This window comes from Mucilaginibacter sp. RCC_168, from assembly GCF_041355315.1.
GTDB lineage: Bacteria > Bacteroidota > Bacteroidia > Sphingobacteriales > Sphingobacteriaceae > Mucilaginibacter.
The window spans coordinates 230687-287893 of record NZ_JBFUPN010000002.1 but is presented as its reverse complement, the minus strand read 5'-3'; the positions used below and the strand labels follow the sequence as shown (position 1 = coordinate 287893).

Genomic DNA, 57207 nt, shown 5'->3' with positions numbered 1-57207 from the left:
ACAGGTTTTTTGAGCGCCCTGCTCATTATGCTGCTTTTTGGCTGTAGTTTGTTAATGGGCTTGTTTGTACGTATGTTTCCGCTAAAGGCGCAGGACAGGGCCATACGCGCCGAAGAAGGCCTGCGTTATTTTATATTGACCCGCCAACCGCTGGACAATAGGCTTACCATAGCTCAGATAGCTGCCCTGCGTTTTGCACCCGATGATGAACTGGTTCCTTTAATAGAACGGGTGTTAGCCGAAAACCTATCGGCAACTGAAATTAAAAAAGCCATCAAAAACTGGCGCGCCGACCATCACCGGGTGTAGGTTATAAGTTAGCGTTTATGATTTAAATTTTAGCATTTCCCAGCCTACCTCCACCAACCTATAATGGTGCCCATCAGGGTTAACGATACCAGGCTGTAGCCGCCGTTTATAAATATCAGACGCCAGCTTTTTAGCTCAAACAGGCCTTGTATGGCAATAGCACTAAACGTCCATACACCGGCCAGGGAACCAGCTGTAGCGCCCCAGGATACATCGGTTTTGGCATCGGCCAGGAACATACCCAGGTTAACCGCCATGATGATAGAAAAGAAAAATGAAAAGCCAAAAATCCGACCTTTATTGGAGGTCTTTAATTCGTCGGGATTAAGCTTATTATCAGCCATCCAGGGATTGGCGAATAGCAGAGGGGAGTACCAGATACCGCCAACTAAAAAAGCCGACACGCCAGCCGCAACCACGGCCAGCCAGTTGATGTGTGAAAAATCCATAATGATAAGTTTATGTGTATCATAAAGTTACCGATTTTTGGAGCAAAGAGCAAGGATTTTTGGAGCAAGGATTATTGGAGCAAGGAACAAAGAAACGGAAAGCAGCCTGTCGATCTTTACTCCTTAAATCCTTGCTCTTTGTTCCAATAATCCTTGTTCCAAATCCCTATTTCACCTGAATGTGCATTACCTGCCTGCCCAGGTCGCCTTCGGCATCCAGGCCTTCGATAATTACACGGTATGATCCTCTGGCATCGCTGTTAAAAAAGCTGAATGAAGCTACGCCGTTCTTATCAGTGATCACTTTCGGGTTCCAGTAAATGGTATTGCGGAGATCGGCACCGAGCGAACTTTGTTTGGTAATATCATATTTAGGCATGTAAAACTCTTTGGCTTTACTATAACCCTGTACGGCAAAAGTTACCACATTTTGTTTAGGGATAAGCGCCTGTAGCTGGGCTAAGGTTATTTTCTCCTTTTTGATAACTTTTTTATTAATGATCAAAACGCCGTTTGTTTGATTCATGCGATTAATGCCGCTTACGCCATCTTTTAAAAAGATCTCTACGGATGCCACCTCGGCGCCTGTAATGGTCGATAAGAAATTCACATCCACCGGCATGCTGCCTATATATATCTGCACCGGTATTTTTTTACCGGCATTATAATCGCGGGTGATATAGAAGTTATTGTCTACATAAGTTAAGCCAAAAGCCATGGTGCTCAAGCAGTTGATCAGCAGGGGACAATCCTTCAGCTGATCGCCCGATATTTCATGGTCGGCCTGCCCGGGTAACCCGGCAAATGTGCCAAAGTCACTATGGCTTGGTTTTTTCTCGAACTTGGTTGATTTTACTACTACCTCTTTCAACACGCGGGAGTTTTGGTACTGCCTGCGGCTGTTATCCAGGTAAGGGCGCATCGCGCTGTCGATATTTACAATTTCGTCGGGCTGATTTGGGTTCTTGTTTAATTTCTGATACAATTCACCGTTTACACTGATCACCATGTTTTTGCCGTTCGGGTTGTTACGGGCGCTCAGGGTTATTTTAGAAGTATCCATGACCACCACATTACTGAACTTGAAATTACCCGACAGATCTGTTATTGTTTCGGCCGAAAAGTTACGGTCGGGTATCAGCAAACGGATACTGCCTTTACCTACCGGCAAGCCGGTAGTGGTTCTTAATATACCCGATACTTCAATTCCTTGTTCCGGAGCGATAAAGATAGGCGGGTTTTTATCTGCCAGGATATCCTCATACGAGAAACGGCGATACCCCTGCGTAAGCATCAGGATATCCAGATTATCCAGCTTTTCCTGGTCGGGTTTGTTGAAATAGTAATTAGGTTTTTCTATGTATCCTTTCAAATCAGATGTAAGCAGCAGATTGCTTAATATGGTCGATTCAGAATCTTCATTTGTAGGTATGCTCGTATCATCAAGCACCGCTACAGAAAAATTGCCTTCAACAGGAGCGGTACTATTTTTTGCAGATAAGGCTATTCGAACATTTTGCCGGGTGGTGTAAGATGGTTTATCGGGTTTTAAAGTCAGGTTTAACAAGTCGTTATGCTGTATAAAAGCAATACGCTCGCATAAAGCATAGCCCCCGGATGAGAACAGGGTGAATTGCACAATACCGGTTGGAAATTTACTTTTAGCGATATTGGCCGTATAGGCAGCGTTTTGTAAAACGGTTTGCGCAGCATAGTATATAACCCCGCCGCTTTGCGCTACCAAATAGAAGCTTTTGTTTTGTTTGCGCTGTAAAAACAGTTCGTTGGCTGATATTTTAACGGTAATATTATCAGCATCGGTATTAAATACCGACAAATTAATGCCCATTGCCTGTACCCGTGGAAGCTTATAAGTGCCTGTAGAACCATTGGGGAAAGTGACGTTGGCGGTATATACTTTTCCGCTTTCGGGGGTTATAACAAATACTCCCATACCCAGGTGAGCAGATGTGAAAGTTGCCATAACGGTACCCTGATCATCGGTAACAGTTCCTTTTACATCAGTTCCTAATCCTTTAGAATTGATGGCTTTAAAGGCGACCTTTGAGCGTATACCGTTAGTAAGTTGTCCGCTTTCGGGAAAAAACTGTACATCATAAGCGGTTACCGCGCCTTTTAACGAAAATGAATTGGTAACCGATTTACGTTCGCCCATATCAATAGCGGTTACCAGGGAACTGGATGTGATTGTAGCGGCCTCGTTTTCGGGTATGTCTACCAGTAAGTGGCCCTTATCGTCTGTACGGCCGCTGCCTTTGGTTATCGCGTCGCCGTTGCGCACCAGTTGCCAGCTTACTTTTCTGTTGGCATATGGCGTATTGGCAGGGTCCTTATACAAGATATCAGCATCAACTTTTACGGTACCTTTTTTTGTCGAACTTTTATAGCTCACAAAGGTATTTACCTGGTTGTCGATAGCATTACCTACGTTAATGGTATGGTCGTAAAAATAATCGGGATCAAAATTGCGCATCCAGTTGGTATAGGCCCTGATACGGTAAGGACCCTGTTTATAAGTATCGCCGGTAAGTGTAATATTACCATTAGCAAAACCATTTTTAACCGGTATACGCAGGTTGTCCATTACGGAGTCCTGGTTGTTGATCACATCAACATAAACAATACCACTTAAGCCCGATGGCTGGTGTTTTTCGACTGTTACGTAGGCCTTAAACCAAATGGTATCGCCAACGGCATAATAGGGCTTATCTAAATGCAGGTAAACTTTTTCAATGGGATAACTGCTTTGAAACTTAGCAGTTTTTTGAATAAGCGTATTTAAGGGAATACTATCCTGTTGCGCCGAAGCGGAAAAACCAAAGGAGAATAACAGGGAAATGACGAGTAAAAATTTTCTTGATATCATTAATATAATATAAAGCGGCTAACAGGGGCTAATATAAACATTTAGGGTTGCAGCGTGCCGAACGCACCTGTCATTTAACATTTTTTTACAATCACGCTAAACTTGGATGATGTTATGACTATCCGTTTTTGGGCTTGTGCAATAGGCAAAACTATAGCTTTTTCCAATATCAACGGAAAGTTATAATCAATATGTTGTACAGGGGCGCATCATAACATCATTGTTACTTATTGATGCCGTTTCGACTCACCCGGTCTACGCTACGCTGGACCACCCTCTCTACGGCTTTGCCGCAAAGAGGGTAAAGAAAAAAGAAAGAAAAACCCCTCTATGCGCGAAGCGTAGAGAGGGGTGACGAGCGCAGCGACGTCGAGGGTGAGTCGATGGTGCGATATTTTAAAAATTATACCCTACACCAAACTTTACCCCCGCGTTTTCAATACTGTTAGTTCGGCCATAGTTTTTAAAGCCAATCAGGCGATGTTCCAGTAAAAACGGGTTAATGAAAACAGTTACCGGGCCAAAATCATATTTACCGCCAACACCAATCTCGGCGCCGATGCCTTTTTGGTCATTTATTCCGGTATCATTATCGGCACCAAAATCAAAGTCGACCAGAAGACCTGCATTAACATACAGGTATTTTAAAAAAGTGTATTTTCCGTAAATTGGCACCGTGATCAGTTTAGCTCTGCCGGGACTCAGGATCTCGCCCCTGTCGGGCACAATAAAGCTTTGTATTAGTTTATTGCTGGAGTATTGCAGTCCGGTTTCCAGCGCAAAGGAACTGTTTAAATTGCGGGTGTAACCAAAGCCTGTAATCGTTCCGCTTTTTGACCTGTATCCATAATCGCCAATGTCGCCGTGGATGTTTACATGATTGCCTGCCACACCATAATATAAGGATATGCTGTTTTTTGACTGAGAATGCGCCTGTATGCTTATTAAAACAAGCGTTAAAAGGATAAGATTAATTTTCATTGGAATAAATTGTTTTTAAGTGGTAGTGAAGCTATCATGAGCTGGTTTACTCATTCCGATTTGCGAGCGGTAGCTCATGATGGTTTCATAAGATGTAGTATTGCAGGGTTTAACATTTTTATGATGCCTAAGATATTTAATTAGAGCGAATTTTGAATATTATATAATTGTTACTGGTATTATTTGTGCCGCCCAATTATATCAAAAATGGTAACTTTACTAATGTTAACAGGTTTGTTATGCAGATACCTCCATCGCCGCATCTTGCTCATATCATTAAGCACTATTTGATATTGGAAAACAATTGCACTAAGCAGGTCAACTATCGTTTGTTTTCTGATGGTAATCCGGGAATGGTTTTTTACTTCAAAACACCGTTAATACAACAAACAGCAGCTCAAATATCCATCCACCCCAACAGTTTCGTTTATGGACAGTTAACCCAGTACAAAGACCTGTTATCCACCGGGGAATTAAATATCCTGGTGGTTGTATTTCAATCATACGGCTTGCATGCCTTGTCGGGTATTGCTGCTGTTGACTTAAATGACGGCCTGATCAAACTAAACGAGCTTTTTAAGCGTGAGGGAAGCGATCTGGAAGATCAGGTTTTGAATGAGACAGGTATCCGAAGCAAGATTGAACATATCGAAAGCTTTGTATCAAAAAAGCTGGCGAGTGTTCAGTGTCCAGACAAAATTATTACCGGTGCTTTAAAATTGATTGATAGCCATAAAGGAAATATATCCGTATCTCAATTGCTGAATATTTTACCCATAACCGAAAAGCAGCTTGAACGCCGGTTTAACCAGTATATAGGGATAGGCCCAAAGCGGTTCACAGCCATTATGAAGCTGCAGTATTTTTTAAAGAATTTACAGCGGCAATCGTCAGATACAAAAATTGCCGATGTAGCTTATGAGAACGGCTATTATGACCAGGCTCACCTTAATAACTATTTTAAAAAGAACATAGGCATAACCCCATCCGCCTATAAAGCAAACAACCTGCTGGCTATTAATTTTATGCAGGTTTAGCTTAATAATTGTCGGTTTTTTACAAGGCAACATTTATAACCAGCTATAGCTTTGGTGTATATTATTAAATACCAGGCATATGAAAAGTTTAAAAATAGCTACCGCCCAATTTGAAAACAAAAGTGGCGATAAAGCTTATAATTTATCGGTTATCAAACGGCTTTCGCAAAAGGCGACTCAACAAGGTGCCGATGTGATCGCCTTTCATGAGTGTTCTGTTACCGGCTATACCTTTGCCCGGCATCTGGATAAACAACAGATGCTTGATCTGGCCGAAGTAGTTCCGGGGGGCGAGAGCATCGAGGCACTTACCGCCTATGCCCGTGAATTTGATATTATTATACTGGCCGGGTTGTTTGAAAAAGATGAAGAGGATAACCTGTTTAAGCCCTATGTATGTGTTGATAAAAATGGCCTGGTTGCTAAACATCGCAAGCTGCATCCGTTCATCAACCCGCATTTGCAGCCGGGCGACAGTTATACCGTTTTTGAAATTTTGGGCTGGAAGTGCGGCATTCTTATCTGCTATGACAATAACGTTATTGAAAATGTAAGGGCAACCAAATTGCTGGGCGCCGATATTATTTTTATGCCGCACGTAACCATGTGTACGCCATCTACCCGTCCCGGTGCCGGTTTTGTTGATGCTGCACTTTGGAAAGTTAAAGCCGACAACGCCAAACAATTACGCGAAGAATTTGATAGCCTTAAAGGCAGGGCCTGGCTCATGAAATGGTTACCTGCCCGGGCTTATGACAATGCGGTATACACCATTTTCACTAACCCGATAGGTATGGACGATGATCAGCTTAAAAACGGTTGCTCCATGGTTATTGATCCTTATGGCGATGTGATAGCAGAGTGCAGATCGTTGGATAATGAATTTGTTATTGCCGATATCCATGCCGACAAACTAACCCTGGCTGGTGGCTACCGGTACATTAAAGCCCGAAGGCCCGAATTATACCGTGATATTATTGGAAAAGCCCACCAAAGCGAGCAAAAGGTGGTTTGGCTTTAAGGTTAAATATGGTTACTATTAAAACCTATCCTTAGTGTTCAGGTTAATTATAAAGAAATCAAAAAGAAATTGCCATGTTGGATACATATTACAGGATATGGGTTGATGCCATTACGGTAGAAAGATCCAAAAAAGGAGACCAGGGGAATTGGAAAGCATTTACCATTATTCCGATGTCGATTTTGCAGGGGATCAATTTATTGACCTTTATTTTTCTGATCAGGATAATTACGCATGGCGGCGTGCCGGTAGTTTTAAGTTTTAATATTTTCCGCGAACGGGCATTAAATACTTTTCTGGCCGGAGCGCTTACTTTTTTTGTGCCGTTTGTAATACTTAATTATTTACTGATCTTCTATAATCAACGCTATAACGATTTGATACGGATATACCGGGACAGTAACGGGAGGCTCTATCGTAAGTATTTTTTGATAACCATTGGTGTTATTGTGATTCCATTGGTACTCAGATTGGTTTTTTAGTTCAAATACTAATTTGGTTTTTGGTATAAAATATATTACAAATTGTTTTAAATGATGATTTTGTTAACTATACTTGTAAACAAAACAATCATAACCTAAAACAATATCTCATGAACCAGGAAATCAAACAACCTTATCCGCCAGCTTACGCCAATATTGATAAAGCCACCATCGAATCGGGTTTTACCATGGCCTCAGATACCTTAACCTGTAGCTTATTAAAAACACTGGCTGCTGCCAAGCCTGGGGGCAAATTTCTGGAACTGGGCACAGGAACAGGTTTGTCAACCTCCTGGATACTGGATGGGATGGATACTTCATCCATCCTTACTTCTATTGACAATGACGCCCGTTTTTTGGCCATAGCCGATCAGTTTTTGGGTGACGATAAACGGTTGGATCTGGTTTGTATGGATGGCGCTGACTGGTTCGAGCAAAATAAGCACTTAAAGTTCGATTATATTTTTGCCGATACCTGGCATGGCAAGTACCTGTTGCTTGACGAAGCCATAGCCATGCTTAAGCCCGGTGGTTTATATATTATTGATGATATGCTTCCACAGCCTAACTGGCCCGGTGGTCACCATGAAAAAGCCATCCAGTTGATGGAGGTACTGGAACAACGGACAGACCTGGTGCTCACCAAACAATGCTGGGCCACCGGTATAGCGATAGCGGCTAAAAAAGCAGTGTAATAGCACCAGAACTTTGTGGTTTTCATTCCTATATTTACCGCTCAGGTATATAAATTATGGCTATTGAAATTGAACGGAAGTTTTTGGTTGATCACGAACAGTGGCGGCTTCTTACCAAACCCGGGGGCAAGCATTATCGCCAGGGCTATATTTTAAGTGACGATATCAAAACTATCCGGGTGCGTGTTACTGATGAACTGGGGTATATAACTATCAAAGGGAAAACAAAAGGCATTAGCCGCCTGGAATATGAATATACCATCCCGGTTAACGAAGGAATAGAATTGCTAAACAATTTTGCCGCATCCGAACTCGAAAAGATCCGTTATTGTATAAATTACGAAGGTAAAGTTTGGGAGGTAGATGAATTTTTAGGTGATAACCAAGGCTTGCTGGTGGCGGAGATTGAACTGGAAAGCGAAACAGAAACGTTTAAGTTACCCCCATGGGTCACTGTTGAGGTTACCGGCGACAAAAAGTATTACAATTCGGCTTTATCGGTAAATCCGTTTAACAGGTGGAATGCGTAACTGATACAACAAAACCTAAGCGCTTTGAGGCAAGGCTAATAAATAATCCGGCTTTGACTCGTCATAAACGGTTTTAACATATTTATTACCATCCGGACAAAGAGCGGGTATCAGCGTGGTTTTATTACCATACTCATCAATGATGTAGGCTTCTCCTGCAGCATCCTTTATCCAATCATAAAGTTTAGCTCTTTCGGTAACCCCTTTTACATTGATGCGTTCATTTACCCATTCTAATGAATCAATAGCTACATAAGGGTTTTTGTGCAATTTGGCATCAGTTTTTATGCAAAGAATACGTACAGACATCGGCTCATTCGTTTTTTAATTAACAGGTGTTACAAAGCTAAAACAAATAGGAGTGAAGGAAAATAGGTGTTTTCACCCATTTTTTTTGCGTAAAACTACCCAAACAGTATAAAAATGATACAGTTAGCTGGTATTCCGGTAAAAATAATAAGAAGACTATCTGATAATAATACTGACCGGGATCTGGTCAAACCAGAGAAATGAGGGCGGGAAAGAACAAGGGTAAAATAAAACCCCTGGTACCAATTGATAACAGAGGTTTTATCGTGCTATTTACCAGCCAGTGCCTTTTTTGGCGTTACCGTTTTTGATATGCTCTTCGGCAGTTGTTTTGCCCATGATAGCAGCCATTTTGTTGCCTGCGCTATCTTTTCCTGTTGCAATATACCTTCCTGATTTTACGTCGATAACAGGATCGATCATAGGTACATTTTTAGTTTTGGTTTTTACTGAATACGCGGTAATACCGCTTCCTTTTTCTGTTGCCATGATAAGTTCTTTTGTTTTTAATAATTGTTAACCCCATTTAATCCGAATTGTTTCGGCATTAGCTATAATTGGTTTTTATGCTGTAAACATGCATTAAAAATTTTTAATTCAAAATACCTGAAGTGAATATTTTGTTAACACATTTAATTTTTTGTTAATAACGTGTAAACAATAGTATCCCTAAATGCCCCATTATAAAAGCAATTCTCCTTAAAATAGGCTTCCTGTGTAAAGTTATTTTTTTGAAGCAATTTTATCGAGGCCGCATTACCAGGGCTCACGTTAGCCTGGATGGAATGCAGGTTCATCGGCCCAAAACCATAATTAATAATGGTTTCTACGGCTTCCTGCATAATACCCATGCCCTGATAGACCGGATTTAACAGATAACCTATCTCGGCCCGGTAATTCTCTTTTTCTATCCTCCAAAAACCTATACTGCCAATAAACTCCTGCTCGTTTTTAAGCGTAATGCACCAGGTAATGCCATTATTACCGCTTAATAAATCGTTAATAACTTTTATCAGATCTATAGCGTCATCAAGTGTTTTTGCGAGCGGCCGACCTATATATTGCATAATAACCGGGTCTTTTCGCAACTCAAAAAGCCTGGGGGCATCGGCAAAAGTAAAGCGCCGCAATATCAAACGTTCGGTTGTTAGTATCGGGAAAGGATCAAAATTGAGATTGAGCATGATAGAGAATCAAGAGTTAAGAATCAGGAATCAAGATAAGACAAAAGCCGCAGTTCTGCATAATGAAGGAAACAGAAACCGGGCGCCACGAACCATGAACCTACTAATTGGCTGATAATATGGGCCGTTGTTTAGTCATCAGGCTGCTGTTAAACTTCAGGATCAGTTTAAACAGGTCGGCATACTCAGTTAAAGGCAATGTTTTACTGATATCAAAAACATCGTGATAGGCTTTAATGCCGCCCAGTGTGTATATGAAAAAAGCGGGAATTCCCTTTTCTGTAAAATAATAGTGATCGCTGTTGGCGGCTTTCCCGCGCGGATTTACCTTTACCAGGTAATTACCCAGGCTGTTAATTTGCTTTAAGGCGGCAAATTCATTGGGGTAAACGGTGGCATTTACCACCGTTATGCCTTCGATACCGGTGCCGTCAAGATCTAAATTGATCAAAAAGCGAATGTTTTTTAACGGTATCAAAGGATTATCGGTAAAATATTTAGAACCCAATAACCCGGCTTCTTCGCCCGAAAAGCAAATGAAGGCCATGCTGTAGCGCTGCGGATAGGCGCCATAGTATCTGGCTAAACTTAATAATTGAGTAACGCCGCTGGCATTGTCATTAGCCCCAGGGAAGTAGGTATTGCTACCCATGCCGCCCAAATGATCATAATGAGCGGTAATAACCAATACCGAATCGGGCTTTGAAGTACCTTTAACCATACCGCAAATGTTTGCTGTTTTAAAATCGGGGATCAGTTGGTTTTCCATATCGATCTGGATAGTGGACGGCGTTTGTTTTACCGATTTTTTATCCATTTGTATCAGGGTATAATCAAGGGCCTTACCCTCAACAGACCAGGTAAGCTTATCTTCGAGCGATAAAACCACGCGATTTTCCTTATCAACAAAGTGTGTACTGTCAACCTGTTCCAGCTTGCCTGTACCAGTTACGCCTTTACTGTCGGGACTTACAATGTAATCTATACCCGGCTTAAGCTCGGCGCCATTGATCACCACTTTCATTTTACCCGGAAAGGTATTAACCGGGTAGCTAAACTCCTGTTGATAATTTTTGCCATCCATGGGCTTTACACCATACAACTTGAATTGCGCGGCCAAAAAAACGGCTGCACGATGTACGCCGTCTTTGGTATAACCACGCCCCCAAAAGTAAGGCGAAGTTAAAGTATCGACCATTTTACGGGCGAACAGGCTGTCCTGGGCAAGTGTGCAGTTGGCGGTTAGCAATAACAGAAGTATAAGTTTATATTTCATCTGTACCTATTCTGATCATATTTATTATGCATTGAATACTGTTTTAAGTATAATGACTATTATTCTTGAACGGCAGGATATTCATTAGTTCAGGAACAACACACCCCTCCACCTCTCTCCAAAGAGCAATAGCCCATGAAGAGACAGAAAGCGAAAATTAAGCATCTATCGACTCACCCCGACGTCGCTGCGCTCGTCACCCCTCTCTCCGCTGCGCGCATAGAGGGGATTTTTAATTCTTTTTTTCTTTACCCTCTTTGCGGCAAAGCCGCAGAGAGGGTGGTCCAGCGAAGCGTAGACCGGGTGAGTCGGCTATGCGACTTGTTTTAACCTTGTAAGTTTAAACTCCGCCTTTTCATCGGCTATTACTCTTTCAAGAGGGGATAGCACATGCCCTTTCTTAAAAATCGCACTTTAAATAAATCACATCCATTCATCAGGATAATTACTTTCATCATTTATAGCCGCTTATATAAAACTATCGGCTTCGCGGTATGCTTTGATCAGGGCAAGCTCACCTTCTTTACCAGGGCCTGCTGTACCGTGTTCCATCCCCAGTACGCCTTTATATCCTTTATCATAAATGTGTTTGAATATGTTTTTGTAGTTAACCTCGCCCGTGCCGGGTTCTTTACGACCGGGATTGTCACCAATCTGATAGTAGCCTATCTCGTCATAAACCCAATCAAGGGTTGGGATGATATTGCCCTGATTACGCTGTACATGGTACATATCATACAAAATTTTGCAGGAAGGGCTGCCCACGGCTTTGCAAATGGCATAAGCCTGATCGGGGGTGCGTAAAAACAGGTCAGGGTTGTCACTTAATGGTTCCAGCACCATCACCAGGCCATGGGGCTCAATAATAGCTGTGCCTTTTTTAATGGCTTCAATTACATTGCCGGTTTGTATACCGATGGGCAGGTTGCGCACAAAATCGCCGGGAACCACGGTAACCAGTTTGCCATTGATCCGTTTGGCTACTTCAACAGCTTCCTTGCAACTGGCTATGAACTTATCCAGGTGCTCGGCTTTACCCGATGCCAACAGATTGGTATCATTACCTAAGCCTGGCTGTACAAAAACACCCATAGCCATACCCAATTTGGCCAGCGTATCACCAATTTTTTTCTGCTGATCAACCGGTCGGCGGGCCATCCCATTATCTTCAATACTACGAAAGCCCTGGTCATAAGCAAACTTGATCTGATCAATAAAATCGTCGCCGGCATGATTTTTAAACATGCCATCATGAATGCCGTAGTTTAAATGAAAAGGCTTGCCGGTATCGGGAGCGATAGCCTCGGCTGCTGCGGAATCCGCTTTTAAAAGCCCTGTTGTAAGTAATGATGCACCTGCCAATACAGAGTTTTGCACAAAGTTTCTGCGTTTCATAATAGGTAATTGGGATTTGAGGCAGCAATATAAAAAAAAGTTGTGAGTTTGGCTTTGGAGATCCCATAGCCGGGGGCTTCTTCAAACCATCGGGTCGGTACATTCGTGGTTTTTGCTAAAAAAGCGTATATTTGTACCACAAACGGAAAATTACCGCTATTCCCATATAGCCACCGCTAATTAATCCTTGTTGACCAGGGTTCATTTTTATCCCCGCTGATACCGTTGCTGCCCGGAAATTAAATTGATGATCCTCTTCTTCATGTATGTTCAGTTCAGAACTTTTTGTTCAGTTGAAAGGGTTTTACAGGTTTTAATTGGGAGTAGCGCATTGTTTAACTAAATTTTAATAAATATGGCTAAATCGCAAGCAACCTTCATGAAAAAACAGCTCGAAAAGAACAGGCAAAAAAAGAAAGAAGAAAAAGAACTGCGTAAACAGGAGCGCCAGCAAAACAGTGGTGGCAGCGACCTGGAAAGCATGATGGCTTATGTTAATGAATTTGGTGAGATCGTATCAACCCCTCCCGAAAAGAAAGCATAAAATCAGTATTACAATGTGTGCAGTGTAACAAATGTTGTTTACACTGCATAATAATTGTAATACATTTCTATTATCCCTCTAATTGCACAATCGCGGTAGTCCATGTTTCTGTATATGGCATTGATTTGCAGTAACTCCTTATAAGTCAGGCTATAATTATCATATCCATATATTGAACTTTTTAACATTTAATTTGTCATAGCTTATATCGATATTTATAAATGGCTATAAAAATACAAATGTGCCTGCTTGTAGCAGGGATGATGGCTGCCTCCTGCTCTGGCACCCATAATAATACTGCCGATACTGTAAGTACTGGCGGTAAAAAAGATACGATAATGGCCAACGCGGCCGATGCACCTATGGTAAATATGCAATATTGCTTTTATCATACCGATGGTCAAAAGGCCCAGGATACAACCATTGTCAATATGCTCATCAACGGTGATAAGGTAAGCGGAAAAATGAGCTGGCTCCCGAAAGAGAAAGATGCACGTAAAGGAACTATTACAGGCAAGCTTAATGGCAATGCCATCAAAGCAGTGTGGACCTTTACGCAGGAAGGCTCAAAAGACACTATGAATGTAGAGTTTCAGTTAAGAGGGAATGCTCTTGCCCAAAAGCCCTATAGCTATGACGCTAAAACCGGCAGACAGCAAACCAATACAAGTGCCGATTACAGCCTGATTTACAATATGAAAAATTGTACTGATTAACCCAAATGATTATATTAGCTTAAAATAATAATGAAGAAAAGAGAAACCAGTATATTATACCTTTTATTAGGCTTGTACACGCTGATGATCAGTTGGCATTATAACCACTCGTTCATATTGCTGTTGATCCATTATTTGTTTTGGCCGGTTTACCTGATTTATGAATTATTGATCGGTCACCTGGCTAATGGTATGTGGAAAACCATCCCCCTTTCGTATTTTAATTAAATTAAACAGGTATTTTTGATATTGTTTTATATAAACCGGCTTATTGCCGGTTTTTTTTGTATTTATAATTTCTATAAAATATTGATTATCAAATAAATGATTTCGTTTTTTACGCAATTTGTCTGAGTAATTGCCGTAAGCTGCCGCGTTAAAGTACGTGTGCAAGTTTCAGTAAATATGCGTTTAAAACAGCGTACATACCCTTCGCTGCTTAGTATGACCGATGATCAACTTTGATTCACAGTTCAGCGCCCTGTTATCATCAAAAAAATTGAAAACGGTGCTTGCTGTGTAAAACAAATTATCATCAACAATTATCAATTATTTTTCCATGAAAAGATTAAAGTACTTAACAGTAATGTTAGCTGCATTGATGCTATGCCTCGCATCATGCAAAAAAGGCGATGATGGCGCAACGGGCCCTGCAGGGGCTAATGGCGCCGCTGGTGCCGCAGGCGCTCAGGGTCCGGTTGGGCCTGCTGGTCCAAAAGGAGCCAATGGTAAAGACGGAAGCGTTATTTACAGTGGTAACACCGTTCCCCCCACAGCTACAGGTGTAGTAGGCGATTTTTATCTTAATGTGACTACCGGCCTTTTATATGGCCCAAAAACGGCTGAGGGTTGGGGTACAGGGTTCTCCTTAAAAGGCCCTGCCGGCGCTACAGGAGCAACCGGCGCCACAGGTGCTACCGGAGCTACCGGAGCTACAGGTGCAACTGGCGCTACGGGTGCCACAGGTGCAGCCGGTGCAAATGGTAACACCACATTAAGCGGTTCCGGAGCTCCATCTGCCAGCCTGGGTCATGTAGGCGATTTTTACCTGGATAAAACCAGCTACTTCCTTTATGGTCCTAAAACAGTTACAGGGTGGGGACCTGCCGTTAATTTACAAGGTCCTGCCGGTCCGGCTGGCCCTGCTGGTCCAACAGGCCCTGCCGGTACCGCCAATGTGATCTACTCCGGCTGGAATTACGCTACCAATTTCAGGGATACCACGATTGATAACAGCGCCTTAAAAATAGCCGATCTGGCAGCACCATCATTAACCACCAGTATATTAAATGGCGGCAGCATGGTGATATATTTTACTTACGGTGGTGGCGTTTTGGCCTTGCCTTATACCAGCAATGCCGGCGGTAAAGATAATACGATGAGCTATTTACCGCGTTTAGGACACTTTATTATCACTCGTTTTACGGCTGATAATTCCGGTTCGATACCACTGTCGAGCGTGTTGCAATACCGCTATGTGATCATCCCAGGTGGCATCAGTGTAGCAGTGGCCAAGCACGTGAATATTAATGATTACGAGTCGGTACGCAAGTTTTATATGCTGGGCAACTGATCAATGCACGTAATACCCCAAAAACAATAACAGGAAAGGGAGCGGTTTACCGCTCCCTTTTTGTTAGCAGAACATATATCAGTTTACACTTTTTCAACCACAACGGCTGTTCCGTAGGCCAGTACTTCGGTAATGCCCTGCATTACTTCGTTGGCATCGTAACGCATATTGATAATGCCATTGGCGCCCAAAGCCTGCGCGTGTTGTACCAAAAGCTGAAAAGCCTCTTCGCGGGCATTTTCGCACAGCTCTACATAAATGGAAAGTCTGCCGCCAAAAAGCGATTGAAAGCCGCCGGCAATGTTGCCCAGGGCGCTGCGGCTGCGTACGGTAATACCACGAACAACGCCTAAATGTTTGGTAACGCGATAACCCTCTAAAGAGGTACTGGTAGTAATAAGTGAAGTGTCCATTGTTTTTGATTATTGGTATAGATGCTTAGGTTAACCATTTAATGGTTGGTATGTTTTATGGTTAGATAAAACAGGACGCCTATAATTACAAATAATGTCTTTTTTATTTTTACCTGATGTCTTTGCAGGTTTTAAGGAGGCTGCTTTTACCGGTAAGTGCACAGGTATGAGCTCTGTACCCCGGTTTTTACTTTGAATACCGTGTTGGCACCTACCTCAAACTTTTGCCCGGCGGTGAAGGACTGCCAGGTAGTTTCGCCCGGCAGCAAAGCATCCAGCCGGCCTTCAATAACGGTCATGGTTTCATGGCTCGATGTGCCAAATTCATATTCGCCTTTTTCAATAACACCAATAGTGCTGCGGCCTTGTTCGGTTGTATAAGCGAGTGATTTAACTGCGCCTTCAAAATATTCGTTAACGTTGATCATACTAAAAAAATTTGAGCCTAATATGCTTAATTAAAATCAATTGTTTTATAATTTGCAAACTTCAATTACATAACGCATCGGTACAGAATGTTAAAATATGTGAAAAAAGCAACTTCGGTTGTAATTATTACTTCGTAAAAAGCGTTATTTGCATAAAATTTATATATGAAGAAAACTCAACTTATACTGCTGTTACTTTTATCAGCTATATGTATTCAAAGCTGTAAAAAGGACGTAATTACTTCTGCCTCTACAACTTCCGATAAAATACTATCTGCCAATATTAACGGTACCGCCTGGAATCCGGATACCGTTAGCGCTGCCATAACCTATAATGCTGCTACCAAAACCAAGACTTTTTCTGTTGTTGGCATCGCTTTACAGAAACAAGTAAGCCTCAGCGTAGCCGTACCGAACAGTACAAATACCACCGGTTTTCCGTTTGCTACCTTTAAAGTTGATTCAACTAAGAATAATGTTAAAATGGTTTATTCTACCCAGGCATTAATAGGAGGGAGTTTTACACCGGCACCAGGTAAAGTTGAAGGATCGGTTATTACTACGGCTATTGATTCTGTTAAAAAAGTGATAACGGGTACTTATTCGTTCAGCGTTAGGCAACTCTCTACAGATATCAATGGTAATGAGTCTATCACTACACAACAAATACAATCTGGCTCATTCACCAATTTGCCTTATACTTTTGTGAGTAACTAAGAAGAGTTTTTTGTCTCATATTTAAGTTAAATCAAAAATATATTCCGGATCTTCAACAATTGGTTGATCGCATCTAAACATATTTAAAAAGCCCGCTGTGAACTTTCGCAGCGGGCTTTTTACTTTATTGATATGTGCCGAAACCAAATTATTGACCAGGACGCGTTGGCGTTGGTGATGAAGGGCTTGGGCTTGGTGACGGACTTGGTGTATTAGGTGTTGGACTTGGATTTGGGCTTGGGTTAGGATTTGGAGTAGGCGTTGGTGTAGGGCTTGGATTAGGGTTAGGCGTTGGTGTAGGGGTTGGCATAGGTGTAGGACTTGGATTGGTTGGATCCGTAGGGGTTGGTGTTGGATTTGGTGCCGGAGTTGGAGCTTTTGGCTCTTTTTTCTTTTTCTTTTTATCCGGAACGGTATCTGTAACCATATTGATTGCCTTTATACTCAATCCCTTAGCTTTTTGCAGGTTATCAGCCTTGTGATTACCAGCAAGTACCACAGAAGCCGCAAATGTAAGCGCGATGGCTACTGCTGTTATTCTTGAATTCTTCATAATTAATTTCTTTAAATGTTTTAAAAATTAACTAATATGATAACATAGGCCATTGGAAATGGTTTTGATAAATTGAAAATTTTGAATTCATCGTACTGGCCATAAGGTTATTATAGTTTAATAGCTGCTGTGATATATCGTCTTACAAGGGCATTACCTTTTAATCCAAACAAATATTTGATATAAGTATTAGTTTGATATGGCATCGTCAAAGAAATCTATTTACAGTGCGCTCGCCGCCAATTTGTTGATAGCGGTTACCAAGTTTGCAGCAGGTGCAATAAGTAACAGCGCTGCTATGGTTTCCGAAGGAGTGCATTCAGTTGTTGATACAACAAACCAATTGCTGCTTTTGCTGGGCCTGCACCAGAGTAAAAAGAAACCCGATGCAAGGCACCCATTTGGCTATGGAAAAGAACTGTATTTTTATTCGTTCATTGTATCTATACTTATTTTTGGCCTGGGCGGCGGTGTTTCTATTTATCAGGGTATTAACCACATCATTAGTCCCGATGTGCCGGGCAACCCAACCTGGAGTTATGTTGTACTCTGTTCTTCTGTTTTGTTTGAAGGTACTTCGTTCATCATATCGGCAAAGGAGTTTAACAAATTGCGTGGCGATCAAACCTGGTGGCAGGCCATTACCAACAGTAAAGACCCATCTACCTTCCTGGTGCTTTTTGAAGACGGTGCCGCGGTTATCGGACTATTTATGGTGATGATCTGTTTATTCATAGGTCACCGTTATCACCTCGATTACCTGGATGGCGTAGCCTCTTTATTGGTAGGTCTGCTGCTTGTTGGGGTATCTGTTATACTGGCGCGGGAAAGCCGTAGTTTGCTCATGGGCGAGGGGATAAGCCAGCAAACCAAAGCCCGCATCGCTGAAATTGTAGAGCATGACGCGGATGTGTTAAAACTGATTCACATCCTGTCAACCTATCAATCGCCAAGCGAGATATTGCTCATGCTCATCATCGCGTTTAAACCCGGTCTGGATACAGGGCAGCTCAATGAAGCTATTTCGCGGATCCGTAACCGGGTAAAGGACGAGTATGGCCTCATCCATTTTGTGATCATTCAGCCCGATATTTACCTGGATAAAATAAGTCCTGATGTGCAAACGTATATTTAAACCGATGCGGAAATAAACGATAGGATTCTCGTGAAATAGCTGTATAATGCAGTAATAAACCAGTCGAAAAAATGAACAATTACGCACCTGTACAGCAAAGCCCCGCCGCCGCTGTTAGAACCATGAAAATTATACACGGCGCCTTACTTGCAGGGCAGGTATTGTTTGCCGGTGTTGCCATTGCCACGGGTACCAAAACCTTATATTTTAATGGCAGAGACACCAAAGATGTTTTTTTCTTTGTAGGTCCGGCCCTGGCCTTCGGCTGCATTATCGCGGGCTTTTTTTTATTTAAAAAACTAATCGATCGCCTGTCTCAAAAAACTGATCTGCAAAGTAAAGTGACCGGTTACCAGGCTGCATTTATCACAAGAGCAGCCTTGCTGGAAGGGCCTTCACTTTTTAATATCGTTGCTTTTATGTTAAGCGGTAATTTGTTTTACCTGTTCATATCGGTTCTGCTGATGCTTATTCTTTTCCGGAGCAGGCCCACTGCTAACCGGATAGCAGAGGATCTGCAACTGGGCTATGATGACAAAGCGGAATTGGGGGCGGTTTAAATTCGATAAAGCATGCTGAAAACCCACCTTTTGTGCCAATTTCGCTCAGTCAAATGATAAGTTCGCGAAGTTTTAAACTGTAAACGATCTGTACTTTTATAAACCAATTTATAAATGTGATTGATTGTTAAACAAATATTCCCTCCATAAAATGATGAAACGTATCCTGCTTTCTTTGTTATTGCTCGCCACCGTAGGTGCCGTTAAAGCTCAGCCAGCATCAACTAATAGCGAAAAAGTTAAATGGTTTACCGATGCCCGTTTCGGTATGTTTATTCATTGGGGATTGTACAGTGCCGCCGAAGGGATCTGGGAAGGCGAACGCCTCAGAAATGGAAATAACTATGCCGAATGGATCCGCTATCGCAACCGCATACCCCAAGCAGAGTATGTTCAATTAGCCAAACGGTTTGATTGGAATAAGATCGACCCTGAGCAATGGGTAGTACTGGCCAAAAAAGCAGGAATGAAATATATCCTCATCACCGCCAAACATCATGATGGGATAGCTATCTGGAGCTCCAAAGTAAGTGATAACAATTTAAGCAAACTCAGCGGCACCAATCGCGACGTATTGAAGGAGTTAGCTGCCGCCTGTAAAAAACACGGTATGAAACTGGGTTTTTACTATTCGCATTGGTTGGACTGGGAGCATCCGGATGGCTGGGATCATAACCAGGAAATAACAGGCCGTATTACCGATGAGCAATACAATAAATACTGGCAGGGAAAGGTTCTGCCGCAACTGCGCGAACTGTTAACCAATTATGGCGATGTTGCCATGATCTGGTTTGATATGTGGGTTGATTATAAAACAACCATTGTAAAAAAAGAGCAGCTGGAGCAGGTTATTAAATTGATACACGAGCTGCAACCGGCTTGTTTAATCAATTCCAGGTTGGGCCTGCCCGCAAATACTCCGGGTATTGATTTTGAAACTATGGGCGATAATCAGTTAGGCGCAGCTTATACCAGTCATCCTTGGGAAACATCAGGCACAATAGCCAACTCGTGGGGATACAACGCGCTGGAGAATGAGTATAAATCAACCAGTCAGTTACTACAATCGTTAATTGGTAATGTTAGCCTCAACGGCGGATTTACTTTAAACATTGGTCCCCGGGCAGATGGTGCCGTACCCTACGAGGATCAAACCAGGCTGAACGACATAGGTGCCTGGCTATCCAAAAACGGGGAATCTGTATACGGGTGCACCGGTCTTCAATTACGACCAGATCAGCATGATTGGGGAAGGATAACCACCAGGAAACTGGATAACAAGCAGATGGTTTACCTGCAAGTGTATAACTGGCCGTTGGATAAGCTGTTACGTTTAACCGGCATCCTGTCGAAACCCGAAAAAGCGGAGCTGATCACCGACGCAGGCAGGGTTGCCCTAAACTTTACACAAACAGGCCCGTATACCCATATTCAATTGCCAGATGCTGCGGGCGATCATTTTGTATCTGTAATTGCGCTGCAATATGCAGAACCAGTAATGCTTGACGAAAAGGCGGTAGCAGAATCTACATTTGGCGGGTTGGCCCTAACCGGCAATAATGCTTCGGAAAAGACAGCAGCCTATAAAAAAGTACCGTTTGATGGCTTACGTCCTTCACACATGATCATCAACAGTGATGGTTTATTGACCTGGCAGGTTTATGTACCGGCTGCAGGAGCTTATAACGCGGATATATCATACCACAATAATTCAAAAAGCGCCACGCTCATAAAAATTACAGCCGGTGATCAAAACCTGTCTGTATCGTTAAAACCAACGGGTAAGATGGTTGTAGAGCCCCATGACAGTTATACCGATGAATTTGTAAACGATAGGGTAGGTGCGTTCAATTTCCCTAAAGAAGGCTTTTACAAGGTCACTTTAAAGGCTGATGCAAAAGAGCAGGCAGAATTATTACTGAACAGGATCTGGCTAAGTAAAAAGTAAAAACACTAAAGGTTTTTTGGCAAGCCAAAAGAGTGAGCCAAAAAAACGGCGGATTGTGCTATTCCCCTCTTGAGAGGGTAATCGCCATGAAAAGGCGGAGTTTAAACCGACAAGGCTAAAACCAAGCCGCAGAGCAGACTCACCCGGTCCACGCTACGCTGGACCACCCTCTCTGCGGCTTTGCCGCAAAGAGGGTAAAGAAAAAAAGAATTAAAAATCCCCTCTATGCGCGAAGCGGAGAGAGGGGTGACGAGCGCAGCGACGTCGGGGGTGAGTCGATAGGTGCCTAATTTTTACCTTATGCCTTTTCATGGGCTATTCCCCTTTCAAGAGAGTAATAGCCTATGGTTAGGCATAACGGACAAATAACATTAAAAAAGGGGCTGTCACCCTGAGCACCGTCGAAGGGTCGAGCGCAGAGGCCTGCCCGCCATGCCTCGACAGGCTATCCATGACACCCTTTTTTGAACAAATGTTTAATCATAGGTTATTTTTCCTTTCCGGCCTATATGATTGCCAATCTAATGTCATTAAATTGGCGTTAGTTTAATATTAAGTAATTGTTATTCTGATTTTTTTTATTTTCCGCCTTTTAATAATCCCGGTACCGACATGGTTTGAAATAACCCCGCCAAACCAATTCTGGGAAAACTAAAAGCAAGTTTTTTTCATGGAAAGTAAATTAAGGTTGGCCGAATATAAAGTGCTTTTATACAGGCTTTTTTTAGGGTATTTGTTTTATTTTATAGCAAGGGTATTATTTTTTGCTTTTAATACCCACCTGTTTGCGGTTGATAGCTTTTGGGCGCTGCTTAAATTGTGTTACTACGGTATGGCCTTTGATACTACAGCGTTGCTTTATACCAATAGCTTATTTATTCTGCTTAGTGTTTTGCCGCTCACTATAAATACGCAGCCTAAGTTTCAAAAAGGCATGGCTATACTGTACTTTGTTACCAATTTGCTCGCCTACGCCACCAACTTTGTTGATATTATTTACTATCGCTTTAGCCAGGTACGCTCAACCAAGGCAACATTGGATGTATTGGCCGATGAAAACAACAAGAAATTGCTGTTTGCCCATTTTTCTGAAGCTTACTGGTACGTGATCCTTCTATTTATACTGTGTTCGTTTTGCTGGATATGGCTATATAAACAAGTGAAGGTAAAGCCAGCAAAAGTAACCGACAAAAAAGTGTATTTCTTATCATCTGTAGTATCATTCCTGCTCATCCTCGCGCTGGTTATCGGCGGTATCCGGGGCGATTTCGCGCACAGTACCCGGCCTATTAATATGGTTGATGCGTATAAACATGTCACCGTACCTAACCAGGGCGATATTGTACTCAATACCCCTTTCGCTATTTTCAGAACCTTACATAGCAATAACTTCAAACTACAGCACTGGACAGACGAGGCATACATCAGCACAAACATTAAGCCCATAAAACAGTACAGCTCCCAACCTGCCAGTAAACCCAATGTGGTGATCATTATACTGGAGAGCATGGCCCGCGAGTATTGGGGCAGTATGAACCGCGATGTAAGCATACCCGGCTTTAAATCATATACACCGTTCCTGGATTCCCTATCCAACAGCAGTCTGATATTTACCAATGCTTATGCTACAGGCCGGCAGTCTATCCATGCCATGTCGTCGGTATTGGCGGGTATACCATCGTTTCAGAATGCCTTTACCTCATCACCTTATGCCAAGCAAAAGATCCAGTCGGTGGTATCTATTTGCGATAGTATGGGATACCAAACCTCGTTTTTCCACGGGGCCGCAAACGGCTCTATGGGCTTTCAGGGTTTTGGCAGTATTTTGGGATATAAGCATTATTACGGTCGTACGGAATATAATAATGACAAAGATTTTGATGGCATCTGGGGTATTTGGGACGAGCATTTTTTTCAGTTCATGGGCCGTACGCTTACCCGGCAAAAACAACCTTTTATGGCTACATTGTTCACCCTATCGTCGCATGATCCTTATCAGCTGCCCGAAAAATATAAAGAAAGATTTAAGGGAGGTCCGCTGGCTATTGATAAATGCGTTCAGTATACAGATAATTCCTTGCGCATCTTTTTTAATTATGCCAAAACGCAGCCCTGGTTCCAAAACACCATTTTTGTGATCACTGCCGATCATACCAGCCAAACCTACTACCCAGAATATAGTAAACAGGTGAACCGCTTTGCAGTACCCATACTATTTTACAGCGCTAATAGCGCCTATAAGCTGAAAGGTGTTCGAACAGACCTGGCTTCGCAAATGGATATCTATCCAACGGTTGTCGATCTGATAGGTTATAACAAACCATTCAGGTCATGGGGTAGGAGTTTGATTAGTAACCTGCCAACCGAAACGCCGCGGATCATCAATTCCATAGGCAATATCTATCAGTTAATGGAGGGCAATTATACTTACCTGTTCGATGGGAAAAATATCACCGGCATATTCGCGGTTACCGATAAAGGTTTGGATAAAAATCTGGCTACCGGCCAGCTTAACCCCGAAATGCAAAAAGGAGAGAAGGACTGCAAAGCCTTTATCCAGGATTATGCCGATAGGATAGTAAACCGGAAACTGGCGGCGAACTAAGCATATCCGGTTAAACCTTAGCTGTTATCAGGGCGGCGCCTGCCGTATCAATCTGTACGTGGCAATCGTTTACCGAAATGTGGTGTTTAAATTTGCCAACCGATTCGATCCAATCCCGGGAAGTACAAACCGGCGCGTTAATAATCTGTACAGATTCAACCAATACTTCATCGCCATCGAGAATAAGGCGCCAGCACTGATCCTGACCATTGCTATCGGTATTGTAACGTATTTTAACCTGGCTGAATTGTTTGTTCATGTTGTTAGCGAAAGGGGTTCTGGATAGGAACGGCGGGTTGTATGGGCTTATTATGGCAAGTGAAAAAGCATCGGAAATGTTACAGATAGGTTTATGGTGGATAGTCGATGGTCCATGAATAGATTTGACAGAAGCCGCAAATAAAAAAGGCCAGTCAGTCTGAGCCTGTCGAAGACTTGTGCGCAGAGGCTGCCCACCATGACACAGCGCTGTTCGAAATCTTTGACTTCGAACGATTATGCCCGTAGTCTTTAAACTACTGGGGGAACGAAGTAATTAAGGTAGTTGCAAACTGCTTGCATAATTATCCGAAGTCTGAGACTTCGGACAGCTCGAGATCAGCAATTAAGCGAACCGGTTTTTTAACACCATCTTTTAACATCTTCAATTCTGCTACTATAATAAAGCTCACGATCACGAGGAAGCCCCAGGAACTTATTTTTTGATAGTTCACCATCGCCCAGCCCTGGTGTTGGTATGCATATTTCCAGGCGCCAAGCAGGGTAGCCAGGTTTTCGGCCAGCCAGATAAAAAAGCCGATAAACAGGAACGAAAGGATGGTGGGCATACGATACAGCTTGCCATTCAGATCAAATATGACTACCGATCGCCAGAAAAAGTAGAGGATCAGTAAACCGATGAGATAACGCACATCAAAGAAAAACTTATTAGTGAAAAAGTTCAGATAAATAAGTGCGCCTATGATGCGTGCGGTACGATGATGCGGCCAGTTGATGATCCGGAGCTTTAACCGCCGCCAGGCCTGGCACATATAGCTGGCCACGCTGGCATACATAAAACCACTGTATAAAGGCACACCAAAAACTTTGGTATAAGCAAATTCCGGATAGGCCCAGGAACCATAATGCACTTTGAACAACTCCATCCCGAGGCCCAGAAGATGGAATAAACAGATCACCAGTACCTCATCTTTGGTTTCGATTTTGGTGCAGTACATGATGATTTGTATGGATATACAGGATATCAGCATAAAATCATACCGGGGGATAATCACCTTAAATAAATGCGAAATGGCCAGCATCGTAAAAACCAATGCCGGGAACAGGCAGGATAAGGCTTCCTGCTTAACAAATGTAAAAAAGTGACCGGTTTTAAGTCTGGAGTCTGGAGTCCGAAGCCTTAAGTTAAGTTTAGGTTGAAAGTCCATGATGAGGATTGTTTTTCGGTGAGCTATTTAAAAAAACTGACTTAAGAATCCAGACTTACGATTTGTGACTTGTAGGCTACAGGCAGCAGCGCGTTACGTAAAAAAGCGTTGAGCCTTAACAGTTTTAAAAACTTGTATCCCCATAACACCGGTCGTAGCCAGGGTATAGTATTTAAGCGGAGGTGATTGCGTATTTCGGGTTGTACCACCAGTAATTGGGCCTGTTTTAATACCTGGTAACGCGCCGCACCCAAATGACGGCGATATTGATGATACAAGTCGACTGTTAATTCGCTTTTAACCAGGTTTTGCCGCAGATGTTCGCGGCGCATGTCCAGGTATTCCGAATAGGTTGCAGGTAACCCGGTAAGCTGCATGCGCGTACCTACCCGTTTAAATACGGCAAAGGTCTGGGCTTTCTCTAACAGGGTAAGCGGCCGCTCCAGCAGTTCATAGGAACTGATAGACAGATCGATGAGGAGGAACAATACATCACGATAGGCCCAGTCGGGTATTTGCGTGCCCCTGCTGGTTTCCACACTTCTATGAATGGCGGTGATCCTGTCGATGGCTTGCAGGGCCTCATCGCGTTCCGAAAAAATGATCTGCCGTGAATAGGCTACCGTTGAGAATAGCCGGCCCAGCGGATCGACCGGGAGCTTCCCGGTATAATACAGCCAATCCACCGCCTTGTTCAGGGAAAATTCGGCCGCTGCTCCCGCGAAAATAAACAGGATGGTATCGGCTTTGCCCCATATCTTTCGCACTATAGAGTGCTCATCTACAAAATATTCCATATTTATTTTTTTGGATTGCTTATTCTTTGTATACCCGCCACCGGACGTATTCTGCATTGTTCTATTATTATAATAAGAACGAAGCCACCTGTATAGCACAGTATATCCGTCCACGAAAAAGAACTGCCTAACAGCAGCTTGATGGTTTTTGAATTTTGCAGATCCAATAGCCTGGTTAAATGAAAATATTGCGAAATCTCAATAGCATATGCTACCAGCAATGCCAGCAAAGCTGCTTTAAGCGCGGGTATATTAAAGAAGCTTTTGATGAGGCAGTAAAGAAATAATACAGCCAGAAAATCGCCGCCATAAGGCCGGATGATATTATCGTGCACGTAACGGGCAATTAGCATCTCCAGCAAAAAAAGCAGCAGGGCAGGAGTAAAATATTGATATGATTTTATCATTTAAAAGTACTTTGTAATTTAAAGTAATGAATAAAAAATTATAATTCCAAACAGAAAAAGGACTGAGGACTTCCGGGCGAAATTATTTGCTGGATCTATGCCTTAATTTTTGAATATCTGAGTGAACGGCAGCCCGGTTTTCCTGATCAAAAAAGAAAAGTTGGACTGTTTTGTTAAGAGAAAATACAGTCCAAAAACCGACCGTTTGATATATATTGTTATTTGATTAATTAAAACTTTTTAAAGTTTTCAAAACCCTTCAGAAATTTGTTAAAAAGTGTTAAAATGGATGGTTTTGAATGAATTTTGAGCAGTTTTAGCTCCGTTTTGGCCCTGCTTTTTGATAAAAAAGTGTTAAAATAAAGCTTTAAAAAGTTTTTGGAGTAATAGATGAAAGTGGTTAAATATTAATGCTCCTGGTTTTTTGCGGTGGATCTTGTTTATCGTTAAAAGTAGTATAAAATATAGAGGAGGGTAAAACAATCTCGGGATACCGGTCATAAAAGTATGCCTTTTGCGACGGCAGCCTGAAGGCATCACAAATGGATAATACACTGTTTTTGATAAAATATTTTGGATCAGCAAACTGATAAGTAACACTTTCCGTATATGTGTTTGTAATCCAGTTAGTAAGAATAGAAAACATAAACTGTAACATTGACATTAATGTTTTTTTAATTTCAAATTTTTTTTTAATTTAGTATTACCATAAAACCTAAAATGAACGTTATTACATATAAATGCAGTAAAGCCTTGTGGCTTGTAGGTATTGTTATACCTTTTGCTATTGCGTTTATATGTGTTGTTGACATGAATGACCATAATTGGCCAGGTGTTTTACCGGTAGTCGCTATCCTGTGCGCTGTCGCTATTTATTATTGCAGGCAATGTTTTACCTACGATCTGCAAGATAAAGCTGCTCTGCAAATTGATCATGAGAAACTGATCTATCATATTGAAAATAAGGTTGTTTACTGGAATGATGTTACCGATATCAGCTGTGGGAAAATGCGTGGGCAGGGTATGTCGATCTTTTTTACTGTAAAGGGCGAGGGTATCCGGAACAGCTGTATTTGTGTATCTACAGATCTGATAGCGGGCAATGATAAGGAAATTTATAATGATATTATAGAACGCTACATAGCTGTTAAAATCAAAACTGTGCCCCCTTTTTCTGATCAGAAAACTTTGGCGGGGTAAGCTTATAATTCCAGGCAGATTACTAATGTATTTGAATTCTGTTTATCAGGAGTGATCTGATGAACGTTCAGTGCTCATAAACCTCTGTTTTGATAATATTCCACAACGTTGTAACTTTTCCACAATCCCGTAAATGCGCAGTCAATGCATTAACTTTACCCGATTAACAAAAGGAGTAACCGCTTGGCTAAAGACACTACCAAAGAAACCCCCTTAATGCAGCAATACAACGCCATCAAGGCTAAGTATCCCGGGGCTCTGCTGCTATTTCGTGTGGGCGATTTTTATGAAACCTTTGGCGAAGACGCTGTTAAAGCATCGGGCATACTGGGTATTGTGCTTACCCGCAGGGCCAATGGGGCTGCCACGCATATTGAACTGGCCGGCTTTCCGCATCATTCGCTCGAAACTTATTTGCCAAAACTGGTTAGGGCAGGGCAGCGTGTAGCCATCTGCGATCAGCTGGAAGATCCCAAGACCACCAAAACCATTGTAAAGCGCGGTGTTACCGAGTTGGTTACCCCAGGTGTAGCTACTAATGATAATATACTGCATCAAAAGACCAATAATTACCTGGCATCGCTTCATTTTGAAAAAAATACCATAGGCATCGCCCTCATTGATATTTCGACGGGTGAGTTTATGACGGCGCAGGGTAACAGCGATTATATTGACAAGCTGCTGCAAAGTTTTTCGCCAAGTGAGGTGATTTATCCCAAGAGCCGTTCACGCGATTTTAAGGATACTTATGGCGATCGTTTTTATACCTATGCGCTCGACGAATGGCCTTACAGCGGCGATTATGCCAACGAAACCCTGTTGAAGCATTTTGGTGTAAAATCGCTCAAAGGTTTTGGTATTGATAAGCTTAACCTGGGCATCATTGCCGCAGGTGTGGCTATCCATTACCTCAATGAAACTGAACACCGTAACCTGCAGCATATATCGTCGATATCACGTATCGAAGAAGACAGGTATTTGTGGCTTGATAGATTTAGCATCCGCAATCTGGAACTGGTTGGCTCGGCTAATGAGAACGCCAAAACCCTGGTTGATGTGCTTGATCAAACCAGCTCACCCATGGGCGCGCGTTTGCTGCGCCGCTGGATAGTGATGCCGCTAAAAGAAATAAAGCCGATCAATGATCGCTTAGGTGTTGTGGAATACCTGATAGCCCAGGAAGAGCTTCGTGAAGAACTGCAGCAATACATCCGCCAGATAGGCGACCTGGAAAGGCTCATCTCCAAAATTGGTTTACAAAAGGCCAATCCCCGCGAGGTGTGCCAGCTTAAAAAAGCGCTAATGGCTATCGGCTCTATCAAAAAAATAGCCGAAACATCCGAGAGTCAGCCGCTCCGGGCTATTGGCGAACAGCTTAATCCCTGTGTGCTTATTTGCGAAAAGATAGAAAAAGAACTGCATCCGGAGCCCCCGGTAATGATCGTAAAAGGATCGGTGATGAACGAGGGGATCAACGAGGAACTGGACAGGCTGCGCAAGATCGCTTTCGGCGGTAAGGGTTACCTGCTGGAGATCCAAAAGCGTGAGGCTGAAGCTACCGGTATCCCATCGCTCAAAGTATCGTTCAATAACGTGTTTGGTTATTACCTGGAGGTTACGCACAGCCATCGTGATAAAGTACCGTCGGAGTGGATCCGTAAACAGACATTGGTAAATGCTGAGCGTTATATTACCCCCGAACTAAAAGAATACGAAGAGCAGATATTGGGTGCCGAAGAAAAGATACTGGCATTGGAAACACGCCTGTATAACGACCTGCTGTATGCTCTTGCTGAATATATTAAGCCTATACAGTTGAATGCCCAGCTGATAGCCCGTTTGGATGTGCTGCTTAACTTTGCTACCATATCTATCAAAAACTACTATGTAAAGCCAGAAATGAGCGAAAGCCGGGAGCTGGATATTAAAGGTGGCCGTCACCCGGTGATAGAAAAAAACCTGCCCTTGGGCGAATCTTATATCACCAATGATGTGTATCTGGATTCGGAGTCGCAGCAGATTATTATTATAACCGGGCCCAACATGGCAGGTAAATCGGCCTTGTTAAGGCAAACCGGCTTGATTGTACTAATGGCCCAGATGGGCTGTTTTGTACCTGCCAAATCCGCTTCGATAGGTTTGGTGGATAAGATATTTACAAGGGTTGGTGCATCGGATAATCTTTCATCCGGCGAATCAACCTTTATGGTGGAAATGAATGAAACCGCCAGTATATTGAATAACCTGTCTGACCGTAGCCTGATCCTGTTGGATGAGATTGGTCGCGGTACTTCAACGTACGATGGTATATCCATAGCCTGGTCAATTGCCGAATACCTGCATAACCATCCATCGGCCAAAGCCAAAACGCTGTTTGCCACACACTACCATGAACTGAATGAGTTAAGCAACAGCTTTAATCGCATCAAGAATTTTAATGTATCGGTAAAAGAGGTTGGTCACCAGATCATTTTCCTGCGTAAGCTGGTACCGGGCGGCAGCGAGCATAGTTTTGGCATCCATGTGGCCAAACTGGCGGGCATGCCACCAAAAGTATTGAGCCGCGCCAACGAGATATTAAAAAAACTGGAAAATGAGCGTACCGGCGGCGAACATATTAAGGAGAGCATCCGCAAGGTTCAAAAGCAAGCCGTGCAGATGCAGATGTTTTCCATAGACGATCCGGTACTGGTAAAGATCCGTGATACTCTGAATAATTTAGACGTAAATACACTTACGCCAGTGGAAGCCCTGATGAAGTTGGATGAGATACAGCGGGTGATTAAGAGTTGAGGATGAATGTGCAAATGTGCGGATTTTAGATGTGCAGATGATAACATAAGTCATGCCGAATTAATTTCGGAATCCCAGGGGACAAGCTAACTATTATAAAGGTAATACCTCTGCCAATGGGATGCTGAAATAAATTCAGCATGACAACACACACCTGTCCGACTAAGCAAATACTACCATCCTGTCCGGATAGCGGGTGGCATAATTAGATACAATATTCTTGATATAGTCATTACCCGGATATGGGGTCAGGTAATTTTTGAGTTGCTGGATATTATCGGCATCAAAATAATGGGAGATGTAGCCCATGCCATAAAACTGGCCTTTCTCTACCAAAATACAGCTATGTTCCTCGCCTGTGCGACCCTCATCGCGGATGGCATAAGTAGGTAGGGCTTGCTTTAACTGATCAATAGCTGTATTTACTTTCCGGTTGTAGTCATCAACTGTCTCTATGCCTTCACAGGCACAGGAGCTACCAGCAACGCTGGTGCACAGGTCCTGGTTCTTCTGGATAAAGCACAATTTGGGACAAAGTTCAAAATTTTCGATCAACTTGTTTAGCAGGTTGTAGCCATCAAGCAGCGAGTTACAGGTATAAATCGGGTCGCTGTATTTACGATATTTATCTACCGCGAGGCGCAGGTAGCCACGCTGATCTTCAAATGAGTATAAGCAGTAGGCATTCTCAAATCGTTTCAGAGAGCGGTTGTATTTAGGCCACAGGCGTTTGATCTCGATGGCTTCCAAAACAAATGCGATCAATTCAGTACCGCAAACCTGGTAAGTTATCTGATGTATATTACGTAAAAACTCCTGACGTTGCAATCCGGGGTTATTACCCGTAAAATGGCTGCTCACCCGCTTCTTCAGGCTTTTGGCCTTGCCTACATAGATCACTTTACCCTTTTGATCATGAAAGTAATATACGCCCGGCATATAAGGCAACTGATCAAGGTCCTTTTTAGGAAGATTAGGAGGCAGTAGTTGTTCTTTTGACCCTTGCTTAAGCGCGCCTTTGATATGTCCTTCTGTGTCGCTATTTAGCAGCAAGGTAAACAGCTCTGCAGTGGCCTCTGCATCGCCACCGGCGCGGTGACGGCTTTCATTATCAATACCCAGGTGTTTGCACAAACGCCCGAGGCTATAGGAAGGTAGTCCGGGTAATATTTTACGCCCTAAGCGTACGGTACACAGTTTATTACATTGCAGATCGTATCCGGCAGCAGCTAAATGATAACGTACAAAGGAATAGTCAAAATTGACATTGTGCGCCACAAATATTTTGCCGTGGATAAGGTGATAAATATCAGCAGCTACATCTTCAAACGGTGGGGCTTTTTGCACCATTTCATTAGTGATACCTGTTAACGCACTAATATAAACCGGGATGTCCCTAAGCGGGTTTACCAGCGACTGGAAACGTTTAACCACCTTTTTACCGTCATGTATACATATGGCAATTTCGGTAATACCATTAGCGCTGGCATGGCCCCCGGTGGTTTCTATATCGACAATTGCATACATGTTTCAAATGTAATACATTTTGCTAATTATTTTAGTGTTTTTTTGTTTTTAAGGAAGATTAAAAAATGCGTCATTGCGAGGTACGAAGCAATCTCTAAACTATACAGAGGGAACTTTTATGGTTGACCTACCTATGTAGAGATTGCTTCGTACCTCGCAATGACGCGTAGGGGAAAACAAAAAGCCCTGAAAGACGAATCTTTCAGGGTTTTTTGTTTTATATGTCTTTCAGTCCTTTGTCCTAAAGTTTAAAAGTTCCAAAGTCAAAAAAACTATTTCTTCTTAGGTTGAATCTGTTGTTGCTGGCGCATCATTTCTTCCATGCGAGCTCCAAAGCCCGATTTCTTTTTCTTTTCTTCGGGCTTCTTTTTGTTTTCCTGGATCTGGGCATGGATCTTTTTATCATCAACCATGAATTTGATCAGGTATTGCTGTAAAAAGGTAAGCATGTTTGCCAGGAAGTAATAGTAGTTCAATCCTGATGGATAGCTGTTCAGGGTAGCCAGGAATATGATAGGCGTAATATAACCTATATATTTCATCTGACCGGTTGCGCCTGAGATCTGGTTGTTGAAATAAGTATAGATCAATGTCGATATCGTCATCAATAAACACATTAAACTGATGTGATCACCAATTAGCGGGATATTAGGAAAGGTAACTACCGCATCATAAGTTGAAAGGTCATGCATCCATAAAAAGCTTTCGCCACGCAGCTCAAATAAGCTTGGGAAAAAGCGGAAGAACGCGATCACTATTGGCATTTGTATGAGCAATGGTAAGCAACCACCCAATGGGTTTACACCGGCTTTTTTATAGAGCTTTAAATATTCCTGTTGTAAAAGGGTAGGGTTGTCTTCACCAACTTTAGCTTTGATTTCATCCATCTCTGGTTTCAATACACGCATTTTGGCCATCGACAGGTATGATTTGTAAGTAAGCGGTGATAAAACCAGCTTCAATACAATGGTTAGGGCTAAAATGATCAAACCATAGCTCCAATTAAACTGCTTCAGGAAGTTAAATACTGGCAATACAGCAAATTGGTTGATGTATTTTAGCGGTCCCCAACCCAGGTTAACCAACTTTTGCAGATCAGATCCCTGTGCTTTTAGGGTTGAATAACGGTTAGGGCCAAAGTAAAATTCCATGGGTACACTGCCATCAGCACTGCGTGCAATGGTCAGATCGGCTTTCATTTGTTTAACATCAGCAGTATCAGCTACATCGGTTGAAACTGCTAAATTTGAACGGCTGATGCCATTTTTAACGATCAACGCGTTTGAAAAGAAGTGTTGCTTAAAGGCAATCCAAGCCATTTTCTTATCGCTGATATCTTTTTGATCATCTTTATTTTCGCTCAGCCAATCATCATGGCCTTCAGTATTAAAATAATACACGGTTGAGTACTGACGTTCCTGCTTGATGTCTTTTTCCTGTTTGTGCAGGCTGGCTGCCCAGTTCAGGTTGATATTGCCACTGTTATTGATGATGCCGTCAAGTCCGGTTGGCTTAATAGTTAAGCCCAGTTTATAACCGGTACCTTTTAGGCTGTATACATAATCAATATACTGGGTAGGGCTGTAGCTTAAACGTAAGGTAACCGAAGCTGAATCTTTTTCGGCAACTTTAAGCTCAGGGGCACTTGATGTAAAATAATAATTGTCGGTATTGATAGGTGTATTACCAGCTGTGAAAGTTAAACCAAAATGATTTTGATCGCCGCTAAAAAGTATAAGTGGCTTTTTATTAAACGTTTTGAAGTTTTTCAACTCTACCGATGCAACTTTACCCCCGCGTGTGCTTAGTTTTACCAATAGTTCCTTATTCTCTAAGGTAATCACTTTTTCGCTGCCTACAGAGGCTGCTCCGAAAGGGCTTTTTAATAGGGCTGAGTCAACTGCGTGGGTTTTGCTGGTGTCTGTTTTTGCTGCTGTTGCCGCGGCAGTTTTAGCTTTGGCTAAGCCCTTTCTTATTGAGTCTTGCTGCTGTACCAGTCGCTCTTTTTTAAGTTCGGCATCAGATGGCTTCAGAAAATAAATTGAGCCAGCTATAATTGCCATGATCAGGAATAATCCTGTGAATGTATTTTTATCCATTATCTATTGTATCGAATGATCAGTTTTTTTATCAGTTATTGATCATCACTGTTAAATTTTCGTCTTTGTTGTTCATGATCGATGCCCTCTTTGTTACACTATAATATTGCTTAGAGTTATCATCTGCAGGTATGTTACGATGGCTTAACTCAATTATAGTATATTCAGAACGCGTTCGGCATTATAAATATCTGTATTTACTTCTTACGGGCATAAGCCAGCGAAGCGGCGACAAAGTTAATAAAAAGTGGGTGTGGATTAGCAACTGTTGATTTTAATTCGGGATGAAATTGCGCGCCCACGAAAAAGGGGTGGTTTTTTAACTCCACAATCTCTACCAGGTCGTTCTCCGGATTGATACCAGATGGGGTTAGGCCAGCGGTTTCATATTGTTTAAGGTACTCGTTATTAAACTCATAACGATGCCTGTGGCGTTCAGAAATTCGGGTTTTTCCGTATATGGTGGCCGCTTTGCTACTCTTTTTTAATTCGCAGGCATAAGCGCCCAGGCGCATGGTACCGCCTTTAGCGGTGATATTTTTCTGATCCTCCATCATGCCGATCACCGGGTACGGAGTTTCGGGGTTCATTTCGGTACTGTTGGCGTTTTCCAACCCTAAAACATTACGACCAAATTCCACAACCGCGCATTGCATGCCTAAACATATACCAAAGAAGGGAATATTATTTTCGCGTACATGGCGTATAGCCTGTATTTTACCTTCAAAACCACGCTCGCCAAAACCCGGGGCTACCAGTACACCATGCATGCCTTTTAATTTTTCAACAGCGTTTTCGGGTGTTAGTTGCTCCGATGGGATATATTCAACCCTCACTTTACACTCCATTTTGGCTCCAGCATGTATAAACGCTTCAGTGATAGATTTATATGCATCCGGGAGCTCTACATATTTACCTACCAAAGCGATGCGTACATCAGCAGTAGGGTTTTTTAAACGGCCCAGGAAATCTTTCCAGCTTTCCAGATCAGGTTCATTTTTATGGGCCAGTTTAAGTTTGGTTAGTACTGTTTTATCTAATTGCTCCTTCAGCATCAGCAAAGGCACGTCGTAAATAGTTGATGCGTCGATCGACTCAATAACGGCGTTAATATTCACATTACAGAACAAAGCTATTTTTTTACGGATATCATTGGAAAGCGGATGTTCGGTACGGCAAACCAATATATCGGGTTGAATACCATATTCCAGCAACATTTTTACGGAGTGTTGGGTTGGTTTGGTTTTTAATTCACCTGCAGCTGCCAGGAAAGGCACTAATGTTAAATGGATAACCAAAGAGTTACCAGAGCCATTTTCCCATCTAAACTGGCGCACTGCCTCAATGTAAGGTAACGACTCGATATCGCCTACGGTACCACCCAACTCGGTGATCACGATATCGTACTCACCACTTTCACCCAATATGCGGAAGTTTCTTTTAATCTCATCAGTAATATGGGGCACAACCTGTACGGTCTTACCCAAAAAAGCGCCCTCACGTTCCTTATTGATCACATTTTGGTAAATACGACCTGTAGTAATGTTGTTTGCTTTGGAAGTAGGGGTATTTAAAAAGCGTTCATAATGGCCAAGGTCCAGATCTGTTTCGGCGCCATCTTCGGTCACATAGCACTCTCCGTGTTCATAAGGGTTTAATGTTCCCGGATCGATATTGATATAAGGATCAAATTTTTGGATAGTGACGCGATAACCGCGTGATTGAAGAAGTTTGGCTAAAGAGGCTGAGATAATACCTTTTCCTAACGACGAGGTAACGCCGCCCGTAACAAAAATATATTTAGTCATGATTTTGTGTAATGTGGTACCTTTTTTACATGGTACCAATTGTTTGTGTACGGGATACAAAAGTATGAAAAATTTTGGGTTTCGCCTTAATAATTATTGAATTATTGATTTAGTGAATAGGTGATTTAACAGGATGTATTTTCTGTTTACTGAATTATACATTATATCCATAATGATTTATCCAGGCAATATCTGCTAATCAATATCGATCGCTATCGCCTTTAAATCAATATGTTAAAATGTGTTAAAAGATGTTAAGGAATGTTAATGCTCATGGACTTTTGACCCTTTAACCCGAACTTGGTTTTCAGTTACATATGACAAAACTTTACAACCTTATTTATGATACGCTACAATAAGATCAACAACCTGTTTGGCTGGCTTTGCCTGGTGATAGCCTTTGCCACCTATGTTTTAACCCTGGAGCCATCCGTTAGCTTTTGGGATTGCGGCGAGTTTATTGCCTGCGCCTACCGCCTGCAGGTATCGCATCAACCAGGTTACCCGATGTTTGCCATGCTGGGTAAATTGTTCTCGTTACTATCCTTCGGCGATAATATCAAAGTACCTTATTTTACTAACCTGGGTTCGGCGCTGGCCAGCGGGGCAACTATCATGTTTCTGTTCTGGACGATAACGGCCTTGGCTAAAAAGTTGCTGATTGCCAAAAACGAAGAAATTACCACATCACAAATGATTACCATCATGGGCGCTGGTTTGGTAGGAGCATTGGCCTTTACCTATACCGATACCTTCTGGTTTTCGGCGGTGGAAACTATTGTTTTCGCATTATCGTCATTATGTACCGCTGTTGTGTTTTGGGCGATACTGAAATGGGAAGCCCATGCCGATGAGCCCGGCGCCGATAAATGGATTGTAATGATTGCCTATATCATGGGCCTGTCCATCGGTATACATTTACTTAACCTGCTCACTATACCGGCTATTACCATGGTTTATTATTTCCGCAGGCATAAAAATCCTACTATAAAAAGCAGTATCGTGGTGTTTTTGATCAGTATTGTGATCCTTGGTCTGGTGCAATACGGTATCAGGGAATATACCATCAAAATAGCTGCTTATTCCGATCTGTTTTTTGTAAATACCCTGGGTTTGGGTTTTGGCAGCGGGGCGGCATTCGTGTTTGTAACTATCGTTGCGCTATTGATTATGGCTATCAGGTACAGCATCCGTCACAAAAAGCCGGCCCTGAACCTGGCGCTGGTTTGTGTGGTCTTTATCTATTTCGGTTATGGATCATTTATATATATCCCAATCCGGGCTACTGCCAACACCAATTTGAACAATACGCATCCTGATAACGCTTTTACGTTGAACAGTTATCTCAACAGGACGCAATATGGCGATAATCCTTTGTTATACGGCCCGCAGTTTGATGCCAAAGTTATTGACCAAAGCGAGGGCAGCGCTATGTACCGCAAGGGCCGTAACCGCTATGAAGTATCGGGCAAAAAGCAGAATTATGTGTTTGATCATAACACCATTATGCCCCGCATGCACAGCACCGAAGGCGACCAGGACTTTGCCCAGAACGTTCAATTCTACAAACAATGGCTTAACCTGCCCGATGGGCAAAGCCCGACTTTTGCGGATAATATGCGATGGATGCTCAGCTGGCAGATGTACCAGATGTACTGGCGCTATTTTTTGTGGAACTTCGTGGGCAGGTATAACGATCTTGACGGGCAAACCAGCACCGCATCTACCGACGGCAACTGGACATCGGGCCTGTTTGATGGTGCGCGTCATCTGCCTAAATCTATCACCACTTCAAATACTTATACGCCTTTATATGCACTGCCATTGATTATTGGAATACTGGGCATGATTTATCATTTTAAACGCAGGAGGGGCGACGCCACGATAATTGGCCTGCTTTGGTTTTTTACCGGCCTGGCCATTGTATTATATGTTAACCAGGTTAATCTGCAGCCCCGTGAGCGCGATTACTCGTACGTGGGCTCCTTCTACGCTTTTGCTATTTGGGTAGGGCTGGGGGTACTGGCTATTAACGATCTTATACGCCGCAGGGTTAACGCCCACGGCGCTGCGCTGGCATCGGTGGCAACTTGTCTGTTGGTTGCCCCGATACTGCTGGCCCGGCAGGAGTGGGGAGCGCATGACCGGTCCACTAAAATGATCCCACATGATATGGCCTATAATTTCCTGATATCCTGCCCTAAAAATGCTATCCTGTTTACTTATGGCGATAATGACACCTACTCGCTTTGGTACGACCAGGAGGTGGAAGGTGTCAGGCCAGATGTACGCATTGTATGTAATAGTTTGCTCGGGATGGACTGGTATATACACCAGATGGATAAGCCTATGAACCAATCGGCTCCTTTACCGTTAACCATGCCCTTTGAAAAATACAGGTTGGGCACACGCGATGTAATAGCGTATAATGATGCCAAAATAACCGGATCGGTAGATGTAAAAGATGTGTTTGATTTTATTACTTCGGATGATAACCGAACTAAGGTACAGTACCAGAACGGCGAAACCATGAACTATCTGCCCACCAAAAACTTTAAATTGAGCATCAACCCTGACGAAGTGCTGAAGAACGGTGTAATAACCGCACAGCAAAAAGATAAACTGACCACCGAGATGGAGTGGAAGTATCCGGCTAATTATATTTTTAAAGATAACCTGGCCCTGATAGATATAGTTGCGCATAATAATTGGCGCAGGCCTATCTGCTTTAGTCTTGGTTTCGGTCCCGAAAGTATGGGCGGTCTGCACCCATATGCGTACAAAGAGGGCTTTGTTTACCACCTGATACCGTTTAAGGCCGATACATCTGTACAAAACCAGTTGAGTAAGGTAAATAGCCAGGTGATGTATAATAATGTGATGACCAAATTTAAATTCGGAAATTTTAAACATGCCCGGTATCTTGATCCGGTAGCAAAAACTGAATTTTATCCTTTTATGGAAACTACTTTCCATGATTTGGCACAGGGGCTTATCAAGGATGGCCGGAATGATCTGGCCCTGAATGTGCTGCATAAATTTGACCAGGAAATGCCTGATATTAACCCCAATATCGACTCGGCTCATCGTAAACTACAACTGGCGCAAATAGCCTACAAACTGAATGATAAGGAACTGGCTAACCGCTATGTAAAAGGTATTGATGATTACCTGACCGATCAGCTGGCCTATAATTATACCCTGCTGCAGAACAAGCCCGAAGCGCTGAATGCCAACGAGGTACAGTTTCAGCTATATGTATTGAACGGATTGGCCGATACCACCAAAAACTATAAGGAAACTGCTCTGCATCAACAATACCAGGCACAACTGGATGATTATGGGAATAAATTCGCGACTTTGCTGAACAGACAAGAGTAATTATAGGCAAAAGCTTTATGGTATGATGCTCTCATGGCTAATCCCACGGAACATGCTTAAAGCTTACGCTTAAATTCAGCTGAAAACTGAAACCATATACCTAACGAGTTGGAAATTCGGTGAAGCGGGTACAAATCAACCCTAAAATAAGATGGCTGCCTCAATTTGAGACAGCCATCTTTTGGCTAATTAGTTTTCATGCTGCACCTCGTGTTGCAAACAAATTACACCTGAGCTAAAAACATGCGTTTTCAGGAGTTTCAGCGACTGCTTTTCTTTAATATTTTTAAATACCGGAATTCCTGCACCCAACAATACTGGATTGACGAAAAGCCAGCATTCATCGATCAGGTTTTCTGACAAAAGGGTGTGCGCTGCGGTAGGACTTCCGAATAACAAGATATCTCCTGTTGTTTCCTCTTTTAACTTATGAAGAGCTGCAGCATAGTCCTTACTAATCACCGTTGTATTGGTGAATGTTGCCTGGTTCAGCGTGTTTGATAGTACCACTTTATGCGCGGTTTTGTACCAAGCGGCATGTACCCTGTCGTGTTTGCTTGCATCGGGCTGCTCTGCTGCTGTTGGCCAATAGCTTTCCATCATTTGAAAGGTTACCCTCCCATATAGTGCCGTATTGGTTTGCGCGATCCTTTCCTCAACGAAATCAAAAATCTCCTGATCTACATGGATCCAGTTCATTTCGCCTTTTGTACCGGCAGCAAAGCCATCGAGCGATGTATGCATGAATAATACTATCTTTCCCATATTGGTTTTTATTTTAATTAAAATGATTGCTTTGTATGTGATACAAATCTCAGGGAAATATAGGTAATAGAATAGGGAAAAACCGACAAATAACAGGGGTAATTACGACAAATACCGATTTGCTTATTTATCCGGATAAGCTGATAATATAAAAAAAGCCGTCTCGGGGACGGCTGCTCCTTTTTTAAATACTTGTGGTACTATTATATTGCTGAACCAGGTTCCTGATCCGTTTAAAGCTGAATTTATTTTCGGCGGTATACTGAGTGTAAACCGCATTGTTATCGCTGATCAAAGTAGTAAACTCTCCCTTGCGCTGCTTTTTTGATTTAGTCATAAATACATCATCAGTTTTTAAGGGGCGGGCAATATCCGAGCCTTTGGCAACATACCACTTGGTAACTTGAGTAACAGTGTTATTTACATAAACATCGGTAGTTTCTTCGTACAAACTTATTTTCCCGGTCTCCAGAACAAGCAGGAACTCAGGCTTGGTTTTGCCTTCTTTGATAACAGCGCGGTATAGGGTATTCTTTTTGCTGATATAGTATTCTTTGATCTCTTCAGGTTTGATTTTTATAGCCTGGCTATTGGCGCTTGTTTTGTAATTGCCATAGCCGCAGGTTATTAAGGGGATCTTGATGGTACAAGGTATCGAATCACCCTTGGTAGTGATCACATAGTCCTGGGCTTGTGCTTTCACACCAAAGGTAAATAAGGCTGCAGCTATGTAGGTGATTACTTTTTTTAATAGAGGCTTCATAGTGGTGTGAGGTTAATGTAAAGGCAAAGTTATTACATGTTTAACCCCATAGTGTTATATGAATGCCATATTTTAATCAAACGATTAATAGCCTTAATAATTGTCTGGCGAAGGTTGTGGTAACTGTTGTCCGGTATTATACCAATGTACTAAGTTTTGGATTTGATCAATATCAAATTTATCATCTTTTATATATTTTTGATACACCAAGTTATTGTCTTTAAGCATTTCTCCTAAATCTGCCTTGCGTTGTTTTCTCGACCCGCCAGATGTCATTATCCCATTGCCTTTAAGTACTTTAGCTACACCTCCATTTTTTGATATATACCATTGATTATGGTTCATTGAAGGGCCCATCCACCTGCTGTTGGCAAAAAGCCAGTGGTTGTATTAGAATATGCATACAAAATAAGCTTTCCTTTTTCTAAAACTTCCAGAAACCTTGCTGAGCTATGATCTTCTGTGATAACTGATCCAAAAGTTGTGTTTGTGCGAGCTATATGATATTCTTTTATTGAATCAGTTTTTATCCTAACAGGCAAGATTCTCGGATCAGATAAAGTATACCTGATAGAGCCGGTTAAGAAATTTTTGCCTATATTACAATGGAGTGTGTCTCCTTTTATATTTATTATATAATCAGGATACTGTACTGGTTTTTGCTGTTTCGCTGCCTGATTTTGCGCTTTAGTGTTTAAAACCAGAAATAACGGCAGGCAATACAAAAGCATTTTTGTATAAAATAGTTTCATGATATTAGGTTTAAGTTTGACAATATAATTTAAAACTTCAATTTCAACAGGTCTTCTGGTACATCAACCGCATAGGTTTCGAGTTCAGTTTCGGCAACTTTAATGCGGTAGCCGTTCTCTATCCAGCGAAGCTGCTCCAGGCTTTCGGCTTTTTCCAGCGATGATACCGGCAGTTTGGTAATCTGCTGTAACACGTCGGCGCGATAGCCGTATATGCCGATGTGTTTAAAGAACGTATAAAACTCCAGCCAGTTTTCGGACTCCTCTCCGCGGATATGCGGGAGGGCCGAGCGCGAAAAATAAACCGCCTCAGATAATTTATTCACCACCACTTTGGGCGAATTTGTATTGAATAATTCCTCTTCGGTTTTAATTCTTTTGATGAGGGTAGCCAGTTGGGTATCCTTATCGGTAAAGCAAGCGGCAAGCTTGCTGATCTGTTCCGGATCGATAAAAGGTTCATCACCCTGGATGTTGATAATCACATCGTGCTCCGGATGCAGCAGGGCCACCTCTGCGCAACGATCGGTGCCGCTTTGATGGGTGCCAGCCGTCATCACGGCAACGCCGCTAAAGGCCTGTACGTGGCTAAATATGCGGTCGTCATCGGTAGCTACAACCACTTCGCTCAGGCTGCTGCACTTTTTGGCCTGCTCATATACCCGCTGTATCATGCTTTTACCGCCAATATCAACCAATGGCTTGCCCGGAAACCGGGAAGACGCGTAACGGGCGGGGATGATGCCGAGAGTTTTCATTTTTTGGTTCGGGGTTCGTGTTGTGTGTTTTGAGTTATCGGTTGCGGGTTTTGTGTTTCGTCTTATCAGTTGTGAGTATATGATTTGTTTTTCCGCCAAACCAACCCAAACCTCGATCCACGCCCCTCGAACCTCACTAAAACAACCCGTTAATTTCGCGTTCAATCAGTTGAACAATCGTGGCCATATCTTCGGTATTGTTGGCAAAATCAAGATTGTCTTTATCCAATATTAATAGTTTACCCAGCTTGTAGTTTTTTATCCATTTGTCGTACTTCTCGTTCAGTTTGGAAAGATAATCCAGACGGATACCTATTTCATATTCCCGGCCGCGGCGTTGTATGTTGCTGACCAAGGTAGGTACTGATGCTTTGAGGTAAACCAGCAGATCGGGTGGTTTAATGAACTCGGTAATATTATCAAAGATGGATTGGTAGTTTTCGTAATCGCGACTGGTCATCAGACCCATATCATGCAGGTTTTCGGCAAAAATATAGGCATCCTCATAAATGGTACGATCCTGCAGAATATTGCGCCCGCTTTTTTGTATATCCACAATCTGGCGGTAACGGCTGTTCAGGAAATAGATCTGGAGATTAAAGCTCCAGCGTTTCATGTCGCTGTAAAAATCTTCGAGGTATGGATTGTTGTCAACGGCTTCAAACAGCGGTTCCCATCCATAGTTCCGGGCCAGCATTTCGGTGAGGGTAGTTTTGCCCGCTCCTATGTTTCCTACAATAGCTATGTGCATACGTTGGGTTTTAGTTCATGGATAATAGTTCATAGATCATAGTAGTAGCAGAAAAATAGCTTTGAACATTTATTCTTCACCAAAATCTAGTCCCTAAAAATACACTATGAACAATGAACTATCAACAATGAACTTATTAAAATTTCCTGAAACCTATAATTTCCCTTACCTCACGTATGGTTTTTGAAGCGCTTTCGCGGGCTTTATCGGCACCGTGCTGGGCCACTTTACTCAGGTAAGCGGCATCGTTGGCAATAGCATTGATACGGTCGCGGATAGGGGCGGTGGCTATGATCATATCTTCGGCCAGTTGCTTTTTCAGGTCGCCGTAACGGATGCTGCAGGTATTGTACAGGTTATCGAAATGAGCCAGTGTATCTGCCGACGAAACTACTTTCATCAGATCGAATAAATTCTGGATCTCTTGTGGTTTGGTTTGGTTTTCAACGGTTGGGCCCGCATCCGTCACCGCGCGCATTACCTTTTTGCGGATGGCTTCGGGTGTATCACCCAGGAAAATGGCATTGCCTTCACCTTCTGATTTGCCCATTTTTCCTTTACCGTCAAGCCCCGGAATTTTTACCAGGTTATCGCTGTAGCTAAAAGCATACGGTTCGGGGAAATAATCGTGGTTGTACAGCCTGTTAAAACGGTTGCCAAAGGTGCGGGCCATTTCCAGGTGTTGTTCCTGATCTTTACCTACAGGTACTTTGGTTGCTTTATGGATAATGATATCGGCAGCCATTAATACCGGGTAGGTAAGCAGACCAGCGTTCACGTTATCGGGGTTGGCACGCACCTTATCCTTAAAGGAAGTTGCGCGTTCCAGCTCGCCCAGGTAGGCGTTCATGTTGAGGTACAGGTATAATTCGGCAATCTCAGGTACGTCTGATTGTACATAGATAGTAGCCTTATCCGGATCAATGCCCGCTGCCAGGTACTCTACCAAAACCTGCTTTACGTTGGTGTGCAGGTCGGCAGGGGTAGGGTGCGTAGTTAAGGAGTGCAGGTCGGCGATAAAAAAAAAGCAGTTATATTCCGACTGCATTTTTATAAAATTTTGCAGCGCTCCATAGTAATTTCCTAAGTGCAGATTTCCGGTTGAACGGATGCCACTAACAACAGTTTCCATAGGCTGCGAAAGTAAGGAATTTTTCTATTTTTGGTGGAGATGAATATGATATTGAAAGGTGTTGATATTTAACATAACAGTTTAGCCTGTGGCGATTGAGTATTTTTTCTAATTTTGGTCGCCATGAAATTAGCATTGAAAAGGATTCACACTTATTTTTACAGGTATAGTGTAGGGTTTTTTTTTATACTTTTCTGGCCGTTGTTGTTCCTGCTCTCCAAAAGGCCGAAACTTTACCGGTACATTAATAAGCTGCGGCAATTTATCGCCTTTATCAGCTCGGCATTCTCGGGCATATTTTATCGGGCTACCTTCGAAGCACCTATTGACTGGAGCCGTACCTATGTCATCTGTCCTAATCATACCTCCAATCTTGATGTATCCGCCATCAGTGTGCATTTGCGTAATAACCATTGTTTTATGGCTAAGGAGGAGCTCCGTAGTCATTTTATACTGAACTTCTTTTTTAACACTATTGATATCACCGTTAACCGCGAAAGTAAAATGTCGTCTTTCCGGGCGTTTAAAAAAGCAGCCGAAAAATTAAATGAAGGAGTAAGTATGGTGATATTTCCCGAAGGTACTATCCCCGATGTTTATCCGCCTGCCTTACACGCGTTTAAGAATGGCCCATTCAGGCTGGCTATTGAAATGAAGGTTCCTATTATTCCGATCAGCTGCCCCGATACCTGGAAGGTACTTTGGGATACCGGTTTAGAATTTGGCAGCAGACCCGGAATTTGTGATATATTTGTACATAAACCCATTGAAACGGCCCATTTAACTTCAGATGATGCCGACGCGCTTCGAGATGAGGTTCACGCTATTATTAAACAAAAATTGCAACAGGCATGACCATTGATAAAGAAACAGTTGAAAAAGTTGCCCACCTGGCCCGTTTGGAACTCAGCGAAACAGAAAAACAGGAAATGATTAAGGATATGAGCAAGATCCTCGACTTTATGGCAAAACTGAATGAACTGGATACAACAGGTGTTGAACCCCTGGTTTACATGACCAGCGATGTCAATGTGTTGCGCGATGATGTGGTAAAACAACAGATAACCCATCAGGAAGCGCTTGAAAACGCCCCAAAACATGATGAGAACTACTTCCTGGTTGCTAAAGTGATTGAGAAATAAGTCAAAAGTCGAAATTAAAAGTCAAAACCCGTTCATTGCACTTTTGAACTTTGGCTTTTTAATTTTGAATTATCTGTAACTTCACAGGCATATCTTAGTCAAAACCAAAAATATTATATGGAGCCATTGAATACTGACAAGCCATTAATAACCATTAAAGATATCGGGCGTAAGTACGTGATCGGTGCCGAGGTGATCCACGCGCTGAAGTCGGTTACCCTGAATATCAATAAAGGCGAGTTTGTAGCATTGATGGGCCCTTCAGGTTCGGGAAAATCCACCCTGATGAATATCCTGGGTTGCCTCGATACCCCTTCAAAAGGCGAGTATATTCTGAACGGTATCAACGTAAGCCACATGACCGATAACGAGCTGGCTGAGGTGCGTAACTCCGAGATTGGTTTCGTTTTCCAGACGTTTAACTTATTGCCCCGTAATACCGCCCTTGATAATGTGGCCCTGCCGTTGATTTATGCCGGGGTTAACAAAGAAAACCGTACAGAACGTGCTACCAACGCACTTAAAAATGTAGGTTTGGGTAATCGTATTGATCATAAGCCTAATGAATTATCGGGTGGTCAGCGGCAGCGTGTAGCCGTAGCCCGTGCATTGATCAACAATCCATCCATTATTTTGGCCGATGAGCCTACGGGTAACCTTGATACCAAAACATCCATCGAGATTATGGGCCTGATAGAAGATATCCACGCCAAAGGCAATACCATCATCTTAGTAACGCACGAAGAAGATATAGCTCTGCATGCACACCGCATTGTACGCATGCGCGATGGTTTGATAGAGAAGGATTACGCCAATACAGAGATCCAAACCGTAAACCGCAAGGTAGAGGAGGTGTAGAAAGGGACATGTCCATTAGAGTCAGGAATCAAGAAAATCCAATCATCCGTGAAACATTTACAAACTGGAAGCTTTTACGGACAAACCAATCAAACTATCTGTTTAAAAGGGATTACTTTAACAGATACCGAATACACCCATGATAAGGTAGATTGGCACTATCACGAAAATGCCTACTTCACTTTTATATTAGCCGGCCATGTTATTGAAGGCAACAAGAAAGAAATTTACAATTGCTCGGCAGGTAGTTTGCTGTTTCATAACTGGCAAGATCCACATTACAATATAAAACCCAAAGGCTTTACGCGTGGTTTCCACATCGAACTACAAAAAAACTGGTTTGATGGGTTTAATCTTTCTCAGGATAAAATTCAGGGCAGTTTCACCATCAATGACCCAGATGTTAAATTTTTGTTATACAGGCTCTTTAAAGAATCAAAAATTGACGATGAGGTAACCGCTCTTTCTGTTGAGGCCCTATTGTTGCAAACACTGGTCAAAATGCAGACGGGTAAATTAAGCTCAACACAACGGGTGCCGCTTTGGGCCAAAAAAATAAAAGAGATCCTGGCAGATGAGTTTGCTCAAAAGCACACACTTGATGATCTGTCGGCTCAGTTACAAATTCATCCGGTTCATCTTTCCCGTGATTTTTCAAAATATTTTAATTGTAATCTGGGCGAGTATATCAGGAAGTTAAAGGTCGAAAGATCATTTTCCTTGTTGCATAACCACCATTTGTCGTTAACAGATATTGCTTTTCAATGTGGTTTTGCAGACCAGAGCCACTTTTTGCGCAGCTTTAAACAGTTTAGCGATGCCAATCCATCGGCCTACCGTAAGTTGCTTATGCGGGCATGTTAATTCTGTTCTATTTTGACTATGTTAATTAAGGCAATTTTGTAAAATCTTAACAAAAAGAAAAAATGAAACGCTATTTTCTTATACTCTCAATAATTGCGGCTACATGTAAATTATACGCGCAAACTGGTAATATCATCGAACCAGAACCCATTACGTCAGCTATTCAAAAAGCGAATACCGGTAAAATTGTTTTTGAGGCTGATACCATCCCGCTTGAAAGTTTGAAACAGTCAGATTTGCTAAGCGGTTACACGGCCAAAGCTGCAAATAATTTGTATATGCGGCTTTTATTAGCCAATTCTTTAACCAATTATCAACACCAACTTAATCCGGATTTAAGTATAGCGGATTTAAACAAAGGGAATTTTCAATTTACTTTTTATGTAGATAGCAAACAGATATATCAGGAAAACCTCCATAAAGGCGCCAACTTACCTATTGTAAAAAATACAAAAACCACCATATTTATCCCACTCATCAGTAATGGAGGCGAAAGTTCCTGGGGACGTTTTCTTTGGGGAAGGTTCATGATACACGGTGGCGAAAACGCGCTTACAACTGGTATCCACCAGTTGAAAATTGAGGTAAGGCCTTATGTAGACATCCCCGAACTGAGGACGGGAGAATTGATAGCACAAGGTGAGATAAGATTTACCAACCCTCCGGTGGATGAGAAGGAGGTGGAAATACAGTCGATTAAGCCTAATAGCGGTTGGCAGGTATCAACAGCTGATTTTGATAGAAAGAGGATCATGGAAATGAATGGTCTCATAGCGGGCAACAGGTTTAAGCAGATCACCAGCGTTATAGTCATTAAAAACGGCAAATTATTGATCGAGGAATATTTTAATGGCAGCTCGCGCGATTCATTACATGATCCCCGTTCGGTGGGTAAAACTTTCGCTTCGGCCATGATGGGTATTGCCATTCATGACGGATTTATTAAAAGCGAAAACCAAACGTTAAAAGATTTTTACGACCTCAAAAAATTTAACAATTATTCGCCCCGGAAAGAAGGCATTACGTTAAAAAGTCTGCTCACTATGAGCTCCATATTTGACGGGGATGATGATGACAGCGATTCGCCCGGGAACGAGGAAAATATGTACCCTACACCTGATTGGGCAAAATTTACGCTTGATCTTCGTATAGACAGTACCAAAACAGCCGGCAAACAATGGAACTATTTTACAGCTGGAGCTACACTTCTGGGCCACATTATCAATAAATCTGTACCCGGAGGCTTAGAAAAATACGCGGATAGAAATTTGTTTAAGCCTTTAGGAATAACAAAATATCAATGGCCATATTCTCCTCAACATGTTCCCAGTACTGCCGGTGGATTGCAAATGCGTTCATTGGATTATGCCAAATTCGGGCAGTTATACAAAAACAATGGGACATGGAACGGTAAACAGATTATCCCCGAAAGCTGGGTAAAGCAATCGTTCACTAAATATCTTACCTTGCCAAAAGATGTGGTGGGCGAAGGGTATTATGGCTATTTGTTCTGGAATAAGACTTATACTGTCAATAATAAACTATACGAAACCTTTTATTGCTCGGGCAACGGCGGTAACAAAATATTTGTGTTTACTGATGTGCCATTGGTTGTAATTGTTACGGCCACGGCTTATAACAGTCCTTACGCTCATCCGCAAGTTGATAAAATGATGCAGCAATATATTTTACCGGCGGTATTGAAATAGGTTATGTTTGACCCAAATTGTAGTTCCAGCGTTAGACCCTTGAACTGGCTACGGGGAATTACTTCGCCTCCTGTCGTTTTAATTTTCCTGCTTCTACCCACCACCATTGCCATTTACCGCCCGATGCCTGTGTTGGGTTAAAATTGCTTACATCAAAACTTCCGTTGCCGGCCGCTGACCCCTGCACTTCATAAACCCGAATGGCCTGTTGGCTATTGTCCCAGGTTAAAGGCTTGCCTGGTTCGCATGTTTCGGGTGGTTTTTGGTTATTGGTCAATAAAAAGTAGGCCTTGCTGGTACCAAATACTACCGCATGCCCCGTTTCGTCGACACAAACCGCGGTATGCTCATCAGCCGCTATGCCGTTAGCAAATAAGTGCCAGTCTTTAGCAATCCGACTTAAAAAGGCCACGTGACGGCCCTGCCTGTCACGGGTAATATAGTGTTGATCGGTGATTACCGATTGGAGGAATGGAGCATGAAGCAAATCATCATGATATAATGTTATCAACGGATTGTAGGGATTGACCAGAGCCTGATCGGAAGTAACGCTGGCATTTTCGCCGCTGTAATAGATACCACCCATAATAGCACAACCAGCGCTGGTGCCGCCAACCGGCGCATGTTTTACATTGAGCAGGTAATTGATGGCATCCATAGTTTTGGTGCCACGCCAGTAGTTCATATAGTTTGATTGATCGCCGCCCGAAATAAATAGCATTTCGGCATTGCGAATGATATAGACAACTGTATCGTTATTGGCCAGCTCCCTGGAATCAATTTTAAGAGTCTCTACCGAATTTACCTTACCCAGCCCATATATGTAGGGGTTATAGCCATCCTTTCCCGATGCCCGGATGATCACCACATCGCCGCCGCCGCTGCGGTCTATCATCCACTTAAAAGCTTCGTCAACATCCCGGCCGCCACCTATCATCACCAGGCCGGCTTTAACTGGTGTATTTACATTGGCAGTATCGCCTACAATGCCAATCGACGCCGGGCGACCGTGGATGTGCTTGTCTTTTTTTAAGGTATCAGGTATAGGGTATGCTCCTGCCAAAAGGCTAAAGCCCAACAGAGTAATTATCGAAAGAAAAAAACGCATAGGTAAATATACGCTTAATACTTATAAGGTTCCATTTTACCGCATGAGCAGGCGCAGTTGGCATCGGTAATACCCAGTTTCTTTAAAAAGAACTGGTAAAAACCAATGCGGTCATTCATGTTGTACATGTTTTCGCCTTTATTACATTCTACCTCACCATTTACAATGTTAATGGTCATGCCAAAGCCAGGGGTACGGCCTTTTGCTTTGTCAACCGCGTTGGGCTGCCATTTGCCCGTCATCACATCATGTGCCGATGGTTTGTGTGTTTCTGGCGTCATCCAGAAATAAATGGCTGCTTTAAAAGCTACTATGGGGTCGGTCTCTACCAGGTCGGGATTGTTTAAGAGAATTTTGGGATCACCAAATATACAGGTAGAAGCCAGACCATAGTTACCATTATAGCTTAGCTGCATGGGGCCGCGGCCATAATACTTTTTGCCGGCAACAGGCGGATATTCGTCGCTCTCGGCAATATAAGCCTGGCTGGTGTTGCTTTCATGGATAAACATCAGGCCATCGGTATAAGTGGCGTTTACCCCGTGGCGGGTTTCATGAGCTATGTGCGCGAAAAATGCGGCCAGTTCCTTTTTATTAGCTTCGGTACCAAATTGGGTACAAAAGTTCCCGTAATCTACGGTAAAAGTGCTGTCGGGTTTCTTTTTGGCCCAGTCCTCATTCCAATCCACATCCTGGCGAACAACGCTTGTTTTGCCCGTTTTTTTATCTGTACGAATATATTGATAAACAGATGTTGCCCTTCGGGAGACCTTTATTCTTATCTGGCCCAATTCATCGGCAGCCTTGATGAAGGCCGCATAAGTGTAAAACTTATCGCGTTGCGGAAAAAGATCATTGAATTGCTTTTCGCTGATTAATGTTGAAATAGATGCCGTTTTTTGACCGGCGTTTTTCACAGCAGGGACTTTGGAGCTATTACTATTGCCGCAACTAAAAGCCGAGACCACTAATGCTGCAAAGGGTATAATGACAAGTTTTGATGATAATATGATCGATCTCATGATTAGTAGTTTTATAGTTATAGATTATCGTTCATGGATCATAGCTCATGATTGTACAGCTGAATTTCTTAAAACGTCGTAAAGTAACTTTTTAACTATGAACTATGATCAATGAACCATCAACTAAATGCAAGTTTAAGCGTATCATTTAAAAATTTACACTTTATTAGCAAAAATTATACTACAATGGTATCGATACAAAATATATACACGTATATTGAACTTAAAGTATAAATGCTGCCGGATAAAATATGAAGATATATACTAAAACGGGTGATAAGGGGTTTACATCATTAATAGGAGGAACCCGGGTTGCCAAACACCATATACGAATTGAGAGTTATGGAACTGTTGACGAACTAAATTCCTATATCGGCCTCATCCGCGATCAGGATATTACTGACCATGATAAGGACATATTGAAGCAGATACAGGACAGATTGTTTACTATAGGCTCCTCATTGGCTGCCGATCCGGAAAGATCAAAAATGGTAATCCCCGATCTGTATATGACCGATGTGGAGTTACTGGAACAGGAAATGGATGCCATGAACGAAAAATTGCCTGAATTGCGTCATTTTATTTTGCCAGGCGGAAATAATACCATTTCGTTTTGCCATATTGCAAGATGTATTTGCCGGCGGGCCGAAAGAATAACCGTTCATTTGGCCGAAGAAAGCCCGGTTGATGAAAAAGTGAACATTTATTTGAACAGATTGAGCGATTACCTGTTCACTTTAGCACGTAAGATTGCAAATGAGCATAAAATACCTGAAAATCAATGGATACCCCGCATGTAAAAAATGCGAAAAAAAAACTTGATTTTTCAATTGAAAATATTATACTTTTGCGAAAAAGTTAATTTACTGAAATAAATATAAATAGAGAAACATGTATTGGACACTTGAACTGGCATCTCACCTTGAAGATGCGCCCTGGCCCGCAACAAAGGATGAATTAATTGATTATGCTATCCGTTCAGGAGCTCCTGTTGAGGTTATTGAAAACCTGCAGGCACTAGAAGACGATGGTGAACCGTATGAAAATATCGAGGAAATATGGCCTGATTATCCGACAAAAGACGATTTCTTTTTTAACGAAGACGAATATTAGCAACATTAAAAGCCCTCTTACGGAGGGCTTTTTTTATGGATATCGCATTTTGGAATGATTTTAGTAATAAACCTAAAATATTTATCACTTAAAACATATCAAAATGAGAGGTCTATTGTACATTATCGCCGTTATCCTGGTAATAGGATGGATATTTGGGTTTTTCTTTGGTCATGCCACCGGACTGATCCACATTTTATTGGTTATAGCTATTATAGCTGTACTTTTAGGAATTATCCGCAGGGCATAGCAATTACCTGCTCATGCAATTAAGATTTTAAGCCAATGGCCTCAGGCCGTTGGCTTTTTATTTAAAAGCAGTTCTGCAATGGCAATATCTTCCGGAAAAGTGATCTTAATATTTTGAGGACTGCCTTCGGTGAGATGTACCTCGACACCATATGGTTCAACTACGCTGGCATCATCTGTAAAACTTTCGTTATAGGGCTGTTCGTAAGCTTTTTTTAACAAATCTGCTTTAAACGTTTGCGGGGTTTGTATCAGATAGATCTGATCTCTCAATAGGCTTACAGATCTGCCATTGATCAGTTGCCTCACCGAATCGCGGCTTTTAACGGCCGTAACCGCATTGCCATGTTCCCGGGCGTACTGATATGAGGTTTCGATAATATGATTGCTGGTAAGTGGCCGTACGGCATCGTGAACGGCTACCAGAGTGCTGTCATCGGCAGGTATCTGATGAAGCCCGTTCCTGACAGAATGAAAGCGTGTTTCGCCGCCAATTACTAAAGTGTGGGGCGTATCAAATTGATGGGTGTGGCAAAGCTCTTTCCAGTAATCATGATAGGCGCCCGGTAAAACTAAAATGATATTAGGTTTTATAGCCGATTGGGTAAAAGCCTTTATAGTATGCATTAAAACAGGTAAGCCGTTAAGCAACAAGAATTGCTTTGGAACAGCTGATTGCATCCGGGTGCCTGTACCGCCCGCTACTATAATGGCGTAGTTTTTATTAGATGTGAGATGTGAGATATGAGATATGAGATTTTGATCGTCCATAAAATTTACCCAAATCTAAGGCAAAAAAAATGAGATACAAGAAAGTCTCATATCTCAAATCTTATATCCCATATCTAAACTTAGATGATCAGCATGGCATCGCCATAGCTGTAAAAGCGATATTTTTCTTTAACTGCAACTTCGTAAGCGTTCATTACATGCTCATAACCACCAAATGCCGATACCATCATCAACAAGGTTGATTCCGGTGTGTGGAAATTGGTGATCATGCTGTTGGCAATGCTGAAATCATACGGCGGGAAAATGAACTTGCTTGTCCAGTCGTTAGCGGCTTTCAATGTTTTACCAGCAGATACTGCCGATTCAATGGCACGCATCGAAGTAGTGCCAACGGCACAGATGCGTTTTTTACGCTCGATGCCACGGTTTACGATATCAGCTTGTTTTTGCTCGATAATGAATTGCTCGGAATCCATTTTATGCTTGGTCAAATCTTCCACCTCAACCGGGCGGAAAGTACCTAAACCAACATGCAGGGTAACTTCGGCAAAATCAACACCTTTTAACTCCAGGCGTTTCATGAGCTCGCGACTAAAGTGTAAACCAGCGGTAGGGGCGGCAACAGCGCCTTCGTGCTTGGCAAAAATGGTTTGGTAACGCTCTTTATCTTCGGCAGTAGCCTTGCGTTTAATGTATTTTGGCAGTGGTGTTTCGCCCAGGATCTCCACGTTTCTGCGGAATTCCTCGTCGGTACCATCAAATAAGAAACGGATGGTGCGGCCGCGTGAAGTAGTGTTATCTACAACTTCAGCAATCAGCAGATCGTCGTCACCAAAATATAATTTATTACCTACGCGTATTTTACGGGCCGGATCAACCAGTACATCCCATAAACGTAATTCCTTATTAAGTTCGCGTAATAAAAATACTTCAATTGTGGCGCCTGTTTTTTCTTTATTACCATACAAACGTGCAGGAAATACTTTGGTGTTATTCAGGATCATTACATCCTGATCATCAAAATAATCCAGTACATCTTTAAATATTTTATGCTCAATTTTTCCTGAATCTTTGTGTAAAACCATTAACCGGGCTTCGTCGCGGGTGGCAGATGGGTTGTGTGCTACTAATGATTCGGGTAAATTGAATTTGAATTGAGATAATTTCATGCTTGTATTTATGAATTTTCAGGGCGCAAATGTATGAATTTTTTTTGTTACTTTCACGGATTTTTTTATGAACAACATGATTTGGATATTATTCAGTTTATATATAAAAAGAATGTAACTTAACAGCTGTAATATCGTCTAAAAAACTAAATATTCCACACCGGTATATTTTTTACAAAAATATTCGCCATTGCGGTTTATAAGTCGGTGTAGCAGAATAATTAACCATCGAGATCAAAATAAGTTGTATGTTATTTTTAAAACTTTTCAGAGAAAGCTTTTTGTTTGCTTATGATGCGCTAAGGCAAAATAAGTTGCGCACCATGCTTTCCTTACTTGGTGTAACCATTGGCATATTCACGATCATCGCGGTTTTTTCGGCTGTAGACACCTTGCGTAATAATCTGCAAAAGAGTGTTGATAAACTGGGTAATAATAGTGTTTACATCCAAAAATGGCCCTGGGTTGGCGGCAGTGATTTTCCGTGGTGGAAATACTTACAGCGCCCGGTACCCAAGCTGCGCAATTTTGAGGAGCTGCAGCGCCGAAGCCAAACCGCCGAAGCATTATCATACGAAGTATCAATAGATAACCGTACCATTAAGTATAAAAGTAATACCGTTGAAGGGGCACAAATAGATGCCGCATCAAAAGATCATGATAAAACCTGGAACTTTGATTTTGCGAGCGGCAGGTATTTTACTGAAATGGAATCGAAAACGGGAGCGCCGGTTGTTAATATTGGCTTTGATATTGCCGAAAACCTGTTTCCGGCAGGTGATGCTGTTGGTAAACAGATCAAAGTATTAAATCGTTATGTTACAGTGGTAGGTGTGTTTTCAAAACAAGGAAAGGACATGCTGGGCATATCAACAGATAAAGAGGTTTTGTTACCGCTTAATTTTGCGCACAACCTGATTGATGTACAAGCTGAAAAATATGGCCCGCAAATTATTGTAAGGGGTAAAAAAGGTATCCCGGTTGACGATGTGGAAAGCGAGCTGCGGGGATTAATGCGCTCGATCATGAGCCTGCGTCCCGGACAGGAAGATAACTTTTCGCTAAACCGCACCACAATGCTTACCAATGCCCTGGACGATCTTTTCAGTATCGTAAATAAAGGAGGCTTTATTATCGGTTTGTTCTCGATGCTGGTGGGTGGTTTTGGTATAGCTAATATCATGTTTGTATCAGTAAAAGAGCGTACCAATATTATAGGCATTCAGAAATCGCTGGGTGCTAAAAACTATTTTATACTTCTCCAATTTTTGATCGAATCCATTGTGCTTTGTTTGTTGGGAGGTTTAGTAGGACTTTTACTGGTGTATTTTTCAACCTTCGGGGCCAAAGCGCTATTTGATGTACAGGTAGTGCTGGATATCAACAATATTTTAAAGGGTTTAGGTTTTTCTTTGGGAATAGGTGTAATTTCGGGCATTATTCCGGCGTACTCCGCTTCAAGGCTTGATCCTGTTGAAGCCATACGCACAAATTAATTACCGATATGAAGATCAATCTTTTCAACAGTACTTTATTTGCTGGCCTCATTATAACTGTAGCCGCCTGTAAACAAGCTAATAAACCCACACAGGAAACAACAGAAAAACCAGATAGTTCCAAAACTATCGTAGCTAAAGTAGCAGATACATCAAACACCGCTGATGTATTTAATAATTATATAGGTCTCAAAAATCAGTTTCTGAGATCAAATGTAAAGGGTATTAAGAGTACTGCCGGTATGCTGGAGGATAAACTGGCCGGCATAAAAGGTTGTACCGAAACGGCTGCGCTTGCTCATCAGATAGCAACAAGCGATGATATCAAAGCACAACGCGACGCGTTTTTGATATTAAGCAAAGACGTCATTGGTCTTTTAAAAGGTGCCAGGTTCAAATCAGCTCCCATATATGTTGATTTTTGCCCAATGGCTGATGGTGGCAAAGGCGGCTACTGGCTATCGGTAAACAAAGCCATCGAAAATCCCTATTTTCCTGAGCATATGAAAACCTGCGGACAGGTTAAAGAGCAGATCAATTAAATTTCAGTATAAGTATCAAGTAGTTAGTATCAAGTATCAAGACGATTTTTGCTTTGTACTAAGGGGATTTTAAGAATCTCGACACCGACTATTTGATACTTAAATTATGACTGCGATGGCTGAGCATCGGGAATTTCAAAAATCCTGATACTCGATACCAGCTACTTGATACTAAAATTAAGACCGCTGCAGTTCTGCATTCGGAAATTTCAAAAATCTTGAAACTTGATACTGACTACTTGATACTAAATGATAGATTTGCACATAAAATTTACAAACAGTAAACGATCTGGATGGTTATAACACACAGATTTAATTACATTTGTTGCAACAATTATTTTCTATGTCGGATACAGCACAACTAAAGATTGGTGATAAAACATTTGACCTCCCGGTAATTGAGGGTACAGAAGGTGAAAAAGCTATTGATATTTCAAAACTCCGGGATCAAAGCGGTTATGTAACGCTGGATATCGGCTATAAAAATACAGGTGCTACCAAAAGTGCCATCACTTTTTTAGATGGAGAAAAAGGCATATTAAAATATCGTGGCTACCCGATTGAGCAACTGGCCGAAAACGCCAGCTTCATTGAAGTAGCTTATCTGCTTATTTACGGCGAATTGCCAAGTGAGCAGCAGCTTACCGATTTTCAATACCAGATAAGCCGCCATACGCTGGTTCATGAGGATATGAAAAAGTTTTTTGATGGTTTTCCGTCAAAATCACATCCAATGGGGCAGTTGTCATCATTGATTGGCGCTTTGGCTGCTTTCAATCCGGAATCATTAAAACAAGGTCTTTCGACCGAGGAAGTTAACCTGGAGATCATAAAACTATTGGCTAAAATGAGCACGGTAGTATCATGGATCTACAAAAAATCATTGGGCCATCCGGTTGTGTATCCTCAAAATAAATACGACTATGTAACCAACTTCCTGTACATGACCTTTGCCGAACGTACGGAAGATTATAAGGTTGACAGGGTAGTGGTTGATGTAATGAATAAATTACTTATCCTGCATGCCGATCATGAGCAAAACTGTTCAACATCAACGGTACGTATAGTAGGTTCGTCTGATGCTAACTTGTACGCT

Annotated in this window: 59 protein-coding genes (2 of these 59 only partly in view); 29 read left to right on the top strand and 30 right to left on the bottom strand. The window is 42.2% G+C overall.

Annotated elements, in window-relative coordinates; translation table 11 throughout:
- Positions 1 to 309 carry the 3' portion of a DUF6526 family protein gene (locus tag AB6735_RS02645; protein WP_370994271.1) on the top strand. 123 nt of this gene lie to the left of the window's left edge, so the window shows 309 of its 432 coding nt (coding positions 124-432); its start codon lies beyond the left edge, outside the window; the stop codon is at positions 307 to 309.
- A 44-nt stretch (positions 310 to 353) separates the two neighbouring features.
- Here the strand turns inward: AB6735_RS02645 and AB6735_RS02640 are convergent, their stop codons facing one another.
- From AB6735_RS02640 to AB6735_RS02630, 3 genes are all read right to left on the bottom strand, one after another.
- Complete coding sequence (locus tag AB6735_RS02640) at positions 354 to 758, bottom strand: DUF1761 domain-containing protein (RefSeq protein WP_370994270.1); 405 nt, start codon at positions 756 to 758, stop codon at positions 354 to 356.
- A 166-nt stretch (positions 759 to 924) separates the two neighbouring features.
- A complete protein-coding gene (locus AB6735_RS02635; protein WP_370994269.1) occupies positions 925 to 3645 on the bottom strand; it encodes a carboxypeptidase regulatory-like domain-containing protein in 2721 nt (906 codons plus the stop codon).
- 396 nt (positions 3646 to 4041) lie between these two features.
- Complete coding sequence (locus AB6735_RS02630; protein WP_370994268.1) at positions 4042 to 4626, bottom strand: outer membrane beta-barrel protein; 585 nt, start codon at positions 4624 to 4626, stop codon at positions 4042 to 4044.
- 167 nt (positions 4627 to 4793) lie between these two features.
- Here AB6735_RS02630 and AB6735_RS02625 point away from each other — a divergent pair, with 167 nt between their 5' ends.
- The 5 genes from AB6735_RS02625 (at position 4794) to AB6735_RS02605 (ending at position 8391) form a co-directional block, all read left to right on the top strand.
- The gene (locus AB6735_RS02625) at positions 4794 to 5663 is read left to right on the top strand and encodes a DUF6597 domain-containing transcriptional factor (RefSeq protein ID WP_370994267.1); all 870 of its coding nucleotides are present in this window, start codon (positions 4794 to 4796) and stop codon (positions 5661 to 5663) included.
- Positions 5664 to 5742: 79 nt separating this feature from the next.
- Entirely contained in the window at positions 5743 to 6684 is a 942-nt protein-coding gene (locus AB6735_RS02620) for a nitrilase family protein (RefSeq protein WP_370994266.1), read from the top strand.
- Between the two features lie 74 nt (positions 6685 to 6758).
- Positions 6759 to 7166, top strand: a complete 408-nt coding sequence (locus AB6735_RS02615) for a hypothetical protein (RefSeq protein WP_370994265.1) — start codon at positions 6759 to 6761, stop codon at positions 7164 to 7166.
- Between the two features lie 110 nt (positions 7167 to 7276).
- A complete protein-coding gene (locus AB6735_RS02610; protein ID WP_370994264.1) occupies positions 7277 to 7861 on the top strand; it encodes an O-methyltransferase in 585 nt (194 codons plus the stop codon).
- A gap of 56 nt (positions 7862 to 7917) precedes the next feature.
- Positions 7918 to 8391, top strand: a complete 474-nt coding sequence (locus AB6735_RS02605) for a CYTH domain-containing protein (RefSeq protein ID WP_370994263.1) — start codon at positions 7918 to 7920, stop codon at positions 8389 to 8391.
- A 15-nt stretch (positions 8392 to 8406) separates the two neighbouring features.
- On the opposite strand, the gene AB6735_RS02600 is transcribed toward AB6735_RS02605, so the two are convergent.
- The 5 genes from AB6735_RS02600 to AB6735_RS02580 all read right to left on the bottom strand — a co-directional run bounded on the left by AB6735_RS02600 (position 8407) and on the right by AB6735_RS02580 (position 12555).
- The gene (locus AB6735_RS02600; RefSeq protein ID WP_370994262.1) at positions 8407 to 8700 is read right to left on the bottom strand and encodes a hypothetical protein; all 294 of its coding nucleotides are present in this window, start codon (positions 8698 to 8700) and stop codon (positions 8407 to 8409) included.
- Positions 8701 to 8973: 273 nt separating this feature from the next.
- A complete protein-coding gene (locus AB6735_RS02595) occupies positions 8974 to 9189 on the bottom strand; it encodes a hypothetical protein (protein ID WP_370994261.1) in 216 nt (71 codons plus the stop codon).
- 143 nt (positions 9190 to 9332) lie between these two features.
- On the bottom strand, positions 9333 to 9884 hold the full coding sequence (locus tag AB6735_RS02590) for a GNAT family N-acetyltransferase (RefSeq protein ID WP_370994260.1): 552 nt from the start codon (positions 9882 to 9884) through the stop codon (positions 9333 to 9335).
- Between the two features lie 103 nt (positions 9885 to 9987).
- Positions 9988 to 11160: a M28 family metallopeptidase gene (locus AB6735_RS02585; RefSeq protein ID WP_370994259.1), complete on the bottom strand. Its 1173-nt coding sequence runs from the start codon at positions 11158 to 11160 to the stop codon at positions 9988 to 9990.
- A 468-nt stretch (positions 11161 to 11628) separates the two neighbouring features.
- Entirely contained in the window at positions 11629 to 12555 is a 927-nt protein-coding gene (locus tag AB6735_RS02580; RefSeq protein WP_370994258.1) for a hydroxypyruvate isomerase family protein, read from the bottom strand.
- 355 nt (positions 12556 to 12910) lie between these two features.
- Between AB6735_RS02580 and AB6735_RS02575 the strand changes: the two genes are divergently transcribed.
- The 4 genes from AB6735_RS02575 to AB6735_RS02560 all read left to right on the top strand — a co-directional run bounded on the left by AB6735_RS02575 (position 12911) and on the right by AB6735_RS02560 (position 15388).
- Entirely contained in the window at positions 12911 to 13099 is a 189-nt protein-coding gene (locus AB6735_RS02575) for a hypothetical protein (RefSeq protein ID WP_370994257.1), read from the top strand.
- A gap of 221 nt (positions 13100 to 13320) precedes the next feature.
- Positions 13321 to 13815 (top strand): hypothetical protein, encoded by a 495-nt coding sequence (locus tag AB6735_RS02570; RefSeq protein WP_370994256.1) that lies wholly within the window; start codon positions 13321 to 13323, stop codon positions 13813 to 13815.
- 30 nt (positions 13816 to 13845) lie between these two features.
- On the top strand, positions 13846 to 14043 hold the full coding sequence (locus AB6735_RS02565) for a hypothetical protein (protein ID WP_370994255.1): 198 nt from the start codon (positions 13846 to 13848) through the stop codon (positions 14041 to 14043).
- Between the two features lie 331 nt (positions 14044 to 14374).
- Positions 14375 to 15388, top strand: coding sequence for a hypothetical protein (locus AB6735_RS02560; protein ID WP_370994254.1), 1014 nt, complete (start codon positions 14375 to 14377; stop codon positions 15386 to 15388).
- A gap of 83 nt (positions 15389 to 15471) precedes the next feature.
- On the opposite strand, the gene AB6735_RS02555 is transcribed toward AB6735_RS02560, so the two are convergent.
- Complete coding sequence (locus AB6735_RS02555) at positions 15472 to 15801, bottom strand: YbjQ family protein (protein ID WP_172336782.1); 330 nt, start codon at positions 15799 to 15801, stop codon at positions 15472 to 15474.
- A gap of 146 nt (positions 15802 to 15947) precedes the next feature.
- Entirely contained in the window at positions 15948 to 16229 is a 282-nt protein-coding gene (locus AB6735_RS02550) for a pyrimidine/purine nucleoside phosphorylase (protein ID WP_370994253.1), read from the bottom strand.
- A 165-nt stretch (positions 16230 to 16394) separates the two neighbouring features.
- On the opposite strand from AB6735_RS02550, the gene AB6735_RS02545 reads away from it, so the two are divergent.
- Positions 16395 to 16946 (top strand): hypothetical protein, encoded by a 552-nt coding sequence (locus tag AB6735_RS02545; RefSeq protein ID WP_370994252.1) that lies wholly within the window; start codon positions 16395 to 16397, stop codon positions 16944 to 16946.
- A 148-nt stretch (positions 16947 to 17094) separates the two neighbouring features.
- On the opposite strand, the gene AB6735_RS02540 is transcribed toward AB6735_RS02545, so the two are convergent.
- Positions 17095 to 17499: a hypothetical protein gene (locus AB6735_RS02540; protein WP_370994251.1), complete on the bottom strand. Its 405-nt coding sequence runs from the start codon at positions 17497 to 17499 to the stop codon at positions 17095 to 17097.
- Positions 17500 to 17698: 199 nt separating this feature from the next.
- Between AB6735_RS02540 and AB6735_RS02535 the strand changes: the two genes are divergently transcribed.
- The 4 genes from AB6735_RS02535 (at position 17699) to AB6735_RS02520 (ending at position 23747) form a co-directional block, all read left to right on the top strand.
- Positions 17699 to 18634, top strand: a complete 936-nt coding sequence (locus AB6735_RS02535) for a cation diffusion facilitator family transporter (RefSeq protein WP_370994250.1) — start codon at positions 17699 to 17701, stop codon at positions 18632 to 18634.
- A gap of 71 nt (positions 18635 to 18705) precedes the next feature.
- Positions 18706 to 19194: a hypothetical protein gene (locus AB6735_RS02530; RefSeq protein WP_370994249.1), complete on the top strand. Its 489-nt coding sequence runs from the start codon at positions 18706 to 18708 to the stop codon at positions 19192 to 19194.
- A gap of 151 nt (positions 19195 to 19345) precedes the next feature.
- Complete coding sequence (locus tag AB6735_RS02525; protein WP_370994248.1) at positions 19346 to 21142, top strand: alpha-L-fucosidase; 1797 nt, start codon at positions 19346 to 19348, stop codon at positions 21140 to 21142.
- A gap of 670 nt (positions 21143 to 21812) precedes the next feature.
- Positions 21813 to 23747: an LTA synthase family protein gene (locus AB6735_RS02520; RefSeq protein WP_370994247.1), complete on the top strand. Its 1935-nt coding sequence runs from the start codon at positions 21813 to 21815 to the stop codon at positions 23745 to 23747.
- Positions 23748 to 23757: 10 nt separating this feature from the next.
- Here AB6735_RS02520 and AB6735_RS02515 read toward each other — a convergent pair whose 3' ends face one another.
- The 5 genes from AB6735_RS02515 to AB6735_RS02495 form a co-directional block, all read right to left on the bottom strand.
- Positions 23758 to 24006 carry a hypothetical protein gene (locus AB6735_RS02515; protein ID WP_370994246.1) on the bottom strand — a complete coding sequence of 83 codons (249 nt, stop codon included), beginning with the start codon at positions 24004 to 24006 and terminating at the stop codon, positions 23758 to 23760.
- Between the two features lie 304 nt (positions 24007 to 24310).
- Positions 24311 to 25174, bottom strand: coding sequence for a DUF817 domain-containing protein (locus AB6735_RS02510; RefSeq protein ID WP_370994245.1), 864 nt, complete (start codon positions 25172 to 25174; stop codon positions 24311 to 24313).
- 41 nt (positions 25175 to 25215) lie between these two features.
- Positions 25216 to 25971, bottom strand: coding sequence for an oxygenase MpaB family protein (locus AB6735_RS02505; RefSeq protein WP_370994244.1), 756 nt, complete (start codon positions 25969 to 25971; stop codon positions 25216 to 25218).
- A gap of 2 nt (positions 25972 to 25973) precedes the next feature.
- Positions 25974 to 26378 (bottom strand): DUF2809 domain-containing protein, encoded by a 405-nt coding sequence (locus AB6735_RS02500; protein ID WP_370994243.1) that lies wholly within the window; start codon positions 26376 to 26378, stop codon positions 25974 to 25976.
- A gap of 400 nt (positions 26379 to 26778) precedes the next feature.
- On the bottom strand, positions 26779 to 27042 hold the full coding sequence (locus AB6735_RS02495; protein ID WP_370994242.1) for a hypothetical protein: 264 nt from the start codon (positions 27040 to 27042) through the stop codon (positions 26779 to 26781).
- A gap of 56 nt (positions 27043 to 27098) precedes the next feature.
- Between AB6735_RS02495 and AB6735_RS02490 the strand changes: the two genes are divergently transcribed.
- Positions 27099 to 27578, top strand: coding sequence for a hypothetical protein (locus AB6735_RS02490; protein WP_370994241.1), 480 nt, complete (start codon positions 27099 to 27101; stop codon positions 27576 to 27578).
- A gap of 183 nt (positions 27579 to 27761) precedes the next feature.
- On the top strand, positions 27762 to 30371 hold the full coding sequence (gene mutS, locus AB6735_RS02485; protein ID WP_370994240.1) for a DNA mismatch repair protein MutS: 2610 nt from the start codon (positions 27762 to 27764) through the stop codon (positions 30369 to 30371).
- A gap of 162 nt (positions 30372 to 30533) precedes the next feature.
- Here mutS and AB6735_RS02480 read toward each other — a convergent pair whose 3' ends face one another.
- The 3 genes from AB6735_RS02480 to AB6735_RS02470 form a co-directional block, all read right to left on the bottom strand.
- Entirely contained in the window at positions 30534 to 31898 is a 1365-nt protein-coding gene (locus AB6735_RS02480) for an exonuclease domain-containing protein (RefSeq protein ID WP_370994239.1), read from the bottom strand.
- 272 nt (positions 31899 to 32170) lie between these two features.
- Positions 32171 to 33997 carry a membrane protein insertase YidC gene (yidC, locus tag AB6735_RS02475; RefSeq protein ID WP_370994238.1) on the bottom strand — a complete coding sequence of 609 codons (1827 nt, stop codon included), beginning with the start codon at positions 33995 to 33997 and terminating at the stop codon, positions 32171 to 32173.
- Between the two features lie 197 nt (positions 33998 to 34194).
- Positions 34195 to 35805, bottom strand: a complete 1611-nt coding sequence (locus tag AB6735_RS02470) for a CTP synthase (protein WP_370994237.1) — start codon at positions 35803 to 35805, stop codon at positions 34195 to 34197.
- 342 nt (positions 35806 to 36147) lie between these two features.
- On the opposite strand from AB6735_RS02470, the gene AB6735_RS02465 reads away from it, so the two are divergent.
- Positions 36148 to 39186: a DUF2723 domain-containing protein gene (locus tag AB6735_RS02465; RefSeq protein ID WP_370994236.1), complete on the top strand. Its 3039-nt coding sequence runs from the start codon at positions 36148 to 36150 to the stop codon at positions 39184 to 39186.
- 189 nt (positions 39187 to 39375) lie between these two features.
- Here the strand turns inward: AB6735_RS02465 and AB6735_RS02460 are convergent, their stop codons facing one another.
- The 7 genes from AB6735_RS02460 to trpS form a co-directional block, all read right to left on the bottom strand.
- Entirely contained in the window at positions 39376 to 39951 is a 576-nt protein-coding gene (locus tag AB6735_RS02460) for a dihydrofolate reductase family protein (RefSeq protein WP_370994235.1), read from the bottom strand.
- A 184-nt stretch (positions 39952 to 40135) separates the two neighbouring features.
- Positions 40136 to 40714, bottom strand: coding sequence for a hypothetical protein (locus AB6735_RS02455; RefSeq protein WP_370994234.1), 579 nt, complete (start codon positions 40712 to 40714; stop codon positions 40136 to 40138).
- 93 nt (positions 40715 to 40807) lie between these two features.
- A complete protein-coding gene (locus AB6735_RS02450; protein ID WP_370994232.1) occupies positions 40808 to 41059 on the bottom strand; it encodes a hypothetical protein in 252 nt (83 codons plus the stop codon).
- Positions 41056 to 41466 carry a hypothetical protein gene (locus AB6735_RS02445; protein ID WP_370994231.1) on the bottom strand — a complete coding sequence of 137 codons (411 nt, stop codon included), beginning with the start codon at positions 41464 to 41466 and terminating at the stop codon, positions 41056 to 41058. Before AB6735_RS02445 ends, AB6735_RS02450 begins: the two co-directional genes overlap by 4 nt.
- 29 nt (positions 41467 to 41495) lie before the next feature.
- The gene (gene kdsB / locus AB6735_RS02440; protein ID WP_370994230.1) at positions 41496 to 42224 is read right to left on the bottom strand and encodes a 3-deoxy-manno-octulosonate cytidylyltransferase; all 729 of its coding nucleotides are present in this window, start codon (positions 42222 to 42224) and stop codon (positions 41496 to 41498) included.
- 136 nt (positions 42225 to 42360) lie between these two features.
- Positions 42361 to 42975 carry a deoxynucleoside kinase gene (locus AB6735_RS02435; protein ID WP_370994229.1) on the bottom strand — a complete coding sequence of 205 codons (615 nt, stop codon included), beginning with the start codon at positions 42973 to 42975 and terminating at the stop codon, positions 42361 to 42363.
- A gap of 136 nt (positions 42976 to 43111) precedes the next feature.
- Positions 43112 to 44107 (bottom strand): tryptophan--tRNA ligase, encoded by a 996-nt coding sequence (gene trpS, locus AB6735_RS02430; RefSeq protein WP_370994228.1) that lies wholly within the window; start codon positions 44105 to 44107, stop codon positions 43112 to 43114.
- Between the two features lie 123 nt (positions 44108 to 44230).
- Between trpS and AB6735_RS02425 the strand changes: the two genes are divergently transcribed.
- The 5 genes from AB6735_RS02425 to AB6735_RS02405 all read left to right on the top strand — a co-directional run bounded on the left by AB6735_RS02425 (position 44231) and on the right by AB6735_RS02405 (position 48680).
- Complete coding sequence (locus AB6735_RS02425; RefSeq protein WP_370994227.1) at positions 44231 to 44962, top strand: lysophospholipid acyltransferase family protein; 732 nt, start codon at positions 44231 to 44233, stop codon at positions 44960 to 44962.
- Positions 44959 to 45249 (top strand): Asp-tRNA(Asn)/Glu-tRNA(Gln) amidotransferase subunit GatC, encoded by a 291-nt coding sequence (gatC, locus tag AB6735_RS02420; RefSeq protein WP_370994226.1) that lies wholly within the window; start codon positions 44959 to 44961, stop codon positions 45247 to 45249. The genes AB6735_RS02425 and gatC overlap by 4 nt, the downstream gene beginning before the upstream one ends.
- A 117-nt stretch (positions 45250 to 45366) precedes the next feature.
- On the top strand, positions 45367 to 46107 hold the full coding sequence (locus AB6735_RS02415) for an ABC transporter ATP-binding protein (RefSeq protein ID WP_370994225.1): 741 nt from the start codon (positions 45367 to 45369) through the stop codon (positions 46105 to 46107).
- Between the two features lie 48 nt (positions 46108 to 46155).
- Positions 46156 to 46971, top strand: a complete 816-nt coding sequence (locus AB6735_RS02410) for a helix-turn-helix domain-containing protein (protein WP_370994224.1) — start codon at positions 46156 to 46158, stop codon at positions 46969 to 46971.
- Positions 46972 to 47033: 62 nt separating this feature from the next.
- Complete coding sequence (locus AB6735_RS02405) at positions 47034 to 48680, top strand: serine hydrolase domain-containing protein (RefSeq protein ID WP_370994223.1); 1647 nt, start codon at positions 47034 to 47036, stop codon at positions 48678 to 48680.
- Between the two features lie 58 nt (positions 48681 to 48738).
- Here the strand turns inward: AB6735_RS02405 and AB6735_RS02400 are convergent, their stop codons facing one another.
- Both AB6735_RS02400 and AB6735_RS02395 read right to left on the bottom strand, forming a co-directional pair.
- Complete coding sequence (locus AB6735_RS02400) at positions 48739 to 49788, bottom strand: cyanophycinase (protein ID WP_370994222.1); 1050 nt, start codon at positions 49786 to 49788, stop codon at positions 48739 to 48741.
- 14 nt (positions 49789 to 49802) lie between these two features.
- Positions 49803 to 50810 (bottom strand): chitinase, encoded by a 1008-nt coding sequence (locus tag AB6735_RS02395; protein WP_370994221.1) that lies wholly within the window; start codon positions 50808 to 50810, stop codon positions 49803 to 49805.
- A 251-nt stretch (positions 50811 to 51061) separates the two neighbouring features.
- Between AB6735_RS02395 and AB6735_RS02390 the strand changes: the two genes are divergently transcribed.
- The 3 genes from AB6735_RS02390 to AB6735_RS02380 all read left to right on the top strand — a co-directional run bounded on the left by AB6735_RS02390 (position 51062) and on the right by AB6735_RS02380 (position 52173).
- Positions 51062 to 51610: a cob(I)yrinic acid a,c-diamide adenosyltransferase gene (locus AB6735_RS02390; protein WP_370994220.1), complete on the top strand. Its 549-nt coding sequence runs from the start codon at positions 51062 to 51064 to the stop codon at positions 51608 to 51610.
- 91 nt (positions 51611 to 51701) lie between these two features.
- Positions 51702 to 51923: a DUF2795 domain-containing protein gene (locus tag AB6735_RS02385; RefSeq protein ID WP_002996718.1), complete on the top strand. Its 222-nt coding sequence runs from the start codon at positions 51702 to 51704 to the stop codon at positions 51921 to 51923.
- A gap of 103 nt (positions 51924 to 52026) precedes the next feature.
- Positions 52027 to 52173, top strand: a complete 147-nt coding sequence (locus AB6735_RS02380) for a lmo0937 family membrane protein (protein ID WP_143013900.1) — start codon at positions 52027 to 52029, stop codon at positions 52171 to 52173.
- Positions 52174 to 52214: 41 nt separating this feature from the next.
- Here AB6735_RS02380 and AB6735_RS02375 read toward each other — a convergent pair whose 3' ends face one another.
- Both AB6735_RS02375 and queA read right to left on the bottom strand, forming a co-directional pair.
- Positions 52215 to 52943 (bottom strand): 2-C-methyl-D-erythritol 4-phosphate cytidylyltransferase, encoded by a 729-nt coding sequence (locus AB6735_RS02375; RefSeq protein ID WP_370994219.1) that lies wholly within the window; start codon positions 52941 to 52943, stop codon positions 52215 to 52217.
- A gap of 80 nt (positions 52944 to 53023) precedes the next feature.
- The gene (gene queA / locus AB6735_RS02370) at positions 53024 to 54073 is read right to left on the bottom strand and encodes a tRNA preQ1(34) S-adenosylmethionine ribosyltransferase-isomerase QueA (protein WP_090468721.1); all 1050 of its coding nucleotides are present in this window, start codon (positions 54071 to 54073) and stop codon (positions 53024 to 53026) included.
- 248 nt (positions 54074 to 54321) lie between these two features.
- Here queA and AB6735_RS02365 point away from each other — a divergent pair, with 248 nt between their 5' ends.
- The 3 genes from AB6735_RS02365 to AB6735_RS02355 form a co-directional block, all read left to right on the top strand.
- On the top strand, positions 54322 to 55569 hold the full coding sequence (locus tag AB6735_RS02365) for an ABC transporter permease (RefSeq protein WP_370994218.1): 1248 nt from the start codon (positions 54322 to 54324) through the stop codon (positions 55567 to 55569).
- Positions 55570 to 55577: 8 nt separating this feature from the next.
- Positions 55578 to 56111, top strand: a complete 534-nt coding sequence (locus tag AB6735_RS02360; protein WP_370994217.1) for a DUF3347 domain-containing protein — start codon at positions 55578 to 55580, stop codon at positions 56109 to 56111.
- A 343-nt stretch (positions 56112 to 56454) separates the two neighbouring features.
- Positions 56455 to 57207 carry the 5' portion of a citrate synthase gene (locus AB6735_RS02355; RefSeq protein ID WP_370994216.1) on the top strand. The gene runs 534 nt beyond the window's last position, so only the first 753 of its 1287 coding nucleotides appear in the window; its start codon is at positions 56455 to 56457; its stop codon lies beyond the right edge, outside the window.

Excerpts from the sequence above, each read along its gene's own strand:
- trpS (WP_370994228.1), bottom strand. The coding sequence starts at position 44,107 with ATGGAAACTGTTGTTAGTGGCATCCGTTCAACCGGAAATCTGCACTTA.
- AB6735_RS02605 (WP_370994263.1), top strand. The coding sequence starts at position 7,918 with ATGGCTATTGAAATTGAACGGAAGTTTTTGGTTGATCACGAACAGTGG.
- AB6735_RS02365 (WP_370994218.1), top strand. The coding sequence starts at position 54,322 with ATGTTATTTTTAAAACTTTTCAGAGAAAGCTTTTTGTTTGCTTATGAT.
- AB6735_RS02570 (WP_370994256.1), top strand. The coding sequence starts at position 13,321 with ATGGCTATAAAAATACAAATGTGCCTGCTTGTAGCAGGGATGATGGCT.
- AB6735_RS02550 (WP_370994253.1), bottom strand. The coding sequence starts at position 16,229 with ATGATCAACGTTAACGAATATTTTGAAGGCGCAGTTAAATCACTCGCT.
- AB6735_RS02395 (WP_370994221.1), bottom strand. The coding sequence starts at position 50,810 with ATGAGATCGATCATATTATCATCAAAACTTGTCATTATACCCTTTGCA.
- AB6735_RS02560 (WP_370994254.1), top strand. The coding sequence starts at position 14,375 with ATGAAAAGATTAAAGTACTTAACAGTAATGTTAGCTGCATTGATGCTA.
- AB6735_RS02535 (WP_370994250.1), top strand. The coding sequence starts at position 17,699 with ATGGCATCGTCAAAGAAATCTATTTACAGTGCGCTCGCCGCCAATTTG.
- AB6735_RS02470 (WP_370994237.1), bottom strand. The coding sequence starts at position 35,805 with ATGACTAAATATATTTTTGTTACGGGCGGCGTTACCTCGTCGTTAGGA.
- AB6735_RS02360 (WP_370994217.1), top strand. The coding sequence starts at position 55,578 with ATGAAGATCAATCTTTTCAACAGTACTTTATTTGCTGGCCTCATTATA.
- AB6735_RS02385 (WP_002996718.1), top strand. The coding sequence starts at position 51,702 with ATGTATTGGACACTTGAACTGGCATCTCACCTTGAAGATGCGCCCTGG.
- AB6735_RS02495 (WP_370994242.1), bottom strand. The coding sequence starts at position 27,042 with ATGTCAATGTTACAGTTTATGTTTTCTATTCTTACTAACTGGATTACA.
- AB6735_RS02375 (WP_370994219.1), bottom strand. The coding sequence starts at position 52,943 with ATGGACGATCAAAATCTCATATCTCATATCTCACATCTCACATCTAAT.
- AB6735_RS02595 (WP_370994261.1), bottom strand. The coding sequence starts at position 9,189 with ATGGCAACAGAAAAAGGAAGCGGTATTACCGCGTATTCAGTAAAAACC.
- AB6735_RS02590 (WP_370994260.1), bottom strand. The coding sequence starts at position 9,884 with ATGCTCAATCTCAATTTTGATCCTTTCCCGATACTAACAACCGAACGT.
- AB6735_RS02405 (WP_370994223.1), top strand. The coding sequence starts at position 47,034 with ATGAAACGCTATTTTCTTATACTCTCAATAATTGCGGCTACATGTAAA.
- AB6735_RS02600 (WP_370994262.1), bottom strand. The coding sequence starts at position 8,700 with ATGTCTGTACGTATTCTTTGCATAAAAACTGATGCCAAATTGCACAAA.
- AB6735_RS02480 (WP_370994239.1), bottom strand. The coding sequence starts at position 31,898 with ATGTATGCAATTGTCGATATAGAAACCACCGGGGGCCATGCCAGCGCT.
- kdsB (WP_370994230.1), bottom strand. The coding sequence starts at position 42,224 with ATGAAAACTCTCGGCATCATCCCCGCCCGTTACGCGTCTTCCCGGTTT.
- AB6735_RS02415 (WP_370994225.1), top strand. The coding sequence starts at position 45,367 with ATGGAGCCATTGAATACTGACAAGCCATTAATAACCATTAAAGATATC.
- AB6735_RS02510 (WP_370994245.1), bottom strand. The coding sequence starts at position 25,174 with ATGGACTTTCAACCTAAACTTAACTTAAGGCTTCGGACTCCAGACTCC.
- AB6735_RS02615 (WP_370994265.1), top strand. The coding sequence starts at position 6,759 with ATGTTGGATACATATTACAGGATATGGGTTGATGCCATTACGGTAGAA.
- AB6735_RS02455 (WP_370994234.1), bottom strand. The coding sequence starts at position 40,714 with ATGAAGCCTCTATTAAAAAAAGTAATCACCTACATAGCTGCAGCCTTA.
- AB6735_RS02630 (WP_370994268.1), bottom strand. The coding sequence starts at position 4,626 with ATGAAAATTAATCTTATCCTTTTAACGCTTGTTTTAATAAGCATACAG.
- AB6735_RS02445 (WP_370994231.1), bottom strand. The coding sequence starts at position 41,466 with ATGAAACTATTTTATACAAAAATGCTTTTGTATTGCCTGCCGTTATTT.
- AB6735_RS02555 (WP_172336782.1), bottom strand. The coding sequence starts at position 15,801 with ATGGACACTTCACTTATTACTACCAGTACCTCTTTAGAGGGTTATCGC.
- AB6735_RS02500 (WP_370994243.1), bottom strand. The coding sequence starts at position 26,378 with ATGATAAAATCATATCAATATTTTACTCCTGCCCTGCTGCTTTTTTTG.
- AB6735_RS02635 (WP_370994269.1), bottom strand. The coding sequence starts at position 3,645 with ATGATATCAAGAAAATTTTTACTCGTCATTTCCCTGTTATTCTCCTTT.
- AB6735_RS02575 (WP_370994257.1), top strand. The coding sequence starts at position 12,911 with ATGGCTAAATCGCAAGCAACCTTCATGAAAAAACAGCTCGAAAAGAAC.
- AB6735_RS02400 (WP_370994222.1), bottom strand. The coding sequence starts at position 49,788 with ATGCGTTTTTTTCTTTCGATAATTACTCTGTTGGGCTTTAGCCTTTTG.
- queA (WP_090468721.1), bottom strand. The coding sequence starts at position 54,073 with ATGAAATTATCTCAATTCAAATTCAATTTACCCGAATCATTAGTAGCA.
- AB6735_RS02425 (WP_370994227.1), top strand. The coding sequence starts at position 44,231 with ATGAAATTAGCATTGAAAAGGATTCACACTTATTTTTACAGGTATAGT.
- AB6735_RS02525 (WP_370994248.1), top strand. The coding sequence starts at position 19,346 with ATGATGAAACGTATCCTGCTTTCTTTGTTATTGCTCGCCACCGTAGGT.
- AB6735_RS02460 (WP_370994235.1), bottom strand. The coding sequence starts at position 39,951 with ATGGGAAAGATAGTATTATTCATGCATACATCGCTCGATGGCTTTGCT.
- AB6735_RS02540 (WP_370994251.1), bottom strand. The coding sequence starts at position 17,499 with ATGAAGAATTCAAGAATAACAGCAGTAGCCATCGCGCTTACATTTGCG.
- AB6735_RS02435 (WP_370994229.1), bottom strand. The coding sequence starts at position 42,975 with ATGCACATAGCTATTGTAGGAAACATAGGAGCGGGCAAAACTACCCTC.
- AB6735_RS02545 (WP_370994252.1), top strand. The coding sequence starts at position 16,395 with ATGAAGAAAACTCAACTTATACTGCTGTTACTTTTATCAGCTATATGT.
- AB6735_RS02380 (WP_143013900.1), top strand. The coding sequence starts at position 52,027 with ATGAGAGGTCTATTGTACATTATCGCCGTTATCCTGGTAATAGGATGG.
- yidC (WP_370994238.1), bottom strand. The coding sequence starts at position 33,997 with ATGGATAAAAATACATTCACAGGATTATTCCTGATCATGGCAATTATA.
- AB6735_RS02515 (WP_370994246.1), bottom strand. The coding sequence starts at position 24,006 with ATGAACAAACAATTCAGCCAGGTTAAAATACGTTACAATACCGATAGC.
- AB6735_RS02565 (WP_370994255.1), top strand. The coding sequence starts at position 13,846 with ATGAAGAAAAGAGAAACCAGTATATTATACCTTTTATTAGGCTTGTAC.
- AB6735_RS02620 (WP_370994266.1), top strand. The coding sequence starts at position 5,743 with ATGAAAAGTTTAAAAATAGCTACCGCCCAATTTGAAAACAAAAGTGGC.
- AB6735_RS02465 (WP_370994236.1), top strand. The coding sequence starts at position 36,148 with ATGATACGCTACAATAAGATCAACAACCTGTTTGGCTGGCTTTGCCTG.
- AB6735_RS02490 (WP_370994241.1), top strand. The coding sequence starts at position 27,099 with ATGAACGTTATTACATATAAATGCAGTAAAGCCTTGTGGCTTGTAGGT.
- AB6735_RS02390 (WP_370994220.1), top strand. The coding sequence starts at position 51,062 with ATGAAGATATATACTAAAACGGGTGATAAGGGGTTTACATCATTAATA.
- AB6735_RS02505 (WP_370994244.1), bottom strand. The coding sequence starts at position 25,971 with ATGGAATATTTTGTAGATGAGCACTCTATAGTGCGAAAGATATGGGGC.
- AB6735_RS02530 (WP_370994249.1), top strand. The coding sequence starts at position 18,706 with ATGAACAATTACGCACCTGTACAGCAAAGCCCCGCCGCCGCTGTTAGA.
- AB6735_RS02640 (WP_370994270.1), bottom strand. The coding sequence starts at position 758 with ATGGATTTTTCACACATCAACTGGCTGGCCGTGGTTGCGGCTGGCGTG.
- AB6735_RS02520 (WP_370994247.1), top strand. The coding sequence starts at position 21,813 with ATGGAAAGTAAATTAAGGTTGGCCGAATATAAAGTGCTTTTATACAGG.
- AB6735_RS02610 (WP_370994264.1), top strand. The coding sequence starts at position 7,277 with ATGAACCAGGAAATCAAACAACCTTATCCGCCAGCTTACGCCAATATT.
- AB6735_RS02580 (WP_370994258.1), bottom strand. The coding sequence starts at position 12,555 with ATGAAACGCAGAAACTTTGTGCAAAACTCTGTATTGGCAGGTGCATCA.
- AB6735_RS02585 (WP_370994259.1), bottom strand. The coding sequence starts at position 11,160 with ATGAAATATAAACTTATACTTCTGTTATTGCTAACCGCCAACTGCACA.
- AB6735_RS02450 (WP_370994232.1), bottom strand. The coding sequence starts at position 41,059 with ATGAACCATAATCAATGGTATATATCAAAAAATGGAGGTGTAGCTAAA.
- gatC (WP_370994226.1), top strand. The coding sequence starts at position 44,959 with ATGACCATTGATAAAGAAACAGTTGAAAAAGTTGCCCACCTGGCCCGT.